Source organism: Plantibacter sp. H53 (assembly GCF_001650455.1).
GTDB lineage: Bacteria > Actinomycetota > Actinomycetes > Actinomycetales > Microbacteriaceae > Plantibacter > Plantibacter flavus_A.
The window spans coordinates 112,681-169,312 of the sequence record NZ_LWCT01000002.1; the positions used below are offsets into that span (position 1 = coordinate 112,681).

A 56,632-nucleotide genomic window follows, 5' to 3' on the forward strand; every position below is an offset into this window, starting at 1 on the left:
GTCGGCGAACACGTCATCGCGCTCGCTCCCGCCGACTCCCCACGCTGAGGAAGCAGCCGCTCAGGTCCTGCGGTCTCGAGTGGCATCGGGGACGGCAGACGCCGACGCGACGGCACGAACCACCACGGCGAGTGTCGAGGAGGCCTGGGCGGTTGAGAGCGACCCGGACATGACACTTCGGGCGAGGGCGTCCCCGGCACCGACGACAGCTGCCAACGATGCACTCACGAGGGGTCCGGTCCAAGGCTCCAGCGCCTCGCGACAGATCTCGAGATACGCCTGCTCCGCCTCCGACCGCAGGGTGCTCAGGGTCTTCGACCCGCGGAGGGCGTCCACCACGGCCGAAAGCTCCAACCCCTCAGCGACCCAGCACGCGATGTAGGCCTCGGCGACCAGGTCGGCTACAGCATCGAGGTCCCGCGGGGCGCTCTCGAGGGCCCGGAGCAGGAGGTCTCGCTGGTGGGACTCGAAGGCTCGGTAGGCCTCGGAGAACAGCCCCGACAGATCGCCGAAGTGGTCGTAGGCCACGGGCTTCGTCACGCCGGCGTGCGCGGCCACACGCGCCAGGGTGACATCCGCGAGGTCCTGCGTGCGGATGAGGTCGCGGAACGCATCGAGCAACTGCGCGTGGCGCGCATCCCACGAGAGGCGACGTCTCGGCCCAGAGCTGAAGCTGTCGTCCGCGGTAGTTTTCATCCCCCGATTGTACCTACTCTTGGTAAGTTACCATTGGTAAGTAAGAGATCGAGAGGATCACCCATGACGTCACGAGACACCACCGCCGCGGCCGAGAACGCATCCCACGACGATTCAGCCGCACCCACCACGCGCGTCTTCATCTTCGGGATCACGGGCAGGGTCGGTCGCCTCCTGGCCGCCCGACTCCGCGCGGGCGGCATCATCGTCTCAGGCCTTACGAGGTCGTCACTGCCTGACCCCACCCTGGGCCCCGACGGAGTGACGACCGTCACGGGCGAGCTCGGGTTCGCCACCACGCGGGAGATCACGGCGATGATCTCGGACTGGGACGTCATCGTCTTCGCCGCGGGGTCGAATGCCGGAGCTCAAAGCGTGACAAACGACATCGACGACGCGGCGCTCCAGCGCGTGTCGGATGCAGTGATGGCATCACCGGGAAAACGCCTCATCTTGCTGTCCGTCCTGCCGGAGGCCTGGCGCGAGCGGCAGCTGAGCGACGACGAGGAACACTACTTCGCCGTCAAGAAACGGGCGGAGGTCGCCCTCACCCGTCAGCCGATCGACTGGGTCATCCTCCGCCCGTCCCTGCTGACCGACGACCCGGCCCGGGGCACGGTCGCCCTGGGGCCCGCCGAGCTCCACGACGAGATCACACGCGAGGACGTGGCCGCGGTCCTCGAGGCACTCGTTCTTGAGCCGACCATCAGCCGGCGGATCCTCGAAGTGAACACCGGGCCGACCGCCATCAGCGAGGCGGTCGGCCGCGTCGCACGTTCCTACCAGGCGTAGGCTTCCGGGGCCTGGCCACCGGGACCGGGGAAGAGCTCGTCGAGAGCGGCGAGGTCATCGGCGCTCAGCTCGATGTCGACCGCTGCGACGGCGGACTCCAGCTGCTCGATCGTGCGCGGTCCGATGATCGGGCCGGTCACGCCGGGCTGGTGCAGAAGCCACGCGAGACCGAGCGACGCCGAGGTCCAACCACGCTCGGACGCGAAGTGGTCGTAGGCGTCGAGCTGCTCCTGCTGCTTGGCTCGGGCCTCGGTGATACGAGACTCGCCCGACCGCGCGCGCTTGTCGGAGGAACCACCGCTCAGCAGACCACCGGACAGCGGCGACCACGGCAGGATGCCGAGCCCGTAGTGCTGTGCGGCGGGGATGACCTCGAGTTCGATCGAGCGCTGCGCGAGGTTGTAGAGCGACTGCTCGCTGACGAGACCGAGGAAGTGTCGCTGAGATGCGACCTCGTTCGCCTGCGCGATGTTCCACGCCGCGAAGTTCGAGCTGCCCGTGTAGACGACCTCGCCGCGCGCGACGAGCACCTCCATGGCCTGCCACAGCTCCTGCCAGGAGATGTGACGGTCGATGTGGTGGAACTGGTAGAGGTCGATCCGGTCCGTCTGCAGTCGCTCGAGCGACGCGATTGCCTCGCGACGCACCTGCCAGGCCGACGCACCACGCGCGTTCACCACATCCGAGCCGTCATCGTTCGGGGCGACCATGGGCGAGTGGACCTTCGTCGCCAGGACGATGTCGTCACGGACGCCGGGGCGGGCTGCGAACCACCGGCCGATGATCTCCTCCGTCGCGCCACGACCGGCGCTGCCGCCATACGCGTTCGCCGTGTCGAAGAAGTTGACGCCGAGCTCAAGTGCCCGGTCCATGATCGCGAACGAGTCCTCCTCGCTCGTCCGGTCGCCGAAGTTCATGGTGCCGAGCACGATCCTGGAGACCGTCGTCCCCGTGCGGCCGAGGTGCGTGTACTTCATCGTGGAGCCCTTCTCATCGTCGAACCGGGCCGCGATCCCGCGGCGCGTCGAGTGTGTCACGGAAGCCGCACTCCACACCCCCGGCTCGACAGCGCGGTCTCGACCGGCTACAGCCCGAGGCGATACCGTGGCACGATGCTCAGCCTCACCGACGTCTGGCCGCTGTTCGGCCTGGAGATCCGCACGCCGAGACTCGTCCTGCGCCTCGTGCGCGACGAGGACCTCCCCGGACTGATCGAGGCCGCCCTCGCCGGCGTCCACGACCCCGCCGTCATGCCGTTCTCCACACCGTGGACCGACCAGCCGCGCGAACAACTCATCCGCGAGACCGCACGGCACCTCTGGACCCAGCGTGCGGGCGCGACACCGTCGTCCTGGACGCTCAACCTCGCGATCCTCCTGGACGGGACACCGATCGGTCTGCAGGACGTCGGCGCCCGCGACTTCGCCGTCACCCGGACGGTGGGGAGCGGTTCCTGGTTGACGCAGGAACAGCAGGGCAAGGGGCTCGGCATCGAGATGCGGGCCGGCATGCTCCAGTTCGCCTTCGACCACCTCGACGCGGAGGTCGCCGTGTCGGACGCCGCCGTCTGGAACGGCGCATCGCTCGGCGTCTCGCGTCGACTCGGCTATCGGGACAACGGTCTGCAACGCTTCATCGGCCGACCGGGCGAACTCGTCGAGTCGCAAGGCCTCCGGCTGCACCGCGACGAGTTCATTCGGCCCGACTGGACGGCTGAGGTCACCGGCCTCGATGCGGCGCGGTCGTCACTCCTCGGAGAGGCGTCAGCGGACTGACAGCGCGGGCGTCATCGTGACGGTGTGGGGACAGGCTCCGGTGGCAGGACGAGGGTCGCGACGGTCCCACCGGGGACGTGTGCGACCGCGGGCGTGCTCCGCAGGGTCACGGAGCCGCCATGTGCCTCGGCGATCGCCCGTGCCGCCGGCAGGCCGAGCCCCACGCCCTGCACCGCCTGGTCCCGCGCGTACTCGGCCCGGTAGAACTTGTCGAAGGCCTGACGGAGTTCGTCGGCGCTCATCCCGACGCCCGTGTCGCTGACGGTCACCTCGGCGTGCCCGTCGCCCGGCTCGACGACCACGTCGACCGTCCCATCGGCCGGCGTGAACTTCACGGCGTTGGCGACGAGCTCGGTGATCGCACGGAGGACCTGCTCGGGGTCCGCGGAGACGACCGCCGCCGCATCGGCGCGCAGTCGGACGACCGGACCCGAGATTCCCGCGGTCGCCGTCTCGATCGCTCGCGCGGCGACGTCCGTGAGGTCGATACGACTCGGCGCGATCTGGACCGTGGAGTCGGACGCGGTCAACAGCTCCTGCACCCGCCGCTCCAGCTCGACCGCGTTGCGCTGGACCACCCGCAGCGCCGGGAGCAGACCGGGGGCGTCGACCTCGGCGTCGTCCATGATCAGCTCGAGGTAGCCGTGGATGGAGGTGAGCGGCGTCCGCAACTCGTGCGAGACCGTCGTGAGGAACGCCTCACGGACGTTGATCGCATTCGCGAGCTCGGTGACGTCGTGTGCGACGATGACCGTCCCCAGATGCGTGTCGCCGTTGCGCATGACCCGCGTGGAGCTGGCGAGGATCGCCCGTTGTCGGCCGGCCTCCCCCACCCATTCGAGATGATTCGACAGCAGCTCGCCCCGCAGCGCTCTGGGGATGATCTGCTCGTCGAACGGGATGGGTGTCCGGCGGTCGGCTTGGAGCACGTGTTCCCCGGCATACGGCGGGGTGTCCAGCCGGAACCCGACGGCGGCGACCATGTCCGCGGCATGCGCGTTCGCCACGCCCAGGGTGCCGTCCGCCGTGTAGAAGGCCACGCCCGCGTCCACCGTCTCGAGGATCGATTCGGCGAGCGCCTCCGCGTCGAGCGCCCTGGCGAGCGAGCGTTCGAGCTGCGCGGCCTGCTCCTGGATGGCTTGTCGGCTCCGTCGCAGTTGGCGGGCCCCGATGTTCACGGCGACCGCGATACCGATCGTGAGCATGGGCAGCAGGGCGACATTGAGCCAGTCCACGGCGGTCTCCGGCGTGCGAGCCCGGAGGACGTAGGGAGCACTGCTGATGAACAGGGTCCCCGCCACGGCCAGGATGATCATCCGCGGGGTGAACCCGAACGCCAACCAGAGGACGGGGAAGATGCAGAGCAGGCTCGCGCCCGGAGTCACGCTGATGAGCTCGAGCCGGATGCTCGCGACGGCGAGGAGGTCGAGGACCGCGATGACGGCCATCGCGTGCGTCGGCCAGCGTTCCCAGGGCAGGAATCCTGCCAGGAGGGTGCTGATCGCCGCGAGAGCAGTGCCCGAGAGGACGGCGACCGTGAAGAACCGCTCGGGCAGGACGATCGCGACGAGGATCGCGACGATGCCGAAGGCGATCGCGAACGGGAGCTGTGCGCGGGCGAACACCCGGAGTCGGCCGCGTCGAGAGGCTTCATGTTCCAACAGCGGCATGATCGCCCACTCTCTGCAGCTCGGTCAGAGAGGACGTCGGCCGGATTCCACGTCGATCAGCTGATCGATCGTCAATCTAGCCCATGCGCACGCGATCAGCCATCGGCGGAGGCCTGTCGGGCCCAGGCACCGCGTCTGACGGACGGATTTGCGTTAATCGGATCACCGATCGGTGGAATCAGGACCGGGCGAGCTGGGCGGTCGGTGCCACATCGGACGCCGTCGCCGCAGGCCGCCGGTCCAGGTGGATCCCGGCGATCATGCATCGGACGGAACCCCCGGCGAGTTCGATCGTCGGGACGTCCAGCGGCAGGATCCGGCAGCTGCGCTCGATGATCGCGAGTTGTTCCGACCGCAGACTCTGGACGGCACGACTCGAGATCGCGAGGAGGCGTTCCCCCGTCGCCGAACGCAGCTCGATCGCGTTGCCGGCGAAGTCGCAGACCTGTCCGTAGTCGAGGTCGACGATCGTCCGCCCATGGCCCGTGAGCCGCTCGATCACCTGATCGCGTCGCGCCGGCGAGGCGATCAGGTCGAGACCGACGAGCGCGAACTCGGTCGCCACGCCCATCATGACGTTGGTGTGGTAGATCGGGACCCCGTGGGGGTCGACCGCGTCGAAGACGAGCGGCTCGTAGCCGAAGTTGGTGCAGAACCGCTCGAGGGCGATCGGGTCGGCACGGTGGGATCGCGCGACGAACGCCACTCGCGCTGCGTGGTCGAGCACCATCGCACCGGTGCCCTCGAGGAACACGTCGTCGAGCTCCAGCCCCGAGTAGTCGATGACGTCCTGCACGCGGTACTCGCGCTTCAGCATCTCGACGATGTCCCACCGCCGCTCGCGTCGGCGGTTCACCGCGTACATCGGGTAGACCGCCAGGTGCCCGCCCGCATGGGTGGACAGCCAGTTGTTGGGGAAGACGCTGTCGGGGCGGTCCGGGTCCTCATCGTCGAACAGGTGGACGCGGACGCCCGCGGCATCGAGGGCCTGCGCCACGGCGGTGACCTCGTCGAACGCCGCGTGAGCCACCCCGGCCACGGACGCCGACGGGACGCCCTCCGCCACCTGGAAGACGTTGTCGGCCGCGGTCAGCGGGTTCGGCGTGAACCGGTGCGGCCGGATGAGCACCACGGCCGACGGCGCCTGGACGGACATGTGGGACTCAGCCGACGGGAGAGAGCGCGCCGACGAGCCCGAAGAGATCCTTCGGGTCGTCGGGGGCGGCGACGAGGTCGATCTCCTCGAAGTACTCGCTGCCGTCGACGGAGTCGCGGAGGAAGCGCAGCGCGGTGAAGTCCTCGATCGCGAAGCCGACGGAGTCGAAGAGCGTGATCTGCTCCCGCGAGGTGCGGCCGGGGACGGCACCCGTGAGGACCTGCCAGAACTCGATCACCGGGAAATCGGGAGCCATCTGCTGGATCTCGCCCTCGATGCGGGTCTGCGGCGGGAATTCGACGAACACCTCGGCGCGATCGAGGATCGACGCCTCGAGCTCCGTCTTGCCGGGGCAGTCGCCACCGATGGCGTTCAGGTGCATGCCGGGCTCGACCAGGTCGTTCGTGAGCACGGTCGCGAGCGCCTTGTCGGCCGTGCAGGTCGTGACGACGTCCGCGCCCGCCACGGCGTCGGCGGCACTCGTCCCGATGACGACCTCGAATCCGAGCGGCTCCAGGTTGCGCGCGAACTTGTCCATTGCGAGCGGGTCGACGTCCCAGATCCGCACCGTGTTGATCCCGAGGGCGGCACGCATGCCGAGGGCCTGGAACTCGGCCTGGCTACCGGCGCCGATGAGCGCGTGGACGCTCGAATCGGGACGGGCGAGGTGCTTCGCGACCATGCCCGACGTCGCGGCGGTGCGGAGGGCCGTGAGGAGCGTCATCTCGGCGAGGAAGGTGGGGTAGCCGTTGTGCACGTCGGCGAGGACGCCGAACGCCGTGACCGTCTGGTAGCCCCGGGCGGGGTTGGAGGGGTGGCCGTTCACGTACTTGAAGGCGTACGTCTCGTGGTCGCTCGTCGGCATGAGCTCGATGACGCCGAACGGCGTGTGACTCGCGACCCGCGGGCTCTTGTCGAACGACGGCCAGCGGCGGAAGTCGGCCTCGAGGTAACCGATCATGCCGGCGATGATGCGCTCGGGACCTCGGTCTGCCGTCCAGCGGACCATGTTGCGGACATCGACGAAACGCGTCATGACGTTCCCTTCCAGACGAGTTCGGGCTCGGAGCCGACCGGAGCAGACCGCTCGCGGTTGCTTCGAGCCTAGGTTTCGACGATCTGCACTTTCCATTCCAGAGATGCGCGATTTGTGCACAGGTTATGCACAATGTGAGTAACTCGGTTGTACATTATGTGCATGGCTGCGCTGGACGATCTGGACCGGAGGCTGTTGGCTGCGCTCCGAGCCGACGGCCGTGCGTCGGTCGCGAGCCTGGCCCGGTCGCTCGACGTCGCCCGGGCGACCGTGAACAGCCGTCTGGAGCGGCTCATCTCCTCCGGCACGGTGGTCGGGTTCTCGGTCCGGGTGCGTGACGAACTCGATCCCGGCACCATCCGCGCGATCGCGTTCATCGAGGTCGAGGGTCGCACCACCGACCACGTCATCCGCCAGCTCCGCGGCTTCCCGGAGATCAGCGCGCTCCACACCACCAACGGCGGGTGGGACCTCGTCGCGGAACTCCGCACCGAGACGTTGACCGACTTCGACCGCGTGCTCGGCGGGATCCGACGCATCGAGGGCGTCGTCAACAGCGAGACGAGCCTCCTGCTGAGTTCCGTCCTCCGCTGACGACCCGCCAGGGTCGACCCTAGAGGCGCGGGTCGATGGGCTCGGACTCCATGGCGAGCACGCCGAAGACGGCCTGGTGCACCCGCCAGGTCGGTTCACCGGCGACGAACCGCTCGACCGCCTCGACACCGAGCGCGTACTCACGCAGCGCCATCGACCGCTTGTGGCCGATGTCCCGATCGCGCAGGCGCTCGAGGTTGTGGGGCTCCGTGTGGTCGGGACCGTAGATGATGCGCAGGTACTCACGGCCCCGCACCTTGATACCGGGCTGCGCGAGCGCCTTCTCACCACGGACGAGGCCGGCCACGGGCTTCACCACCATGCCCTCACCACCCGCACCGGTCAGCTCCTCCCACCACGCGGTCGCGGCGTCCTCGGACGCCGACGAGGTGAGGTCGACCTCGATCGAGCGGGTCCGGCGGATGAGCTCCGGGTCGGCGTCCGCGAGGCGGTCCGCCACCGAGAGGTGCCAGGCGTGGTCGCGGCCCAGGTGGCTCGTACCGGTCGAGGCGAGGAGCTGGAACGGCGCGAGCTGCACGCCCTCCAGACCGTTCGAGGGCGCGGTGTACGGACGGTAGGCCGCGACGTAGGCGTCAGCGGCCTCGGCCCGACGGCGCGTCCGCTCGAGCAGGTCCGAGACGTCGACACCGGTCGACGACGCCTGCTCCAGCACGCGGACGGCCGCCGGGAGCGCTGCGGTCGCGGCAGCTCCCACCGAGGCGTACTGGTCGCGGATCAAACTCTCCGCCTTCACCGACCACGGCAGCAGCTCGCTGTCGACGAGCATCCAGGAGGCGTCGAGCTCCTCCCAGAGACCGGCTCGCTCCACGGCGGCGTCGAGCCGGGTGAGGAGCGTCTGCGTCGTCGCATCGTCGAAGAACGGCCGACCGGTGCGGGTGTGGACGGTTCCGCGCCACCCCGCGGGAGCGCCGAAGGGTGCAGGATCACGGGTGAGCAGTACGACGGCACGCGAGCCCATGTGCTTCTCCTCGCAGACCACCCGGTCGAGCCCCTCCCGGCGATACGCCTCGAACGCCTCAGCGGGGTGCTCCAGGAGGTCCTTCCGCTGCGAGGTGCTCGGCGGGCTCATCGTCGGCGGCAGGTAGACCAGGCGCCGAGGGTCGATCGCGAACCGGCTCATGACCTCGAGTGCGCCGGCCGCGGCGTCCTCGCGGATGCCGACCCGGCCCGAGACGCGCGTCTCGACGACCTGCTTGCCGAGGACGTCGTCGATGCGCAGCAGCCCGGGATCCCGCTGCTCGCCGGCGGGACCGGTCGGGCGGCCGAGCGGCACGACGGGTTCGTACCAGACCTGCTCGGCCGGGACGTCGACGACCTCGCGCTCCGGCCACCGCAGGGCACTCAACTTGCCGCCGAAGACGCAGCCGGTGTCGAGACACATCGTGTTGTTGACCCACTCGGCGTCGAGGGTCGGCACGTGGCCGTAGAGGACGGTCGCCTTACCCCGGTAGTCCTCCGCCCACGGCAGCCGCACGGGCAGGCCGTACTCGTCGGTCTCCCCCGTGGTGTCGCCGTACAGCGCGAACGACCGCACCCGCCCGGAGGCGCGTCCGTGATACTGCTCGATCAGGCCGGCGTGCGCGACGACGAGCTTCCCGTCGTCGAGGACGAGGTGCGCGACGAGCTCGCGGCAGAACCGCTCGACCTCGGCCCGGAACTCCTCCGGCTCCTCGGCCAGTTGGGCGAGCGACTCGGCGAGCCCATGGCTGGTCTGCACCCGTTTGCCCTGCAGCGCGCGGACGAGCTTCGACTCGTGGTTGCCGGGCACCGCCAAGGCATGCCCCGCGCCGACCATCCCCATCGCCAGCCGCAGCACGCCAGGGGTGTCCGGCCCGCGGTCGACGAGGTCGCCGAGGAAGATCGCGCGGCGGCCCTCGGGGTGGGCGGCGTCGATCGGTCGGCCCGCCAGGTCGCGCTCGATCACGTACCCGAGCTTCGTGAGCAGCGTCTCGAGCTCACTCCGGCACCCGTGCACGTCGCCGATCGCGTCGAAGGGACCGCGCTCCTGACGGCGGTCGTTGAGCAGCGGCTCACGCACGAACGACGCCTGCGCGATCGCCTCGACGCCGGAGAGCACGTGGACCTTCCGGAAGCCCTCTTTGCTGAGGTGCCGCATCGACCGACGCAGTTGGTCCTGCTGCCGGGTGATGACGGCCGCGCCGAACGAGCGGTCCTCGCGGGCCTCGTTGCGCTCGATGCAGACGCGCTCCGGGACGTCGAGCACCACGGCGACAGGGAGGACGTCGTGGTTGCGTGCCAGATCGATGAGCGACTTGCGCGAGGCCGGCTGGACGTTGGTCGCGTCGATGACCGTCAGGAGCCCGGCGTCGAGGCGGCGTGCGGCGACATCGCGGAGTGCGGCGAAGGCGTCCGCGCTGGCGGCCTGGTTGTTCTCGTCGTTGGAGACGAGCCCGCGGAAGAAGTCGCTCGACAGGGTCTCGAACCGGCCGAAGTGCGTGGCGGCGAAGGTCGACTTGCCGGACCCGCTCACGCCGATGAGGACCACGAGCGACAGTTCGGGGATCGGCAGGGCGGCGGGGGTGTGCTCGAGGTCACTCATGCGATGGCCTTCCGGAAGACGGCGAGCTGCGTCAGCGAGCCGAGCTGCGGGTCGACGTCGCCGACCGTGCGGTGCTCGACGCCGTAGCCGTACCGCTCGGCCGCAGTGGTGCACCAGGTCGCGAACTCCTGACGGTCCCACTCGAAGCGGTGGTCCGGGTGCCGGAACGAGCCCGCCGGCAACGACGGATACAGCGCGTTGTATTCGCGGTTCGGCGTCGTGACGATCACGGCTTCTGGAGCCGCAGCACCGAAGATCGAAGCCTCGAGTGCATCGAGGCGCTCGGCGTCGATGTGCTCCACGACCTCCATCAGCACGATCGCATCGAGTCCGCGCAGCCGGGTGTCGGCGTAGGTCGCCGAGGACTGCAGCAGCTGGACACGCTCACGGACGCGGTCGCTCGCGTCGCGGAGCCCGAGCCGCTGCGACGCGGATGCGAGCGCGCGTCCGGAGACGTCGGTGCCGATCACCGTGGTGACGAGGGGATCCGCCAGCAGTCGCATGAGGAGCGCACCCTCGCCGCACCCGACGTCGGCGACCGACCGCGCCCGCACATCGGCGAGCGCCTGCAGGACCGCCTCGGCGCGCAGGCCGGCGAGTGCCGGAGCGCGCTTCGTCCGCGACGCGGTGGCCGCGTCGTCCCCGTCGGCGCCGTCGGTCCGCGCCTCCGGGTCCAGCTGCGACTGCGCATCGGTGACCATCCGCGACTGGTGCGCGAGATACCGCTTGGTGATCAGGTCCCGGTCGGGGTGATCGGCCAGCCACCCCTCGCCGGCACGGAGGAGCTTGCCGACCTCGTCGTCGGAGACCCAGTAGTGCTTGGCGTCGTCGAGCACGGGCAGCAGCACGTAGAGCTGGCGGAGCGCGTCGGCGAGGCGGAGGTGACCGGTCAGCTCCAGGTCGACGTATCGCGAGTCGCCCCACGCGGGGACCGTCGGGTCGAGCGGGATCACCCGTTCGACGACGGTCCAGCCGAGCGGGGTGAAGAGTCGGGTCGCCAGCTGCTCCAGACCTCGCGACGGCACCGCGGCGACCGTGATCGTCAGCGGGAGCGCTGCCGCGGCGAGCTCGGGGTGGGAGTCGCTGCGGCCGGTCATGGCGCTGCGGAACACCTGCCCGATCGCGACGGCGACCATCGACGACGACGCGTACGGTCGGTCGTTCACGTACTGGGAGAGCGACGCGGCGTCACCGCCACCGAAGCGCTTCTGGCGGACGAGCGCGATCGCGTCGACCTCGAGCAGCAGGGCGATGGTGCACCGCTCGTCGCTCGCTTCCGGGTAGAACACGTGGGCGCGCCCGACGCTGAGGTCGAAGCTCTGCGCCAGCGCGGGATGCTTACGGACGAGGTGCCCCAGGTCGGCGGCCGAGGGCGCGGTCGAGGTGATGGTGACGAGCACTGGTCCATCCGTCCGTTCGGCGGCGAGGTTCCTGAAAGCCTAGCGGCGGTCGTCGTGCGTGCGTGAGTCGCCCGGATCTGCATGGAATTCAGCGATCTCCGTGCAGATCCGGGCGACTCGGGCCGCCTGATCAGCCTCCGAAGAGCTTGCCGAAGAACCCCTTGCGCGGCTTCCAGCCTGCGGCGGTCAGGGTGTCGATCACGGGCTGCTTGACCTCGTCGGTCGTGAACTCGTAACCCATGAACTGGCCGGTCGTCGTGCCATCGCGGTCGGTGGACTGCGAGATGGGCGCGACGCTCCGCCCGAAGGAGAAGGACTTCTGCGGGCCGGACTGCCAGGTGCGCTTCGTCGACAGACCGCCGACGCCGAGCGTCGTCTTCGAGGAGGACGACTGCTCGTGGAACTCCCACTCGCCGTCCTCGGGGTGCAGCTCGACCCGCAGCTCGTACTCGGCACTGAACATCCCGGCACCGATGAAGCCGAGCCAGCGCTGGTCGGCGTAGCGCCAGTGCGCGACGATCCCGTCGGGTGTCGGGTCGTAGATGAAGGGGAGTTCTTCGCTGTTGAGCGCGAGGATCCGGGCCTGGGCGTCGCGGAGGTCGAAGGTCATGGGGCGAGTCTAGGCAGGCGGACCGCTCGGCGACATGGGGACAGCTCCCCGTCACCCGGCTCCCCTACGCTGGCCGGGTGAGCGAATCCATCCTGACCCAGAACGTCCTGACCGTCATGAGCTACAACATCCGCACCGCTGTCGCCCAGCCCGGTCACGAGTGGGTGGACCGTGCACCGCTCGTCTCGCAGGTCATCGCCCGCAACGCTCCAGACCTCCTCGGGCTGCAGGAGGTCCGCGAGCATCAGTTGCACGACCTGCTCCCGGGCCTCGCCGAGTACGACTGGTTCGGGCAGGGCCGTGACGGCGGTTCGGCCGGCGAGTACGGACCGGTGTGCTTCCGCCGCTCGCGGTTCGAGCAGCTCGACGCCGGCGAGTTCTGGCTGTCGGACACCCCCGACGAACCGGGCTCGAACACCTGGCCGTCACTGCACGCGCGGTTCGTCACCTGGGTCAGGCTCCGCGAGCGCCGCACCGGCGACGAGCTCGTCTTCGCCAACACCCACCTCGACCACGAAGGTACGCCGCACGGCGACGACGTCCGGACGCGCAGTGCGAAACTGATCGCCGACCGCTTCTCCGGCGTGGACGTGCCCGTCCTCCTCACCGGCGACTTCAACACCGAGCGCGGATCGGCGGCGCACGACGCCCTGGCGGACGCCGGGTTCGTCGACCTCTCGCCGTTGGAGAGCGACAACATCGGCACGTTCCAGGGCTACGGTCCGCAGCGTCCCGGGAACGCACGCATCGACTGGGTGCTCGGCCGCTCAGGCAGCGTCGCGCCGCACACCCGACTGGAACCGATCGAAGCCCTCGTGGACGAGCAGGAACCCACCTCGGAGGCGAGCGACCACTTCCCCATCCTCATCCGGGCGCAGCTCACCCACTGACGGCGGCGCGTCTCGGGCACGCGCGCGAGGAGCGGTGGATCAGCCGTCGGAGGCCGTCGGCGCGAGCCGGAGGAGGACAAGCCCGACGATCGACGGGAGGAGGGGCAGCGCCGCACCGAACATCGGGTCCACGCCGGTGAGGAGCGAGCCGCAGAGGGCGCCCGTCACGAGCAGCACGATCGCGCCGATGCGGATGAGGTGGTGGTCGTGGACACCGTCGGCGAGGCTCTGCATGAGACTCGTGAGGGTGCCGGTCACGAAGGTGGTCGTCACGCCCGACCGCTCGATGCGTCGCGCGACGGCCGTCTGCCCCGCCATCGCGAGCGTGGAGAGCGCGATGAGGACGCAGATCACGGGCGTCGTGCGCAGGTCGGAGGACACGATCCATCCGATGAGGACGCACGCCTGCGCGACCACCGCACCGCCGAGGACGAGGACGAGCCGGTGCTGCGGCGCCTCCGGAGGCCGCCCAGGGGTGGCGACGAGCCTCGTGAAGCGGAAGGCCAGGAACGTCCCGACGGAGAACAGCAGCACGGCGACCGTCGCCCCGAGCAGGACCTCGCCGAAGTCCGGTCTGCTCGTGAGTCCGGCCAGCACGAAGTTGCCGGTCATGTTCGCGGTGAAGACGCCGCCGAGCTGGAGGAACGCGAAGGCGTCGGTCGCTCCGGCCGCGAACGAGAGCACGAGCGCCATCGCCGCGATCATGCCGGCCCGCGTCCGACGCCGGGTGGTCGTCAGGGTCGAGTCGGTGCCGCCGGTCTCAGTCACGTGCACATCGTCCCACGCCCGCTCGCCCATCGTCGGGCGAACGGGAGCTCGCTCACCCGAACATGGGCGAACGGAGCGTCAGGCGAGGAGGTCCGCGAGGAAGGTCAGCTGCGCCTGCTGCTGCACCGGCCCGCCACCCTCGTGCCCGTTGTACGGGTAGACGGCGATGTCCTTCTGCGTGCCCGCGTAGTGGTTGAACGCCGCGTACACCGTCGAGGGCGGACACACCGCATCGCAGAGCGCGACGGAGAACAGTGCGGGGGCGGTCGCGCGGGCGGCGAAGTTCGTCGCGTCGAAGTACGAGAGCGTCCGGAACACCTCCTCCTCGTGACCACGTCGGCTGATGAGGTACGTCTTCAGCTCGGCGAAGGGGCTCGCGTCGGTGATCTGCAGGGCACGACGGAAGTGCGACAGGAACGGGACGTCGACGAGCGCCGCCGCGAGTCCCTCGCAGAGCCCGGCCGCGGCGAGCGCGATGCCGCCGCCCTGGCTCCCACCGGCGACGACGACCCTCGCGGGGTCGACCTCCGGGAAGCTGCGCACCGCGTCGACGGCGAGCGCCGCGTCCGTGAAGACCCGACGGTAGTAGTAGGTCTCGGGGGTGTCGAGCCCGGCGCTCATCTTGCCGGCGACCTGCGGACCGCTTCCGAACGGGTCGGCCGTCGCGCCCGGCAGGTTCGCGCTCCCCTGACCGCGGGTGTCCATGACGAACACGGCGTAGCCCGCGGACGGGTGCATCGTCCACTGGTGGGCGAGCCCGCGACCGCCGCTGTACCCGATGTAGTGCACGATGCACGGGAGCGGCTCGGTCGCGCCCGCCGGCCGGATGAACCAGCCTTTGATCGGGTCGCCGCCGAATCCGGAGAACGTGACGTCCTCGACGACGAGACCGGTCAGCTCAGGATCGGATCGTTCACGCACCGTCGGCTGGGCGAGGGCGTGGGCTTCGGCGAGGGTGTCCGCCCAGAACGCGTCGAAGTCCGACGCCTCCTCGCGGTCGGGCCGGTACTGCTGGAGTTGGGCGAGGGGGAGGTCGAATTGCGCCACGGGTCACCTTCGGTTCGTGAGATCGGATGCGGGAGGACGAATCAGGAGGACGGGATCGCGGAGATGAGGCCGAGACCGACGCTGATGCGGTCGGCCACTTCGATGAGGTCCTCGGTGAGGACGTCGAGGTCGCGTTCGCGCATCAGGCTCAGCCGACCCGAGATCGAGATCGCCGCCACGACTCTGGCGTTCGCGTCGCGGATCGGCGCCGCGATCCCGAGACGACCCAACGCGAGCTCCTGGTCCTCCATGCAGACGCCGCGTTCCCGCGCCGCCGCGAGCTCCGCGGCGAGGGCCGCGTGCTCCGTGATGGTGTTGGCCGTGTAGCGCGGGAGCGGCTCGTCACCGAGCAGCGCATGGAGACCGTCCGCGTCGAGGTCGAGGAGCAGACACTTGCCGAGCGCGGACGCATGCAGTGGCTGGCGCAGCCCGATCATCGAGTGCGACTTCGGAGCGAGGGCTCCCTCGAAGTGGCAGAGGTAGATGAGGCTCGAGCCGTCGAGGACGCCCACGTTGACGCTGAGCCCGATCCGTTGCGCGAGTTCCTGGGCGGGAGCGCGCGACTCCCGGTGCACCGGGTTCTGGTTGAGCCCTTCGCTCGCCAGCGCCAGGATGGTCGCCCCGATGGCGTAGGACGGACTGTCGGCCGCCTTCGTCACATAGCCGAGCTCCTCGAGCGTGCCGAGGAGGCGTGCGGTCGTCGAGGTGCCGAGACCGGTGGCACGGGCGATGTCGGAGGCCCGCAACGGTCCGGTGGTCGATGCGCCGAGCACGGCGAGCACGGATGCCGCACGGCCGATGCCCTGCTGGATCTCACCTGCCACGGGTCCTCCACGGTGTCGGTGTCGGTTCGGATGTCCGGCCTCGGAGGCCGTGTTCAGCGTAGCGGTCGGGCTCGGCGCGGCCGGGTGGTGCGCCCGCTCGGCTGTTCGAAGACCTTCACACTCGCGACACTCACGTAGGGCGAGCCGTTCGTGGCCGTGACGACGACACGGAGGGCGTCGACCCGCACGGGCTCGACGTCGTGGATCCGGTGGCGGTGGCGGTTCCCCTCGACCTCGGCCAACACCGTCCACATCCCTGCAGCCGCACCCGCGCGTCTCCCCTCGAGTCGGTAGTCGGCGACGAGCTCGGGGACCGCCTCGAAGTCGGTGCGGTGGTGGTGCAGGTTGATGAGGTCCACGTCGACGTCGTCGTTGAACACGATCCGCACGGACGCGACATCGACGGGCTCGTCCCAGTGCAGTGTGAGGACCTCGGGCTCGGCGACCAGATCGCGGTTGTCAGCGAGTCGCTCCGAGGACCACAGGTGCGGTCCCCCGTACGGTCGCTGGTAGCCGTCGACGATCCGCTCCGGGCGGTACGCCGTGGTGTCTCCACCGACGGTCAGCGCGACGCTCCGGCCGCGGAGCTTCCTGGCGTTCCAGTCCAGGATCGCCTGGTCCTGCTCCTCGGGGATGTGGTCGTCGAACACCTCGTCCGAAGCATGCTTGGCGGTCAGCACGAGGAGCCCGTAGGGGTGGCCTTCCGTGAGGAGCAGGCTGACGTCCGGGTTGGCACGGACGACGAGCACCGCGTTCTGCTCGATCTCCGGCGTCCATCCGAAGCGGACGGTGGCCGACACGCCGACCCCGGCGGCGATCTCCGCGGCTCCGTCGAGGAGGTGCTCGACCGGGACGGCGTTCTGGCGTTTGCCCGTGCTCCACAGTTCGACGCGGAGGGTCGTGTCGCGTGCAGCGTCGACGAGCAGGGTGATCTGGTCGAGTGACGGAGCGACGGGTACGAGGATCGCGACGTCGCGGTCGAGGGTGAACCGCTCGCCGGAGCCGAGGTGCTCCAGCGTGGAGATCGCGTCGAGCGCGCTCGACGCGGAGACCGTCGCCCGCCCGGCCAGATCGTCGGGGTCGTCCGTGGTGATGCCGATGACCGGGGCGTCCTCGCGGAGGAGCGTGCGCTGCAGGAGCGGGAGCGCCTGCCCGGCGAGCTCCCGCGGCGTCAGCCTGTCGCGGGCGATGAGCGCCGCAGCCGTCCCCACCGCCTGACCCTGCGTGGCGCAGGTCGCCATGACGCGGGTGGACCCGAACGCGACATGGGAGGCGGAGATGTTGCGTCCGGCGAGCAGCAGGTTGTCGACGTCCCGCGAGTACAGGCTGCGGAAGGGGATCCCGTAGGTGCCGTTGCTGAACCGCTGCTGCGCACCGGCGGTCTCGGCGTAGACGCCCTCCACGGGGTGCAGGTCGATCGACCAACCTCCGAAGGCCACGGTGTCCTCGAAGTCGACCTGGTCGAGCAGGTCGTTCTGCGTGAGGGTGTGGTCGCCGAGGAGCCGGCGGTACTCGCGCTTCCCCGGGATGGATCCGACCCACTCGAGCGTGAGGGTGTCGGCGTCGAACTCGCCGGAGTTCTTGATGTAGTCCCAGATCCCGAAGACGACGCTCCACAGCTCGTCTCGGATCTGCTCGTTCTCGGCGACGGTGTCGAGCTCGCCGCCCCACTCGATCCACCAGTAGTTGCAGCCGTTGTCGCCGGTCCGGATGATCCGGTTGGTGAGGATCGGGGTGTCGCGGATGTCGCGCGCGATGTCGGGAGCGACGAACCGCTCGGGGCGTCCGGCGTCCTTGGTGTAGAAGAAGATCGAACTGCCGAGGAGCTCGTCGTCCGCCACCTCGGGCGCCCACGGCTCGCCGAGCTCGGCGCGACCCTCGCGCCCGATGCGGGAGGTGGCACCCGCGAGATGCCCCACCAGCCCGTCTCCCGTGCAATCGATGAAGACGGGAGCGACGAACTCGGTCTCGATCTCGCTGCCCATCGTCCATCCGGTGACGGACGCGATCCTCGGTGACGGCGACACCGCGCCCTCCGCACCTTCCGCCATCGTGACGATGCGGACGTCGGTGTTGAGGTGCAGCTGCAGGTTCGGCTCGGCGCGCACGAGGTCGAGGACGGTCTGGTCCCAGTAGAACGGGTTGCCCTCCGGATTGCGGTACTGGTTCTCGAGGAAGAGCTCCCCCATGATCCCGGTCTCCCGGGCGAACCGTTGGTGGCCGTGCGCGGTCGCTCCGACCACCCACACCCGAACCTCGCTCGACGAGTTCCCACCGAGCACCGGGCGGTTCGTGACGAGCGAGACCCGCGAACCGAGGCGGGCGGCGGCGACGGCGGCTGACACGCCCGCGAGGCCACCGCCGATGACGACGACGTCTGCGGTCTGGGTGCGGTGCTGCATGGATGACACTCCTTCGTGATGCGCGATCCTGGAGGCCGTCGAACAGGTGGCGACCTCCGGGCGAGTGCCACGCTACCATTCAGCGGTACGACTTTCCCATTCAGTGGGTAAGATTCTTCGGCAGGTGAACCTCGAAGCACCCCGACAACGATGTGAGGACCGATGGACGAGAGCAGGACCCAGGCTGCAGCCCTGGCCGAAGCCGCCGCGCACAGCGCACAGACCCCCTACGACGACGCGGAGCGATCACGCCGTATGCGGAAGGTGATCTGGGCGGCCGGGGCAGGTCACTTCGTCGAATGGTTCGACTTCGGCCTCTACGGCACGCTCGCGACCGTCATCAGCCTCAACTTCTTCCAGCAGGGCAACACCCAGGCGGCTCTCCTCTCCGCATTCGCGGTGTTCGGGGCCGGCTTCGTGATGCGTCCGCTCGGTGGCCTCTTCTGGGGCTCGCTCGGAGACCGCATCGGGCGCAAGACGGTCCTCGCGACGGTGATCCTCGTGACCTCCGGGGCGACGGTCGTCATGGGTCTCCTACCGACGTTCGACCTCATCGGCCTCTGGGCGCCGATCCTGCTCGTGATCGTACGACTCGTGCAGGGCTTCGCCGCCGGTGGCGAGAGCTCGGGTGCCACCACACTCCTCGCCGAGTACGCCCCGTCCAACCGGCGCGGCTTCGTGACGAGCTTCATCGACGTGTTCGGCTTCGCGGCCTTCGTGGTCGGTGCGGGCCTCGTGCTCCTCTTCACCTCGACGCTCGGCACGGACGCCCTCAACGAGTGGGGTTGGCGCGCGCTCTTCTTCCTCGCCCTGCCGCTCGGCCTTGCGGGCCTCTACCTGCGGAACAAGCTCGAGGACACCCCCGAGTTCCAGGCGATCCAAGCGAAGGGGGCCGTCTCGAAGTCACCGTTGCGGACCTCGCTGCGGACGTCCTGGAAGGCGCTGCTCTTCTGCGTCGGCTTCGTCGTCATCAAGGCCGTCGGCCACTGGATCCTGCAGACCTTCATGCCGTCGTACCTCCAGACCGATCTCGGCTACTCGCAACCGCTCAGCTACGCGGTCACCGTGCTCGGGCTGCTCGCGATCGCCATCCTCGTGCCGTTCATGGGCCTGCTGAGCGACCGCATCGGGCGGAAGCCGGTGATGATCGCCGGTTGCGTCGGGTTCCTGGTGTTGACGTACCCGACGCTCATGCTCATGAGCGCGGGCAACTTCGCGGCGGCGGCGATCGCCATGGTGATCCTCGGTGTCTTCATGGCCGCCTACGACGGTGCGTCGAGTGCTGCGATGGCCGAGCTGTTCCCGACCAGCATCCGTTACGGCTCGATGGCGATCGCGTACAACCTGTCGGTCGCCGTGTTCGGCGGGATCACGCCGTACTTCGCGACATTCCTGATCGCCTCGACCGGCAACCGGTTCGCCCCCGCGTTCTACGTGATGGCGGCCGCGCTCATCACGCTGATCGTCGTGCTGCGGGCCCGCGAGACGGCCAAGCTGCCGCTCCCGCGCTGAGCGACCCGAACGAATGCCGGCGTCGACCAGATGGGTCGACGCCGGCGTTGTCGTGCGGGTCCGAGTCAGCGGGAGAAGTCGCGCAGGTCGAGGTCGGGGTCCTCGAGCACGTCCGAGGTCTCGAGGGAGTCGCGTGGCTCGTACGCCGTCGTGGACGGGCGGAGGTCGTCGAGATAGCCCTGCAGACGCGATTCGGCCTCGCTGAAGTCCGGCACGTCGCGGTCCCAGTCGTGCGGCACTGAGAGCACGTCGTTGCCGAGACCGATCACGAGTTGGGCGGATGCGTCCTCGGCATCGGACTCCACGACGATCGGAATCGTGACCGCTTCGGCCCGACCTCGCTTGGCGAGCTCGGCGGTCAGCTCCACCAGGAGGCCCGCGACCTCATCGGTCGTCACAACGTTCTCACCCGCGTATGTAATGCATCGCATGCATCAACCCTGCCGGATCAGGCCTGGAACCTCAGGCCCCTTGACACCCGGTGGGGCCGGATGACTAGGCGGCTCCGAGGCCGGACTCGGTCGACGACGACCGGCGGCGGCTGGTCCGCCACGCTCGCCACGCTCCCGTCGACCAGAGCGCCCAGACGACGAGGAGCGGTTGGAACACCAGTCGGACACCGCGCGCGACATCGCTGTCGAGCCCGAAGGCGTCGGTACCGCGGACGAACTGCTCGATGTTGCCGGGGAACACCGCGACGAAGAACGCTGCGACGATCCAGCCGACGGCGATGCGATACCGGGCGAGCAGGATGAGCGAGAGGCCGAGGAGTATCTCGACGACTCCCGACGCCACGACGACCATGTCGACCGGCAGTGGCAGCCACTGGGGCACCTGGGCGACGAACGACTGCCGAGCGAACGTGAGGTGGCCGACGCCGGCGAAGGTGAGGACAGCTCCGAGGAGCCAGCGGGCGAGTGCGCGGACGAACTCCATCTCAGCTCGCCGCCGTCACGGCGTACTTGAAGCCGCGGTGCGAACCGACGAAGCCGAGGCGCTCGTAGAAGCGGTGGGCGTCCACCCTGGCCTCGTCGGAGGTCAACTGCACGATCGAGGAGCCGGTCGCCGGAGCGGCGACGTCCGTCACCCAGCGCATCATCGCCGTTCCGACGCCGCCGGATCGCAGCGCGGAGGAGACCCGCACGGCTTCGACGAGCAGTCGGGTTGAGCCGCGGCGAGCCATCCCGGGGATGCGCGTCAGCTGCATCGTCGCGATGACGGCCCCCGCCGCGTCGACGACCAGCAGGATCTCGTTCGCCGGGTCGTCGATGAGGTCCGCGAGCGCACGCTCGTAGGCGGGGAGATCGCTCTCGTTCGCCAGGTCACCGCGGGACGCACTGATCGGGTCGTCGGCGAGGAGCACCATCAGCGCGTCGAGGTCGGCCAGGTCGGCTCGGCGCAGCAGCAGTTCCTGCCCCGGTGTGGAGAGGGCGACGGGGAGCGTGAGGGCAGCGATCATCCATCCACCCTCTCACCTCGCGCCCGCAGCTCCTCCCACTGCCCGCGCGACCGACCGGAGCGCGTGCGCCCTCGTCGCCGCATACGACTCCGCCAGCACGGCATCGAGCCCCGGGTACTCGGTGTGCCCGGCGGGGAGGACGCTCAGCTCGACGTCCTCGAGAGCGTTGGCGACGGCGAACTGCCCGGGTGGTGGCACGTGTCCGTCCCAGAGCGCGGCCTCCACCCGCACCGGCACGTGGACGAACCCCGCGGCCGTCGACGCGTCGAAGAACCGCAGGACCTCACGCGCCTCCGGGTGCTCGGCGACGTGGTGTCGAACCCGCTCTCCGCTCCCCTCGCACGGCAGGCGCAGACGCAGGTCGTACTGACCGAAGCTCGGCACCACGAGCGTCGCTCCGACGAAGCGGTCGTCCCATGGCAGGGCGAGCGCACCGATCCCGCCGCCGAAGCTCTCACCGACGAAGTAGAGCGGGAGCGGTCCGACGACGTCGAGCAGCGCCGACGCCGCGTGCCAGAGGTCGACGGCACACCGGCCGAGCGCGTACCGCTCGACGCTGTCGATGCCGAACAGGACATGCCCGTCCTCCGGTGTCGGCGCTCCGAGTCCCGCGTTGAAGACGCCCTGGCCGCGGGCGATCGGGAAGATGACGGCAGCGTCGTCCGGGACGCGAGACCAGTCCGGCGCCTCCCGCCCGCCGTACCCGTGACCATGCACCATCCCGAAGCGTGCAGGCCCGCCCGCCGGCATCGCGAGCCATCCGCGCAGACGGAGGCCGTCGGCGACCGTGTGCTCGACGACGAAGACCTCGTGCGCGCCCTGCCGGCCGATCGGGGTCAAGACCGGATCCGGAGACACCTCACGTGCCGCCGCGTACCACCCGCGCCACAGCTCCTCGAATCCGGCCGGCGGCACGACCGGTTCGACGGCCAGGAGCGCCTCGAGGTCGTAGCCGTAGGTGCCGTCGCGAACCTCATCGCCGAACCAGTCCCGATGTCGTACCTCACGCATGCGTCGTCCGTCTCCGTCTCGTCGTCGTGGATCGCCGGTGCCTCAGCCCGGCACGCGCTCGTGCCAGACTGGCAACCGGGTCGAAGGAGGACGCTGTGCTCGGTGCAGAACGCAGATCGCAGATCATGTCAGAGGTGCGCCGCAACGGTGCGGCGAGCGTCGTCGACCTCGCGACCGCGCTCGGCGTCAGCGAGATGACCGTACGGCGCGACATCGAGCAACTCGCCACGGAGGGCCTCGTCGACCGCGTCCGTGGTGGCGCCACCACGCCCCGGCTGCCCGACCGTGTCGAGCTCGGCTTCCCCAACCAGGCACGCCGACTGCTGGCCGAGAAGCGCGCCATCGCCCGTCGCGCGGCCGTCCTCGTCGAGCCCGGCATGTCGGTCGGCCTGTCCGGCGGCACCACCACCTGGACCCTCGCGCAGGAGCTGCGCGCCATCCCGGAGCTCACCATCGTCACGAACTCCCTCCCGGTGGCCGACGTGTTCGCGCGGCCCGACCGCGCCGACGAGCCGTACACCCAGACGGTCGTGTTGACCGGCGGCGTCCGTACCCCCTCGGACGCCCTCGTCGGTCCGGTCGCCGTGCGCGCGATCGAGTCCCTGCACTGCGACGTCGTCTTCCTCGGCGTCCGCGGGATCGACCTGCAGGCGGGACTGACGACTTCGAACCTCCTCGAGGCCGAGACCAACCGGGCGTTCGTCGGCGCCGGGCGTCGCTCCGTGGTCCTCGCCGACCACTCGAAGTGGGGTGCCGTCGGACTGACGACGATCGTCGACCTCCGCGAGGTGGACCACCTCGTCATGGACGACGACGTGACCGAGGACGTCGAGACCACGCTCCGCGCGCAGTTCGGTGAGGTCTGGCTCGCGCCGGTCGCTTCCGCTTCGGTCGACGACGACCGCATGGACGACTGACCGCGCCGCTTCCAGCACCCCGGCACAGCGGAGCGCCGGCCTGTCCTTCCGCTCATGGACCTCAGCGCGCCGTGCTGTTCCGCGCGACGATCCGCGCGTCGACGACCACGTGCCGGACCGGCGTGTCGGCACCGGGCGGGGCGGCGATCTGACGTTCGAGCTCGGTGAAGGCCGCGCGCACGATCGCGTCGTAGTCGGGGGCGACCGTGGTGAGCGACGGGGTCGAGAACTGGGCGGCGTGGACGTCGTCGATGCCGATCACCGCGACCTCCTCGGGAACCCGCCGGCCAGCTTCCTGGAGGGCCGCGAGCACGCCGAAGGCGATCGAGTCGTTGGAGCAGACGACACCGTCGAGCTCGACGCCCTCGGCGGTCATCCGACGCATCACGCGTCGTCCCTCCTCGGGGGTGAACGCGTCGACGTGCCCGATGAGCGACGGCTCCTGCGCGAGCTCGAGCCGCGCGACCACGTCCCGATACCCGGCGTACCGCTGATCCGCTGCGTCGGACGGACGTTCGTCCCTGGGCCCGATGAACGCGATGCGGGAGCAGCCGACCTCGGCGAGGTGGGTCGTCGCGGCGTCGGCGGCCGCCCGGTTGTCGATCGAGATGTGCGTGAACGGGCTCACCTGGATGTGCTCGCCGAGGAGCACCAGGGGCCCCGGGGAGGTCCGCCGCGTCAGGTCGCCGACCGTCAGCGAGCGGGGGATGTGGATGAGTCCGTCCGTGAGCGGCAGGCCCACCCCGTTGGCGATGTCGACCTCGCGATCGTGGTCGCCCTCGGTGTGCTGGATGAGGATCGACAGTCCACGCTCGTCGGCGCCGCGGACGAGGAGCGTCGTGAGCTCCGCGAAGTACGGTTCGTCCAGGTTCGGGACGGCGAGCGCCACCATGCCCGTGCGCGAGCGGCGCGGTACCGGTGCCGATCGCTGAGAGCCGAAAGCGGCGTCCGACATGGTGCTGCTCCTCACTGCTGACCGGGCGGATCCCGGCCGCTCGGGACCGTTGCGGTCCCGACTGAGCACAACGCTATCTCGGGACATCGTCGTTCCTCGCGGATTCGGTGGCGGGTGCCGCGATCGCCTCGATCTCGAAGACCCGCGCGACGTCGGTCGCCGAGGCGGACGGGTCGGTGATGAGCAGGCGCACCGCGTCGACGACCAGTCCGTCCACGGTCGCGGTGACGGTACCGGCGATGTTGTCGTCGAACCGTCCGACCTCGACCCAGGCACCGCCCGTCCGGACCTCGACGGTGAAGTCACGGAGCACCGAATCGGTCGAGACTCCCCCGGCGTAGCCGCTCTTGACCCTGATCTCTGCGAGCGCCGTCGGGGTCTGCCAGGCGGCCGTGATCGTGGGTGCCGTGTCGCCGACCGCAGAGATCCAGCGACTCGCGTCCGTGCACACGCCGTCGACGGCGAGCGCACCGCCGGTGTCGGCTCGCAGCGACGACGACACGCTGACGGTCGCACCGAGTGCCACGTTCTTGCCGGATGCCTCGCCACGAAGGCCCGACACGATGTCCTGGAGCGAGGTCCCGCCGGTGTCGGCCGACGCCGCTCGCGGGATCGCCGCGTACCGGACGGTGCCGCGAGTGGTCTCGCTGAGTGGCGCACTCAGGTAGAGCACATCCGTGCCGTCGACGGTCTCCGCCCGCAGCCGTTGCTGGCCGAGTTGATCGGTGCCGACCGTGCGGGCCGTCCACGGGGTGCCGACCGTCTCGCGCTCCAGCCGGACCACCTGGCTGCGGTTCTCGCCGCAGACCTGTACGGCGAGGACCGCGTAGACGCGGTCGACTCCGCCGGAGCTCGTCGCGTCGATCGCGGCGACGGTCGAGACGCCGGAACCGAGCGCGGAGGCGTCGATGAGCGACTCGTCGTTCCAGGCACCGCCGTCCCACGAGGTGTATCGCACGTCGTATGCGGTCTCGTCGGCTTCGACGAACCGGTAGACGATCCCCGCGAGCTCTGTGCCGTCGAGGGCGAGCTTCGCGGTCTGCAGCGCCGGCGTGTAGCTGCCGATGGCCTCGCCGGCACCGAAGGGGCGCCAGACGACGGATCCCGGGGTGGTCGGGGTGATCGGTCCGGTGAGCGCGGTCCCTGTGACGTCGGCGAAGGAACCGTCGGACGGGTCGTACGTCGCGTACGACCCGAGGTGCCGCGCCGGGTCCGCCGGGAACGGGCCCCATTCCCACAGCACGTGGACGCGGCCGTCGGCGTCCACCTCGAGGTCGTCGGGATAGAAGGAGTAGCCGGTCGCCGCGGCGACCACCGCTTCGCGGTCCCAGACACCGGTGTCGAGGTCGTACCGGTAGAGCCGCCCCTCTCGTCGCCCCTCCGCGTCCGTCCCGACGCGCACGAGCACCCAGGCGTCGCCGTCCGGCCCGCGCGCCGTCACCGGATAGGTGATCGCCGCGTCGAGGTCGGGCATGGACGACGTCGCCTCCACGAGCGAGGTGACGTCGCCGGGCACTGAGGAGCGGAACACGTTCCACTGCTCGTTGTGCATCGACACGAAGGCGTGGATGACGCCGTCGCCGTCGACCACGATCGAGGGCTGGTTGTGGCCGTTGTCGTCGGTGAAGGTCACGCAGGCACCTCCGGCCGTCGAGCGCAGGCACCCTTCGGTCCACGTCCCGTCCGCGCCCCGCGAGGCCAGGTGCACCTCGTGCTTGGACGCGGTGGACGCCGGCGCGTTGAAGGCGAAGTAGGAGACACCGTCGACGACGTCGAGCGGTCGCCACCAGCCGGCCTGGTTCGACGTGTCGACGGTGACGGGCACGGTCTCGACCGTGTCGGTCACCGCCTTCCCGCCCGCGTCACCACGCACCGGTCCTCCGGGGGCGGCGACCGCCGGCGCCGTCACCCCCAGCGCGAGGACCGTGAGCGCGGCCGCGGCGAGCGCGCGGACGGTGTTCGATGAGCTGCGTCGCATGGTTCCCCCGGTGCCGGTCAGAAGCGTCCGATCGTCGATCCGCGGCTCAGCCGACGAGCTTCTGAGCGGCTTCGCCCGCGGACTTCATGGCTTCAGCGGGCTTCTCCTGCCCGACGAGGACCGCCTGCACCTTCTCCGCGATCTTCGTCTCGATCTGCGAGTACTGCACGAACTTCCAGAACGGGTTCGTCGAGCTCGTCTTGGTGATGCGGTCACTGAAGTTCGTGGCGAACGAGTCGTTCTTCACGGCGTCGGAGTTGAGCGCGTCCTCGGTCGCCGGCGGCAGACCTCGGGCGGCGAAGTCCTCGAGCACGGTCTCCGGGTCGGACGTCACCCACTGGGCGAAGTCCGCTGCGGTGCCGGCGGCCGGACCGTCGACCACGGCGAGCGCCCCACCCCATACGAGCGCACGCGGCGTGTCACCCTGCTTGAGGACCGGCCGGGAGACCGGCTGCAGCTTGCTCGCGAAGTCGGGGTCGGGTGATTCGCCGGTCACGGCGCTCCGTCCGACGATCGCGTCGTCGTAGATCGCGGTGCGCCCCTGCGCGAACAGTGAGCGTGCGTCGAAGCGGTCGACGTCGGCGGCGATGAGGCCCTGGTCGTACAGGCTCTTGTACCAGGTGACCGCCTCGATGCTCGCGTCGTCGCCGATCGTGACGGTGTCCCCGTCGACCAGCGGGCTGCCGAAGGTCTGCATCCAGATGAGGATGTCCTTCAGCTGCGCGGCCTTCGTCGACGCGGCGTAGGGGATCATGCCGTTGCCGAGACCCTTGAGCTGCTTGAGCGACCCCTCGAACTCGTCGATCGTCGTGGGGAACTCGCCGATGCCGGCCTGGTCGAGGATCGCCTGGTTGGTGACGAGGCCGATCGCGCCGATCGTCCACGGGAGGCCGTACTGCACGCCGTCGAATGTCGCGGCCGTGAGCCCTGCCTTCGTGTATCCGCGTCCCTCGGTCAGCCCGGAGACGTCCTGCAGCTTGCCGAGGCTCGCCAGCGAGCCGAGCCAAGCGACGTCGACGTGGGCGACACCGGAGAACTGCCCGCCGCGGACCTGCAGCATGAGCTGATTGATGTACTCGTTGTAGGGGAAGGACACCTCACCGACGTCGATCTTGGCCTTACCCTCGTACTTCTGCAGGAGGCTCTGGATGGCGGGTGCCGAAGCCTTCTCGGTGAGCGACCAGCTCGCGAAGTCGAAGTCGGTCGCGGTGCCGCCGGCGGTCGCCTTCGGGATGGATCCAGCCCCGGGTGCGGCACCGGTGGGTGCACATCCGGCGAGGGTGGCTGCGGCGACGCCGATGCCGAGGAACTGCAGGGCGCGGCGGCGGGTGATGACGGTCTGCTGTGCGGCGGTGGCGAAGGACGGGGTGCGGTGGGACATGGCTCCTCCTCGAGCGTGATCCTGGTGGGACGTGTCTGGGTTGGTGGGACGGATTATGGGGAGGCCGGCGGCGGGCCGGTCCGGTGTACTGCGCTCAGCCCTTCACGGCGCCGGCGGTCAGTCCGCCGACGAGGTGACGCTGCAGGGCCATGAACGCGATCGCCACGGGTAGGGAGACGACGAGGGACGCGGCCATGAGCTCGGGCCAGGCCGTGGCCGCCTCACCGACGAAGGTGTTCACGAGGCCGGGCGGGAGTGTCTGCTTATCGGGTCCCGCGAGCGTGAGCGCGAAGATGAAGTCGTTCCACCCGCGGACGAAGGCGAACAGGCCCGCGGCGACCAGGCCGGGTGCGGACAACGGGAGAACGATGGAGTGGATGATCCGCAGGCGGGAGGCCCCGTCGACGCGGGCCGCCTCGATGAGTTCGTCCGGGATCGTGTCGAAGAACCCCTTCAACATCCAGACGCACAGCGGCAGGGTGAACGTCGTGAACGACAGCACCAGCGCTGCATAGGTGTTGAGGAGCCCGTAGGCGCTGAACACCGAGTACAGGGTGATCAGCAGCAACGCCTGCGGGAACATCTGCGAGGCGAGCACGAAGTACATGAGTGATCGACGCCCGCGGTAGCGGAACTTCGAGAACGAGTAGCCCATGTAGGCCGAGACGATCACGGACAGCAGGGCGGTGATGACGGACACGATGATGCTGTTCCGCAGGTAACCGAACAAGTCCGGGTTCGATGCGAGGGCGGTGTAGGCCTCGAAGCTGATCTCCGTGGGGAAGAGCTTCGGTGGGTACGAGAAGACCTGGGCGCGTGGGGTCAGCGAGGTGGCCAGCAACCAGTACACCGGCAGCAGCCCGAAGCCGCCGCAGACGATCACCGCGACCCAAGCGCTGATCCGGACCGCCCGGCTCTCCGAGCGGAAGAGCGACGGACGGCGTCGCAGCGTGCCGAGCTCGCTCGCGACGAACGGCGGTTGCGGGTCCGGCGTGGTGTCCTGCGGTGCCGGCGGGGCGGTGGAGACGCTCATTTCTGCTCGCCTTTCTCCGAGAATCGGACGTAGACGACGACGAGCGCCATCAGGAGGATGAGCCAGAGCAGCCCGAGGGCGCCCGCGTGCCCGAGGTCGAAGCCGCGGAAGGCGGTCTCGTAGACGGCGGTGGCGAAGGTCTGGGTGCTCCCAGCCGGGCCGCCGCCTGTCAGGACGTAGATGATGTCGAAGTGCTGGAAGTTCCAGATGAATTCGAGCAGCAGGACGAGGCCGATGATGCCCTTCAGCTGCGGGACCGTGATCGAGAAGAAGCGTCGGATGGTCCCGGCGCCGTCCATCTCGGCCGCCTCATGGAGTTCCTGTGGCACGGTCTGCAGGCCGGCGAGCAGCATGACCATGATCCATGGGAAGGACTGCCAGGTCTTCGCGACGATCACCGCGAACATGGCCGTCTGGGGTTGTGCCAGCCACGCCTGCGCGTCGATTCCGAACAGACCGAGGATGGCGTTCGCCACCCCGTAGTTCGCGTTGAAGATCCACATCCAGAGGAACGACACGACGACGCCGGGAACGAGCCAAGGGATCAGCATGAGTCCGCGCATCACCTTGGCACCGCGGATGCGGGTGTTGAGCGCGAGGGCCAGTGCGAAACCGATGACGAAGGGGGCGATCGTCGTGCCGAGCGTGAAGACCATCGTCTGCCCGAGCAACTTGAGGAAGTCACCCTGCAGCACGTCGATGATGTTCTGGAATCCGACGAACTCGCGGCCGGGCACCACCAGGCTCTGCTTGAAGAACGCCGTGACGAGAGCGGTCAGCAGCGGATAGGCGACGACTGCGACGAGCAGCGCGAGTCCGGGGAGGACGAGGACGAACGCGAACATTCCGTCCGGCATCCGTCTCGGTTTGTTTGAATTTGTTTTCAACTGTGAAGTCGTCATACTCACATCCTTGTGAGGAGCATTCCGCTGCGCGCGGGGCTTCCTAGGGCTACGGCGCTTTTATCAGCGGCCAAGTGTTGTTCAGCATGCCGGGTGTCCCCGGGACAGGTCAACGCAGACTGGTCACGGTTCCATAACGGACTGTTTATACTTGGTTGAACTTGTGGCTTGGGAGTGTCTGTCCGCTGCCGGAGTGGACATGGGAGAGTTGATGGGTGAACTACGACCTCAGCGCTCCTGCTCGCCGCGACATCAAAGGCCTCACGGCCGCCATCGAGTCGGCCGAGGACGCTGCTTCACTGCAAGCGCGCCTGAGCGTGCCCCGCTACGGCGTGTTCGATCTCGTCGGCCGGGCCCGCCGCTCGCCGATCATCGGCGGGCTCCTCCTGGCCGGTACGGCGCTCGACCAGAACGGCAAGCCGACGAAGCCGCTCCAGGTCCTCGAGACGATCCCCGAGCTGGACCCCGTCGACCCCGACCCCGGTGCCGTCGCCGCTCAGCTCGCCGAGCTCGCACACGGCGACCTCGTCACGGTGCGGTTCTCCGACGGCGCCTACGGCGACTTCGGCGTGACCGGCATCGCCGTCTGGTCGGTCCCCGGCACCACTTTCCTCGTGGGCGGCTGGCTCATCGGTTCCGCGGGTGCGCCGGCGCCCCGGGTCACCGAGCTCGTCCGTCTCGCACCCGTCGGCGACCACCCCTGGCCCGTCCCGGCCCAGATCACCGTCGTCGGCGAGGACATCGGCATCGACTGACCGTGCTCCGTTCGCCCAAACAGGGGCGAACGAACACACATTCGCCCGAAGATGGGCGAACGAACGCGGCGGCTACTCCGCGTCGAGGGTGAAGAGCTGCGCCTGCTCGGGAGCGAGGAGCGGCATCGCGATCCCGACCTCGGCCAGCGCACGGCCGGTGAGCACGACCGAGCCCTCGACCAACCACCGGGGCGGTACGTCCTGGATCGACCGGGCGGGCGCGCCGAGGTCGAGCGGGCGGACCCGATAGCGACGCTCGGGATCGAGGCCGGGCACGCGCAGTGGCGCGGGGATCGCCGTCAGCGGTGCGGCGAGCGCCACCTGCGCGACGATCGCGGACGAGCGGTCCTGGGCGATCACCCCGTGCGCGTGCAGTGCCGGGTCGGCGCTGTCCATGCGGACGATCTCGCCCGTGTGCAGCAGCGGGCGGAGGCGCTTGTAGTGCGCGATCCAGGTCGCGATCAGCTCGAGTTCCGGCTCGCTCGCCTCGTTGAGGTTCCACTCGATGCCAGCGCTGCCGAAGAGGGCCGTGGCCAGGCGGAACGAGAGGTCCGAGGTGCGCCAGGTGGTGTGCGAACGGGCCGCACCGAGATGACCGCCGAGGTACTCCGGTGGAACGACGAGCCCCGTGTAGCGCTGGATCGACTGCCGCTCCAGCGGGTCGTTCGTGTCGCTCGTCCACACCCGCTCGACCCGTTCGAGGATGCCGAGGTCGATCCTCGCGCCACCTGAGGCGCACGACTCGATGTCGACACCGGGGTGCAGGGCACGCACCTCGTCGAGCAGTCGGTAGAGCGCCGTCGTTTGCCGGTGCGCCGAGCCGCCGAGGAGGTCACGGTTGTGGTCCCACTTGAGGAACGCGATGTCGTACTCGGTCAGCAACGCGTCGAGTCGTCCGAGGAGGTACGCGAAGGCGTCCGGGTTGTCCAGGTCGAGCACCCGTTGGAAGCGCCAGGTCGGAGCGTCCGGATGCCCGAGGACCCAATCGGGATGCGTGCGCGCGAGCTCCGAGTCGGGGTTCACCATCTCCGGCTCGACCCACAGTCCGAAGTCCATGCCGGCACCGGTGACCGCGTCGATGAGTGGCGACAGCCCGCCGGCCCAGCGTTCCGGGTCGACGAACCAGTCGCCCAGCGCGCGGCGGTCGTCCGTGCGACCGGTGAACCAGCCGTCGTCGAGGACGAACCGCTCGACACCGACGCGCTTGGCCTGCTCCACGAGGGTGAGCAGAGTCGGGAGGTCGTGGTCGAAGTACACGGCCTCCCAGGTGTTCAGCACCACCGGGCGGGGCTTCGTGATCGTGCTCCACGAGCGGATCCAGGGGTGCAGTCGCGCGGAGACGCCGTCGAGACCCGCGTCGGAGTAGACGGCGACCGTCCACGGCGACTCGTAGGTGTCCCCCGGTGCCAGCGTGACTTCACCGGGCGCGAGGAGTTCACCGGAGCCGGTGACCACGGGACCGAGTGGTGAGCGCTCGCTCCAGATCACCTTGTCGCCGCTCCACGCGAGGTGGGTCGCCCACACCTCGCCGCAGCGGAAGTCGAAGCCGGGTGCGCCCGCGACGGACAGGAACGCGTCGTCGTGACCGGGTCGTCCGTGACGGTGCTCCCGCGTCCAGGCGCCCTGCCCGAGGCGGTGGCGCTGCGGCGTGCGCTCGTGCGTCCAGAGACCGGTGAAGTCGAGGAGTTCCGTGGCGCGGTCGGGAAGCGGGAGCACGACGGCGAGGGCGTCGACGGCGAGGGGTCGGTCGACCTCGGCGTCGTTCCGCACCGTATGCCGGACGCGGAGCACACCCTGGGGGGTCAACTCGATCGTCGAGACGATCGTCACCGCGGCGCGCTCGTCGGACGTCGTCAGGATCAGCGAGGTGTCGGTGGCCTGCTGGTCGATCAGCCGCAGCGCGAGCAGGTTCGACGCATCGGTTCCGCCCGGCCGGCGCACGCCGATACCGGGGCGACCGCTCCAACCATCGAACACGGTGGGCAGCAGGCTGAGGCGCGGCGGGGCATCGATGGAGGAGGGCGGGATCGCCGGCGTCAGCCCGTCGGCGAGGGCGATGAGGGCGTCGGTGGCGAGTTCGCCGACATCGGCTCCCCAGTGGAGGATGGTGGGCACCTCCGTGCCGCGGGCGTCGACGATCAGGCTGACGCCCGCGGCACGAAGGTGGTGGATCACTGCTCTGTTACTCCTTGACGGGGATGGACTGCGCCTTGAGGGCGTCGATCGTCGCCGACTGGCCCTTGGTGAGGGCGTCGAGCAGGGTTCCGTCGCCGGAGACCGCAGCCTTGAAACCGTCGGACACGTCGTTGTACGTCTGCGTCATCGTCGGACCCCAGGCGAAGTCCCCCGACACCTCGGAGGAAGCCTCCGCGAAGACATCGTAGATCGGCTGGCCGCCGTAGAAGTCGACGCCCTCCTTGAGGACGGGCAGGTTCAGGCCCTCCTTCGTCGCCGGGTAGATGTTGGCGCTCGTGTTGAGCATGGTGAGCGCCTCGTCCGAGGTGTTCAGCCACAGCGCGAACTTCGACGCCTCATAGGGGTGCTTGGAACCGGTGAAGACGGCGGTCGAGGAACCGCCCCAGTTGCCTGCCGCGGAGTCGCCGGCCTCCCACTGCGGAGCCTTCGCGACGGCCCACTTGCCGGCGGTGTCGGGAGCACCCGACGCGATGGAGTTCGCGCCCCAGACGGCGGAGTTCCAGGTCCAGGCGGCGCTGGAGTTGTAGGCGTTGTCCCACTCGGTCGTCCAGGTGGGGACGGTCGAGACGAGGTCCTCGTCGATCAGGTCCTGCCAGTAGTCGGCGACCTTCTTGGAGGCGGGGTCGGTCAGGTCGACGGTCCAGTCGGAGCCGTCGTTGTCGAACCAGCTCCCGCCGGCCTGCCAGACGAAGCCGGCGAACTGGTTGATGTCGCCCTGCGAGAAGTTGGTGATGTACGCGCCGGTGGCGCGGACCTTCTTGGCGGCCTCCTTGTACTCCGCCCACGTCGTCGGGATGGCGATCCCGTTCTGCTCGAACAGGTCCGCGCGGTAGAACATGGCCATCGGGCCGGAGTCCTGCGGGACGGCGTAGACCGAGTCGGACTCACCGAGCGAGACCTGACCCCAGGTCCAGTCGACGAAGTCGTCCTTGGCTGCCATGACGTCCTCGCACGCACCGAGGTCCATGAGGCCGTTCTGCACGCGGAAGTTCGGCAGGGCGTCGTACTCGATCTGGCCGAGGTCGGGGGCGTTGCCGGCCTTCAGCTGGTTGAAGAAGTTCTGGTACGTACCGCTGTTGCCGTTCGGGCCGGTCTGGACCTTGACCTGGATGTCGGGGTTCTCCTTGTTCCAGACGTCGACGACCTCTTCGATGCCGGGGATCCAGGAGGTGAAGCTGAGGTCGACCTTGCCCTCGGCCGGGGCGCAGGAGGCAGCAGCACTGCCGCCCTCCGACCCGGTGGAGGAGCAGCCGCTCAGGACGACGGCCGACAGCACCGCTGCGGCGACCGCTGTTCTCTTGAGGTTCATAGCGAATCCGTTCTTCTGTGAATGGTGTGGGATGGGTGTTGGTGCGGGATGGAGAAGATGCCTGCTGGTCGGTCCGACTACTTCACGGCGCCGGCGCCGAGGCCGGAGCGCCAGAACCGCTGGAGCAGGAGGAAGGTGATGACGAGCGGGATGATCGACAGGAATGCGCCGACGAGGACGTAGAGGCGAAGCTCGGGGATCTGGTTGACCTGCGAGTTCCACGAGTAGAGCCCGAGGGTGACCGGGAACAGGGCTTCGTCGCGGAGCATGATGAGCGGCAGGAAGAAGTTGTTCCAGATGGCGACGAACTGGAAGAGGAACACGGTGACGAGCGCCGGGAACATGAGGCGTACGGAGATGGTGAAGAAGGTCCGGATCTCACCGGCACCGTCGAGACGCGATGCCTCGAGGAGTTCCTCGGGCACGCTCGACGCCGCGAAGATCCGCGTCAGGTAGACACCGAAGGGGCTCACCAGCGAGGGCAGGAAGACCGCCCAGAACGTGTTCGTGAGGCCCACCTGGCTGAAGATGAGGAACAGCGGGAGCGCGAGCGCGGTCGCGGGGACGAGCACACCGCCGAGGACGACGTTGAAGATCAGGTCGCGTCCCGGGAACCGGTACTTCGCGAGGGCGTAGCCGCACATGGCCGCGAAGAGCGTGCCGAGCAGTGCGCCGAGGCCGGCGTACAGCACCGAGTTCAGCATCCACTTGAGGTAGACGCCGTCGCGGTAGGCGACGAGCTGGCCGATGTTGTCGAACAGGTTGAAGTCCGCGAACCAGAGCGGAGCCGAGTTGCCGAACTGCGCTGACGACTTCGTCGAGGCGATGAACAGCCACCAGATGGGGATGAGGAAGTAGAGCGTGAAGACGAGCATCACGATGAGCGCGCCGGCGCGCGACAGGCGGCTCTCCTGCGGGCCGCGGCCGGTGGACAGGATGGCGGTCATTTGCCTTCCTTTCGCTGCGTGAACTTCAGGAACCCGAAGGAGAGGACGAAGGTCGCCAGCGCGAGCACGACCGAGAAGGCGGCTGCGAGGTTCACGTTCGGGATGGACGAGGTGGTGTAGACGGTGAGGTTCGGGGTGAAGGTGCTGCTGACGGCTGAGCTGAAGGTGCGGAACACCTGCGGCTCGGCGAGGAGCTGCAGCGTGCCGATGATCGAGAAGATCGCCGTGAGCACGATCGCCGGCATCACCAGCGGGATCTTGATCGACCAGGCGATGCGCGCCTGACCGGCGCCGTCGAGCCGCGCGGCCTCGTAGATCTCCGTCGGGATGGAGAGCAGCGAGGAGTAGATGATGAGCATGTTGTAGCCGACGAACACCCAGGTGACGACGTTCGCGATGGCCCAGAGCACGAGATCGGCCGAGAGGAAGTCCACGTTCTGCGTGATCGCGGTGAACGGCGACAGGTTCGGCGAGTAGAGGAAGCCCCACATGATGGCGGCGATCACGCCGGGCACCGCGTACGGGACGAAGAACGCGAGACGGAAGAACCGCTTGCCCCGCAGGAGCGGTGAGTCGAGCAGCAGCGCGAAGAGGAGCGCGAGCCCGAGCATGACCGGCACCTGGACGACGCCGAACAGGAGCACCCGTCCGACGGACTGCCAGAACGGGCCGTTCTGGAAGACCTGCACGTACTGCGCCAGTCCGCCGAACACCTCCCGGGCCTGACCGAAGGTGCCGTCACGCTCGATCACGAGCAGTGACTGGTAGACCGCGTACCCGATCGGCACGAGGTAGAACAGCGCGAACAGCACGGCGAACGGGACGATGAAGATGGCGATCGCCCGCTTGTGCTGCACCACCGCCTTCGGCAGCTTGGCCGCCCTCGGCGGGCGGACGGGCCGTGGCGACGTCGCCTCGGCCGTCTCGATGTTGACGCTCATCGCGTGCGGTCCTCTCTGATGACGCGCACGGCGCCGGCTGGCACGCGTGCAATGGAGTCGACGGGTTCGCCGGTGACGAGCTCGCGCCCGCTGGCCGGCAGCTCGACGTCGTTCGTCGAGTGGTTGATGAGGAAGAGGTAGCTCCGACCCTCATCGGCGCGGCGGATGACCTCGAGGCCCGGCTGGTCCGGATCACCCTGTGGCAGCGCCCCGGCCCCCGCGGCTGCGTCGCGGAGCACCTCGTCGAGCGCGACGGCATCCAGGTTCGTCGCGAGGTACCAGGCGTCGCCGCCACCCGCGATGCGGTTGCGCGTGATGGCCGGGCGACCGGTCGACGGGCCGTCGGCGAAGGAGTCGACGACCTCGGCACCGCGGACGCGGGTCCGCTCGGACCAGGCCGTCGCGGTCCGGCCCGACGCGAGCGTCAGCACCTGGCCGGGGAGGACGGGGGCGAACTCCTCGACGTTGACGCCGAGCAGGTCACGGAACGCACCGGGGTAGCCGCCGGGGCGGACCCGGTCCTCCTCGTCGGCGATCCCACTGAAGAACGTGACGACGGCGTGCCCACCGGCTGCGACGAAGTCCGAGACGACCGCGGCCTCGCTGTCGCGCACCAGGTACAGGTTCGGGACGACGACGAGCCGGTAGGCGGAGAGGTCGGCGCCCGGACGCACGACGTCGACGGTGTGGCCCAGACGACGCAGCGACGCGTGGACCGCGTGGACCTGCGAGAGGTGGTCGATCTCGTGGGTCGGGCGGCTCTCGCCATCGGCGGCCCACCAGTTCTCCCAGGAGAAGAGGAGGGCGACATCGGCCTGGACGCGCGTGCCGGTGATCTCGTCGAGTCGGTCGAGCGTGCCGCCCAGCTCGACGACCTCGCGCCACACGTCGGAGTCGGTGCCCGCGTGCGGCAGGAGGGCCGAGTGGAACTTCTCCGAGCCCTGCAGCGACGCGCGCCACTGGAAGAAGCAGATCGCCTCCGCGCCCTTCGCGACGTGCGTGAGCGAGTTGCGGGTCATCTCGCCCGGTGCCTTCGCGAGGTTCTGCGGCTGCCAGTTGACCGCACCGGTGGACTGCTCCATGAGCAACCATGCGCCGCCCCCGGCGAGACCGCGCGTGAGGTCGCTCGCGAACGCGAGTTCGGCCGTGGGGTCCGCGAGGCGGTTGTCGAGGTAGTGGTCGTTGGCGACGACATCCATCTCGGGCGCCCACTGCCAGTAGTCGAGGTTCCGGATGTGCGCAGTGACCATGAAGTTGGTCGTGACGGGCACCGAGCTGTGACGGCGCAGGACCTCGAGCTCGGCCCGGTAGTAGCCGAGGAGCTCGTCGGAGGAGAAGCGGTGGAAGTCGATGACCTGGCTCGGGTTCCGGCTCGACAGGGTCAGGCGCGGCGGCAGGATCTCGGCGAAGTCGCTGTACTGCTGGCTCCAGAACGACGTGCCCCACGCGGTGTTCAGGCGCTCGATCGTCCCGTAGCGGGCGCGGAGCCAGCCTCGGAAGGCCTCGGCGCTCTCGTCGTCGTAGCAGAGCGCGTTGTGGCAGCCGAGTTCGTTCGACACGTGCCAGAGTTCGACGGCGGGGTGCTCGCCGTAGCGCTTGGCGACGCGCTCCACGAGTTCGAGGGCGTAGCGACGGAAGGCCGCGGACGACGGGCACCAGGCCTGGCGACCGCCAGGGAAGCGGGTCGTTCCGTCCTCGGTCTCGGGGAGGATCTCCGGGTGCCGGAACGTCAGCCACGGTGGGGCCGATGCGGTGCCGGTCCCGAGGTTGACCCGGATGCCGGCTTCGTGGAGCAGATCGAGGATCTCGTCGAGCCCGGCGAAGTCGAACTCCCCCGGCCGTGGCTCGAGGTGCGACCAGCCGAAGATGTTGAGGGCGACGAGGTCGACGCCCGCCTCCTGCATGAGCGCGACGTCTTCGCGCCAGACGGACCGATCCCACTGCTCGGGGTTGTAGTCGCAGCCGTAGGCGATGCCGTCGTGGCTGAACGTGGGGGTCGTGCTCATGGCGCCTTCCGCGATCTGTGAACGTGCACAGATCGAAGAGCGACAACTCCACGTTGAGAGTCTGTGAACGTACACAGAGTAGGCGTGCGTTTCGGAATCTGTCAACACGGAGCCCGCCGAAGGCCGCCCGGACCGGCGCTAGGGTGGAGCCGTGACCCCTCCGCCGACCCGACGCAAACGAGCGACGGTGCACGATGTCGCCGTCGAGGCCGGCGTCTCCCGGGGCACGGTCAGCCGCGTCGTCAACGGCGAGCGCTACGTGTCGGCCGAAGCGCGCGAGGCCATCGAGGCCGCCATCGAGAAGGTCGGCTACGTGCCGAACACGGCCGCCCGGAACCTCGTCATGCAGCGCACCCAGGCCGTCGGATTCGTCGTCCACGAGCCGCACAGCCTGTTCGTCGACGACCCCAACATCGGCAACATCCTGCTCGGGGCGAACGAGGCCCTGTCACAGGCCGACCACCAGCTCGTCTGCCTGGTCGTCGACTCCGAGCGCGACACCGACCGCATCACCCGCTACCTCTCGGGCGGCTTCGTCGACGGGGTGATCATGGTCTCCGCCCGCCAGAACGACCCGATCACGCGCGTCATCGAGCGCCTCGGTCTCCCCGCGACCTTCGTCGGCCACCCGCCCGACCTCCGTGAGCTCCCGTTCGTCGGGATCGACAACCGGGCGGCATCGGTCGACATCACCGGTGAGCTGATCGGCGCCGGTCGACGGCACATCGGCATGATCGCCGCAGCCCTCGACCGGGACTCCGGCTCCGACCGACTGGCCGGATTCCGCGATGCGCTCGGCGACCGTTTCGACGAACGACTCGTCGTGGAGGTGCCGCTCTACTCGCACCAGGACGGCTTCGCCGGGATGGCGGAGCTGCTCCGCCGTGAGCCGGCCGTCGACGGCGTGTTCGCGGCTTCGGACGCCGTCGCGGCCGGAGCGCTCGAAGCCCTCCGTGCGGCAGGGCGGAGTGTGCCGGAGGACGTGTCGGTCGTCGGCTTCGACGATTCGGCGTGGGCGCTCCGCTGCCACCCGCCCCTCACGACCGTCCACCAGCCGGCGGCGGCCGTCGGTCAGCGCGCGGCGGAGGTGCTCCTCGCGCAGCTCAGGGGTGAGACGATCTCGCCCACCGGCTCGTTCGTCCCCACGTCGATCGTGCGTCGCGGGAGCGTCTGAACCCGTTCGTTCGCCCATACTTGGGCGAACCGGCATTCCGTCGCCCGAACATGGGCGAATGAACGCCGACGGAGCGACTCAGAGCTGCGGTGACGGCCGTCGGATCGCGGCGCGCTTGGCCTCGTCGAAGGTGTCCACATGCAGCCATTCGGGCGGGCTGGGCGCGACGATGAGGACGTCGTAGCCGGTGCCCTGTGCCTCGACGTACGCGAGACAACATTCGGGTGAGGAGGGATCGGCGTCGTTCGAGATCCGCCATTGCCGGGCACCGATCGGGACGACGTGGTGCCGTTCGGACGAGTCTCGCGCTGGAGGAAACGGCGACTCGAGCGACACTGCTGGAGCATGCTTCGTAACCATGCCATCAGGCTAGGCGCGCTCGCGGAACGCGTCTCGAGGCTTGACTTCACAGGTTCGCGGCGACGCGCCGGGCTGCAGGTGGACGATCAGCGCGACGGGCGTCGCACGGTCTCGAGCCCCAGGAGCATGAGGGCCACCACGATCGGGCCGTAGACGAACCCGTCGGCGACCGTCAGCGATTCGCCGAGGAGCAGGACCGCCACGAGGACGAGCAGCACCGGTTCCAGGTAGCTGAGCAGCCCGAAGACGCCGAACGACAGCAGGCGACTCGCGACGAGGTACAGCACGAGGGCGACACCACCGATCACCCCGAGGAGCACGATCCCCCAGCCCAGCTGCGGCTGCGCGGCGAGGACGGCGAGTGAGGACGGTTGCAACGCCAGCACGATCGCGACGGGGACGAGGACCGCCAGCTCGAAGCAGAACGCACCGATGGAGTCGAGCCCGGCTCGGCGCCGGATCGCGAAGTACACCGGGTAGCCGACCGCGACCGCGATGGTCGCCCAGGACAGCCCACCGGCCACGACGATCGCGGCGGTGACGCCGAGGGCGGCTGCGGCCACAGCCGCGATCCGGAGCGGCGCGAGTCGCTCCCGATGCAGGACGACGCCGACCACGACCATCGCCAGCGGCATCAGGAGGTAGCCGAGCGCGAGTTCGAGCCCGTGCCCCGTCTGCGGTGCCCAACCGAAGAGCCACAGCTGCAGGGACAACAGGAGCCCGTCGACCACGACCACGAGGACGAGGAGCGGACGACGCGCGAGACGGACCGCGATGTCGCGGACGTCCCGCCACCACCCGAACACGACGATGAGCGTCGCGAGCACCGGCACCGTCGCGATCACGCGCCAGGCGAAGATCTCGTTCGCTCCGAACGGCTCCAGCAGCGGTGGCAGGAAGAACAGCGCCGCGAACAGGAATGAGGCGACGACGGAGACGAGTACCCCGCGGGGCGTCGTCTCGCGATGCTCAGGGGGAAGGGCGGCCGTCACGGGTCCTCACCCTATCGTCGCGCGGGCAGCTCAGCTCGCGGCCGACTGGGCGGCCAGGACGAGGGACTCGGCTTCGCGACGTTCGTCCTCCGTCAGCTCCGAGTAGCCCGATTCCATGAACTGATCGGTCTTCGGCTTCAGCATGGAGTATCGGAACTCGATCGACGGGTGTCCGGTCGTCAGGTCCTCCGCGAACGCGGCGTAGCCGTTGCGGCAGTGGCCCCTGATGCTCGGACCATCCCTCAGAGCGATGCGGAAGCTCTGAGGTCTCCAGTTCGGTCCGATCGAGCTGACGTCGTCGATACGGACGACGCGGGAGCGGAAGGCCGTGTACACCACCAGGTGCTCATCGAGCACGACGATCCGGTGTGCCGTCACGACGAGTGTGGTCCATGCCGCAGCTGCAAGCACGACGAAGGCCACGGCCAGGACCGGTCCGGCGGACGCGAGTTTGTCCTTCGGAGTCACCAGGAAGAGGAAGAGCGGCGCCACACAGAGCATGAACACCTGCGCCTTCAGGCCGAACGCTGGAACGTACTTCACGCCTCCCCACCCCTCATCTGGTGCATGACATCGCCCATCCTCACCAGGTGTACGGGTCGAAGGTCCACGTGCCGTCGGTCGACAACACGACGGCGCCGTCCACCCACACCTCGCAATCCTCCGCAGTCACGATGCCGTATTCGCCCGAGGCCGAGGCGAACGCGGCGACGAAGTCGGCACTGCCCCGACGGGTGGTGGTCACGAGGAACCCCGCCGTCGCGGAGTACTCCGAGAACTCGAACTCGGGACCACGGGTCAACAGCCAGGTGACGCCCGACATCTCGTCGCCCTCCGAATTGTCGATCGCGATGGAGCAGCCCGCGGGTTCAGAGGACGTCGATGCGATGCAGGCATCCACGTACGCGCGGACCGCAGCGGTCGCCCCTTCCTGCCCGAGCGCCGTCAGTGTCGGGTACAGATACGCCGTCGGCCTGCCGTCCCATTCGGCCTCCACGCTGGGCACCTCGAAGTCGAAGAAGCCGGTGGTCGAGTCGGCCGCGATGTCGTACTTCCCCGGTCCGACGACGTAGACCGTCGTCTCGTCCACCGTGCCCACGTGCGCGCCTCCGACGGAGAGGTCCAGCGCACCGAACCTGACCGTGGGCACCGTGATGGTCGGCAGGCTCGCCGGTTCGATGCGCCACGCGCTGAACCACAGGAAGCCGGACGGCTGTGCGCGCAGCGTGAACGCCGTGGTCTGCCCTTCACCGCCGCGCTCGAACGCCACGTCGACCGTGGCGACCCCGTTCTCGGTCCGGGTCGCACCGACGCGATAGGCCGTCGGGCGGTCGGTCGCGAGTGCATACCGCTCATCGGTCAGGAGGTCGGCACTGTAGCCGAGTTCAGCGGCGGCGGCAGCGGTCCCGTCCATCGCGACGGCCCGTTCGAGCTGCCCGTCCTCCAGTGCGTCGAGATACGGCTGCAGCATCACCGACGGTGCCGTGGCCGCCGTCAGCGACACCGACGCGCCGACCACCCAGGCCGCGGCGACGACGACCGTTGCGGCGATGACACCACCGAGGGCGACCGGACGCAGTCGGTGCGACGGCGGAGCGACGGGGGCGACGCTGCCGCCTCGGGTGGCTGGTTCAGCGGTGTCGGCCGCGCCGACGGTCGGGTCCACGTGCACCGGGCATCCTTCGATTCCGGGTCGCAGGGAGGAGCTGCCGTCCCGGAACCCGCAGCGCCTCGCGCATCGGGACGGACGTGGCGGAGGACCGCACGCGTTCGAGGCAGCACCGCATCATCTCACCTCACGGCCGCGGAGCGCCAGATGCCACCGCCGCCGCCGCTCACCAGTCGTGGACGGTGCCGTCCGTCAGCCGGTTCACCGGCAGGTACGCCTTCGTGTATTCGAACGCCGCAGCCGCGTCTTCGTCGAGTTCGACGCCGAGGCCGGGCTGCTCGCCGGGGTGCAGGAAGCCGTCGTCGAAGGTGAAGGAGGTCTGGAAGACCTCGAGGGTCTGTTCGTTGTGCGGCATGTACTCCTGGATCCCGAAGTTGTGGATCGCGAGGTCGAGGTGCAACGCTGCGGCCATCCCGATGGGCGAGATGTCGGTGGGGCCGTGGATGCCGGAACGGATCCCGTAGATGGCCGCGAAGTCGAGCAGTTTCTTCATCGCCGTGATGCCACCGGTGTGCGTCACCGCCGAACGGACGTAGTCGATGAGGCGCTCGGTGATGAGGGTCTGATAGTCGTGCACCGAGTTGAAGACCTCGCCGATCGCCAGCGGCGTGGTCGAGTGCTGGCGGACGAGTCGCAGGGCGGTCTGGTCCTCCCCCGGTGTGCAGTCCTCGAGCCAGAAGAGCTTGTACGGCTCGATGTCCTTCGCGAACCGGGCGGCCTCGATGGGCGACATGCGGTGGTGTCCGTCGTGCAGGATCCGGAGGCCCGTCCCGAAGTCCTCGCGGATCCGTTCGAAGACGCCCGGCATGTGCGCGAGGTAGCCGGCGGTGTCCCAGGACTCCTCGGTCGGTGCCGTGGCAGCCGAGCCGTCCGCCGCTCGCTTCGCCGGCTCGTAGTCGTAGCGGACGCCGGGCCCTGAGGCGGACACCCCGTACACCTGCCCGAGCCCCGGCACACCGGTCTGGACGCGCACCGCGGTGAACCCGAGCTCCTGGTACCCGGTGATCGCGTTGGCGAGCGCCTGGTAGTCCGTCCCCGAGGCGTGCGCGTACGCCCGGATCCCCGATCGGCTCGCCCCGCCGAGCAGCTGGTACAGCGGCACCCCGGCCTTCTTGGCCTTGATGTCCCAGAGCGCCATGTCCACCGCGGCGATGGCCGCCATCGTGACGGGGCCGCGCCGCCAGTAGGGTCCGCGGTACAGGTACTGCCAGGTGTCCTCGATGCGGTCCTCATCGCGGCCGATCAGCATCGACGCGACGTGGTCGCCGAGGTACGACGCGACGGCGAGCTCGCGTCCGTTGAGGGTCGCGTCACCCCAGCCCACGACACCGTCGCTGGTGGTGATCTTCAGGGTGACGAAGTTCCGGCCGGGACTCGTGACGATGACGTCCGCGCGTTCGATGCTCATGGGGGTTCCTTTCGAGGAGGTCGGGTGCCGGTCAGATGGCGTCGCGCGGGTCGGTGAGGTCCCGACCGGCGACCTCCGGCATCCAGATGGACGCGACCAGGGCGCAGAGGGTGAAGACGCCGAGCATGATGATGATCGGGATGAACGAACCGGTGGCGGCGGACACCCAAGCGGCGGCGATGACGGGACCCGCGCCGGTCGCGACGATCGCGGCGATCTCCCGAGCCATCGCGGTGTAGGTGTAGCGGTTCCGCGCGCCGAAGAGTTCCGGCAGGGTCAGGTTCTCGAGCGACGCGAAGCTCATCACGGCCAGGTTGTGCAGGACGACGTAGCCGACGAACACCTGGACGGTGTCCTTGCTGTGGATCATGAGCATGGTCGGGACGATGATGATGAGCGCGATGATCGCCCACACCATGTACATGCGCTTCCGCCCGTAGCGGTCACCGAGCCAGCCGGAGAGCGGCACGGTGATGAAGGCGACGAGCGAGGAGACGATGACGGCGTTCACCCCGATCGACCGGTCCAGCAGCAGGACGACGGTGATGTAGCTGATGAGGTACGTCTGGACGAGTCCCGAGTTGCCGGCCTGACCGAACCGCAGCAGGAGCGCGATGCTGAACGCCTTGATCGGCTTGCGGTTCATGGCCTCGAGCGTGCGGAGGTTGCCGGTCTCGGTCGCGAGGGCGATCGTCTCCTGCTTGGTGAGCGCTTTGCCGTCGACGACGTCGTCGCGCTCCTCGAAGACCGGGCTCTCCTTGAGGTTGAAGCGGACCCAGACCGCGAAGAGCATGATCACGACGCTGCCGATGAACGGGATGCGCCAGGCCCAGGCGATGACCTCGTCCTCGCTGAACGCCAGGAGCAGACCGGCCCACAGCGCGGACGCGAGCAGGGTGCCGCAGTTGGTCCCGAGCGCCACGAGCGACGCGATGATGCCGCGGCGTTTGGCCGGGGCGTACTCGGCGAGCATGACGCCGGCGCCCGAGATCTCGGCACCGGCTCCGAAGCCCTGCGCGATCCGCAGGAGGACCAGCAGGATCGGCGCGAGGAGGCCGACCTGCGAGTAGGTCGGCAGGAAGCCGATGAGCGTCGTCGACAACCCCATGAGCAGGATCGTGTAGAAGAGGACCTTGGTCCGGCCCGTCTTGTCGCCGAGCCGGGCGAAGAAGAACGCGCCGACCGGACGGGCGACGTAGCCGACCCCGTACGTCGCCATCGCGGCGACGACGGCCATGGCCGGGTCCTCGTTGGAGAAGAAGAGGTCGGCGAACACGAGCGCGGCGGCCAGCGAGTAGAGCTGGTAGTCCATGAACTCGAGCGCGGTGCCGAGCCACCCGGAGATGGCGGCGCGGACGAGGTCGCGGACGGATCGGTTCTCGGTGGGGTCGCCGGTGGCGACGGACGATCTGGGTTCTGACATGAGGTACTCCTTCGGACCTACGGGATGCAGCGGAAGTGGGGGTGGGAGTGTGCGGTGGGTGGCTCAGAAGGCGAGGAGCACCTTCGCCGAGCGGGATGAGTCCCGAGCGACGGCGAAGGCGTCGACCGCCTCCTCGGCTGGGATGACCTGGGTCACGACGGCGTCGAGGAGATCACCCTCGGTGAGGAACGCGATCGCGTCGTCGATCTCGGTGGAGAAGCGGAACGCGCCGCGGATGGTGAGCTCCTTGGCGAGCATGGGGGCGAGGTTGATCGGGCTGTCGGCGTCGGGGAGCATGCCGACCTGGACGATCGACCCGCCTCGTCTCGCGGCCCGGACCGCCTGGGTCAGTGCGACCGGTGCGCCGGAGCATTCGAAGACGACGTCGTAGGACTCGTCGGCGACGGCGTCGCGACCCACGAGCAGGAGCTCACCGGCTCCGACGGTCGCGGCGCGTTCCAGTGCCTGTTCGCGCATGTCGCTCGCCGCGATCGTCGCTGCACCGGCCCGGCCGGCCGCGGCGATCACGAGCAGACCGATGGGCCCGGCACCGATGACGAGGACCCGCGAACCGCGCACGTCGCCGGCCAGCCCGACCGCGTGCATGGCGACCGCGAGGGGTTCGGCGAGCGCCGCCCGCTCGAGCGGGAGTCCGTCGGGCAGGACGCGCACCATCGAGTGCTCGACGATCAGGTACTCCGAGGCCCCACCCTGTCGGTGCGGGTCCGCCGCGGCGCTCCCGAGGTAGTCGCCGCCGGGCCGCAGGTGTGGGCGGTCCTCGAGCCCCGGCAGGCTCGGGCCGTAACGCGCCGGATGCACGGTGACCCGGGTGCCGGGGGCGAGCCGACCGGAGGGGTCCACGTCGACGACGGCCGAGAGCTCGTGGCCGGGGGTGAGCGGCTCACGGATGACGTACTCGCCGTTCGCTCCGTGGAAGTAGTAGTGCAGGTCGGAGCCGCAGATACCGACGTACCGCACCCGGAGGCGGACCTCGCCGGCGCGTGGTTCCGGGGTGACGGCGTCCTCCCAGCGGATGTCCTCCGCGCCGTGGATCGCGAGCGTCTTCATCGGTGGGCTCCTGTCGTGGTCATGGGTGCCTGCGAGGCGGCGATGCTGTCGCGGATGGCCGCGTCGACGCCGTGTCGGCGGATGGTGTCGATCAGTTCACCGACCCGCGAGATGAAGGTCGGCTGCTCGGCGAGGTCCTGCCCGAAGAGGTGCAGCTCGGCGATCACCCGCTGCGCGAGATGCCGGCCGTCCGTCGACGTGTCCGCCAGCCGGGCGAGCTCCTCGCGGGCCGGATCGACCATGGCGCACGCGTGCGGACCAGGGTCGAACCCCGGCATCGGGGCGATGCAGGACAGGTAGGCCGCGACCGTGAGGGCGATGAGGTGCGGAACGGATCCGGCCTCGAGCAGTCGGAGGGCGGGTTCCGGGATGCGCTGGCGGAGCTTCACCGATCCGTCGGTGCCCACCTGCGCCGTGCGGTGCCCGAGGGCGTGGTTGGCCCAGCGTTCGAAGAGCTGCCGCTCATACGTGCGGACGTCGACGCCGGAGGGGAACCGCACGGACGGTTCGTACTCGTCGCGGAGGATCGCCAGTGCGGCGGATTCGACGGCGGTGTCGGCGATCGACTCCGAGATCGTGGCCACCCCGCGGAGCGCACCGAGGTAGGCGATGAGCGAGTGCGTCCCGTTGAGGAGCCGCACCTTCATCTGTTCGTACGCCCCCACCTCGTCGGTGAACACGGCGCCTCCGGCCTCCCAGGCGGGGCGGACGGCGGCGAAGCGGTCCTCGATCGCCCACATCGTGAACGGTTCGGCGGAGACCGGTGCGTCGTCCCGGACGCCGAGGCGGGCTGCCACGAGCTCGCGCAGTCGCGGGGTCGTCGCCGGGACGATTCGGTCGACCATGCTGGACGGGAAGGCGACCGCGCTGTCGAGGTAGGCGAGTGCTTCCGCGCCCTCGGTACCGCGCAGTTGGGAGAGGAAGGCTCGCACAAGCGCCTCCGTGCGAGCGCCGTTCTCGCTCAGGTTGTCACAGCTCAAGATCGTGATCGGGGCGCCGCTGCCGGAAGCCCGCCGCTGCAGGCCGCGAGCGAGTTGGCCGATGGTCGTCTGCGGCGCGCCTCCGCGGAGGTCGGCTGCGATCAGCGGGTCGTTCAGGTCGAGGAGGCCGGTCGACGGCGAGGCGCTGTAGCCGTGCTCGGTCACGGTCAGCGTGACGACCCGGATGCGGTCGTCCGCGAGGGTGCCGACCACGCGCTCCGGATCCTCCGCCGCGACGAACGCGTCGGTGTGCACGGCAGGCACGGAGAACGAGGTCCCGGTGGGTGAGATCTCGGCGACCGTGTAGCGGAGATCCTGCGCCTGCATGGCGTCGACGACCGCTCGGGACCGGGATGCGACACCGATGATGCCCCATTCATCGCTGCCCGCGCTGAGCGCAGCAGCCGTGTAGACGGCCTGGTGCGCTCGGTGGAAGTTGCCGAGGCCGAGGTGCAGGATGCCGGCGGCGGACGGTGCCGGGTGCTCCGGACGCGGGCCCGAACCAGCGCCCAGTCGCGTCGGCAGGGCCGTCATCGCCGAGCCTCGGGGCACTGCGTCGTCGGCTGGAGGAGATCCGCGTCGATCATCATGAAAGCGATTCTGAATGGTTTGTACAAAGTTTGTCAAGTAGTTTCATGGCAGCACGATGCCGCATCATGAGTACACCCGACCCCGCGAAGGATCAACCGTGACCGCCACCCTCACCGATGTCGCCCGTCACGCGGGCGTCTCCATCGCCACCGCGTCGCGGGCGTTCGGCGAGCCGGATCGGCTTGCGAACGCGACGCTCGAGCGCGTCCTCACGGCGGCGGCGGACCTCGGGTATTCGAACCCGAACGGCTCGACGGCGGAGAAGACCTTCGGCGTCATCGTCCCCGACATCGCCAGCCCGGTCTACGCGACGCTCCTGAAGGGCGTCCACGCACAGGCCTGGCAGGGACGCCACCGCCCGGTGTTGTTCGACACCGATGAGGACTTGCATCGGGAGCACGAGCAGCTCGAACTGGCGCGCAAGCTCAACGGGATGCTCCTCTGCTCACCACGCCTCCCCGACGACGAGATCCGCGCGCTCGTGGGCGACACCCCGGTCGTGGTGGTCAACCGCATCATCGACGGACTGCCCTACGTCGTGATGGACACCGAGAGCGGGCCACGGCAGGCGGTCGAGCACCTCGCCGCACTGGGTCACCGACACCTCGCCTACGCGGCCGGTCCGAGGCACTCCTGGGCGGACCTCCGCCGTGGCGACGCGGTCGCGGCGGCCTGTGCACAGCTCGACATCGAGTTCACCCGCCTCGGCCACCAGGCGGCCTCGATCCAGGGCGGTCTCGCCGCAGCGGCCACGATCGTGGCGAGCGGTGCGACGGCGGTCATCGCCTACAACGACCTGGTCGCCCTCGGTATCGACGCCGGCATCACCTCGATGGGCAAGCGCTGCCCCGAGGACCTCAGCATCATCGGCACCGACGACATCGAGATGGCGTCCATCCGCCAGCCCGGTCTCACCACCGTGCGGCTCGCGATCAACCGGTGCGGGTCGCTGGCGGTCGAGGTGCTCCTCCAGGCCATGGCCGGAGGGTCGCCCCGTTCGGTCGCGAGTCTCGACTCGCAGCTCATCGTGCGCGATTCGACGGCACCCCCGCGTCGGGACTGACGCGGCTGACCGCAGCTCCCCCGATCAGCCGGCGTTCCATCGGTGGAGACGAGCGGCCGCGAGACCCGACACGACCGCGCACGCCGCCATCAGACTCCAGACCACCGCGAGCGGCACGGGCTGAGGGCCCTGGGAGATGATCGCCTCGAGTGCGCCGACGATCCAGGTCGTGGGCAGGAGCCGGAAGAGACCGGCGACCCACTCCGGAAGGGCCGCGAGCGGGAAGAGCGCCCCGGACGTGGCGAGAGCGAGCATCGGCAGCAGGTACGCGAGTTGCATGGCGATGTCCGGGTTCGACAACCGCGCCGCAAGGAGGTAGCCGAAGCCGAGCAGCATCGCGCCACCGAGCAGGATCGTGCCGGCGATCGCGACGAGGTCGGACAGAGGACGGGTCGGCACCGTCCAGGCGGCCAGGCGGCCAGGGCGATGATCACCGCGGCCTCCACGACGACCAACCCCACGCGGATCGGCAGATGTCCGAACAGGTAGGCGTCGCGACGGGCCGGCGAGGTCGACAGCGCCCGCAGCAGGCCGGTGCTGCGATGCCGGACCAGCGGCACCGTGGTGAGCATGAACGCGATCGCCATCGATCCCGTGCTCGAAACGAGCGGGAGGCCACGCTCCAGCACACCGGCAGGCGCGCCGGACGCCGTCGCCACGAGGGCGTCCACACCCCAGAGCAGTGCGATCAAGGCCAGGAAACTCGCCACGAGTGCGATGACCGAGCGTGGGTCCCGGACGAGGTCACGCGCGTGGGCCGCGGCGAAGCTCCGCACCTGCGCCGGGAACGCATGCGTCGTGCTCATGGGCTGTGGGCCGGGTCGCCCGTGGTTGCTGACGTCGGCCGGTTCGCGAGATCGATGAAGAGGTCCTCGAGTGATCCGTGCGCCACTCGGAACCCGCGCGGTCTGAGACCGGTGGAGAAGGTGAGTCGACGCAGCACGGCGTCAGGGTCGTCGGTCACGATCCCGACCAGGCTGACGTCGCCCTTCGCCGTCACGGTGATCTCGCCGGGGAGGTCGTGGGAACGCAGCTCGTCCGCGGTGGTCGGGCCGGGGATCTCGAAGGTCACCGTGGCCGTGGCAGCGTGTTCCCTGACCAGGGTCTCAGGCTCCCCCGAAGCGGCGATCGAGCCGTTCACGAGGACGGCGATCCGGTCGCAGACCTGGGTGGCCTCGTCCATGTGGTGCGTCGAGAGCAGGATCGTGGTCCCGCGTTCCTGCTGGCGCCGGATGATGCCCCAGAGGTTCCGTCGGGCCTGCGGGTCGAGTCCGGCCGACGGCTCGTCGAGGACGACGATCTCGGGATCGCCGATCAACGCGATGGCGATCAGCAGGCGCCGCTCCTGGCCGCCCGAGAGGTGCTTCACGCGCACGCGCCGCGCCTCGCGCAGATCGAGCTCGTCCAAGACCTCCTCGGGGCGCCGCGCGTCGCGGTAGAACGACGCGAAGAGGTCGAGCGTCTCCGCGACCGTGAGCGTCGGGAACAGGGTGGCGGCCTGCGGCTGCACCGCCATCCGCTCGGTCACGTACCGGCGGTCGATCGCCGGGTCTCGTCCGAGCACCCGCACGGTTCCGTCGGTGGGACGGCGGAGACCGACGATGGTCTCGAGTGTGGTGGTCTTCCCGGCACCGTTCGGTCCCAGCAGTCCGAACACCTCGCCCGCGCGGACCCGGAGAGAGACGTCACGCAGGACGCTGCGGTCGCCGTAGCGCTTGCTGAGCCGGTCGACGGTGACGACCACTCGGTCCGGTCCGTTCATCGTCGTCCTCCAGACGGCGGGGCATCGTGTTCACCCGGGAAGAAGATCTCCTCGATCGGGCGGGAGAGGAGTGCGGAGACGCGGAACGCCAACGGCAGGGACGGGTCGTAGCGCCCGGTCTCGAGTGCGTTCACCGTCTGCCTGGAGACGCCGAGGGCTTCGGCGAACTGGACCTGGGTCCACCCGCGTTCGGTGCGCAGGACGCGGACGTCGTTCTTCATCGGGTGGCCCGGAAGGAGACGACACCGATGGACACGCCCCAGACCGCCATCCCGCCGATGAACACCCACCATTCCGGCTGGGGGACGACGACACCGGCGGTCGACAGGAACACGACCGCGAGACTGATCAGCATCGCCGCACCGAACCCGATGGCGAGACTCAGCACGATCACTCCGCGCTGCAGTTCGTCGACACGACGCACGTGCCGGATGAGTGCGATCGCGATCCACACCACCGGCACGAGCGGGACGAGCGCCACCACGACGGCTGCGGGCGATCCCGGCTCGGTGGGGAACAGTTCCGGCAAGAAGAGGAACGTCACGAGGAACCCGACGGTACCGGCCGCGATCTCCCACATGTATCTGCGGGACGCACGACGCTCCTGTGGCGTCGATCCCCGTGTCGTGTGCTCGTTCATGCAGCCACCTCTCGTTGTGTATCGGACGTCGTGGTCGTCCGCCCGTCGCGCTCGGACTGATCCCACTCGAACCACCGCACGGCGAGCACGCCTGCTGCGACGGTGACGAGCGACATGAGCCCCCAGAGCGCGGGGACGGGGAGGAACGGTTCGGCCCCGGTCAGTGAGGCACTCGCGGCGGCGGCGAACCAGGTGGTCGGCAGGCAGTCCATTGCGACCTGCACGGCGGCAGGGAGGATGGACTGCGGCAGGAGCCCACCCGACGCGAACACGAGCCCGATCGTCACCATCACCATCGTCTGTTGTGTCGCCTCGGCGTTCCGCGATCGGGCGGCGAACACCAACGCCAGAGCGAACAGCATCGCCGCCCCGAGGAGGAACGAGACCCCCAGGGCGAGGAGGTCCACACCGTCGACGTACCTGCGCCAGACCGCGATCCCGGTCGTCAGCACCAGGATCCCCACCGCCACCAGCGCACGCAAGGGGAGCTGCGCGAGGAGGAACGTCGACCGTCGGAGCGGCGTCACACCGAGCAGCCGGAGCAGCCCGCGCTCCCGCATCGCCACGAGCGGGACGGTCGTCCCGACGAACGCCAGGCTCGCGACCCCGACCAGGACCACGATCCCGAGGTTCTCCTGGAGGGGGTCGATCTTCACGTCGCCCTCGTCATCCGTCACCGTCACGTCGTGCGCAGGGACGCCTGCGTCGCGCAGGCCTCGCCAGATCGGGTCCCACGCGGCCTGGTCGGCAGCGGCGAGCACGACCAGGGCGCTCCCCTCGTGCACGGTCACCCGCGTGTTCCGATCGGGGGCGTCGTCGGTGACCAGTCGTACACCGGCGCGCTCCAGAGCCGACGGGACTGCCGGGTCGTCCGTGTCCAGCACGACGACCGGAGCGGGGCCCAGGACGACGAACGCGAGCCACATGGAGACGTAGATCACGAGGACGATGCCGGTCATGAACCACATCGAGATCCCGGTGAGCGGGTTCCTGAGCACGTCGCGAGCGCTCATCGACGCCAGCCGCCGGAACGCGGCGCCACCGCGCCCCGCGCGCTCGGTGAGCGCCGCCATCAGCCGCACACCTCGGGTCCGCGATCCGCGGTGACAAGGAAACCTGACATAGGTCAAGCATGCTTGTCACACGATGACGTGTCAAGTGACCTTGTCAGCGCGCGACGGACGCCCCTGGCTCCACGAACACCGAGAGTCGACTCGTCGATCGACGCCGACAACGACGAAGGCCCCCGATTCCTCGGGGGCCTTCATGTCACATCCACTGGTGCGCGAGGCGGGACTTGAACCCGCACGCCCTTTCGAGCACTGGCACCTGAAGCCAGCGCGTCTGCCAATTCCGCCACTCGCGCGAGACACCAGACGTCACCGCTCTCGCGGCAACTTATCGAGGATAGCACGCGGAGCCCGGGTGGCAGAACACCGGAGATCCGCGCCAGAGCAGGACGAAACGGCCCCGACGGTCCGGTGCCGATGCTGATCTCCTGCTGCCGAGCGGGTGAACACCTGGCGTCGGCGCCCGCGTCGATTGGCCTCGTGTGCAGGCAAACCGTCTAACATTGCCTGGACACCGACACGAATCGAGAGACCGTGGGCATTCTGGACAACTTCGAGAAGGGACTCGAGCGCGCCGTCAACGGCGCCTTCGCGAAGACCTTCAAGTCCGGACTCCAGCCGGTCGAGATCACGAGCGCGCTCCGACGCGAGCTCGACACCAAGGCTGCCGTCGTCTCCCGCGACCGCATCCTCGTGCCGAACAAGTTCACCGTCCGCATGTCGCCCACCGACTTCGAGCGCATGGACGCCATCGGCCCCTCCCTCATCGACGAGCTCGGTTCGCTCGTCCAGAAGCACGCCAAGAGCCAGGGGTACTCCTTTCCGGGTGCCGTGACCATCAAGCTCTCCGGCGACCGCTCCCTCCCCGACGGCCTCGTCCAGATCGACAGCGTCAACCTCAAGGGCTCCGTGACCTGGGCACCCGTGCTCGACATCGGCGGCAAGCGCTATCCGATCACGCAGGCCCGCACGGTCATCGGCCGTGGTGCCGAGGCCGACATCACGATCCCCGACACCGGCACTTCACGGAAGCACGTCGAGATCCTCTGGGACGGCAACGCCGGTCAGGCGCGCGACCTCGGCTCGACGAACGGTTCGAAGCTCAACGGCCAGCCCTTCCGCCAGGCGGCCCTCTCCCCCGACTCCGTCATCGAGATCGGCCGCACCAGGATCGTGTTCCGGGTGGTCGCCAAGGCCGGCGGATCCGATCGCCAGATGAGCGATGCGACCCGACGTCACGATGTGTCGTCCTTCGGCGACTCCTGGGGGGACGGCGCGTGAGCGAACTGACCCTGCTGGTCCTCCGCATCGGCTTCCTGCTCCTGCTCTGGACGTTCGTCTTCGGCATCGTCTACGCCCTCCGCACCGACCTCTTCGGACCACGTGTCCGGAAGCCGCAGCAGCAGTCGTCGAACGGAGCTCCGGCCACCCCGCCGCAGCCGATGCGCGCCGCGACCGCCCCGGCACCCAGTCGGCCCGCTGCCGGAGGATCGAGCGGCACGCCTCCGCGCGCCACGGTCGACAACACCTCGCGCCTCGTCATCGTGTCCGGCCCCAAGCAGGGCACCGAGCTCCCGCTCGGCCGCGAGCCGATCACCATCGGCCGTTCAGCGGACTCCGGCCTCATCATCCGCGACGACTACACGTCCACGCATCACGCGCGCCTCATGCTCTGGAACGACGAGTGGATGGTCCAGGACCTCGACTCCACCAACGGCACCTTCCTCGCGGGCAAGCGCGTGAGCGTCCCGACGCAGATCCCACTCGACACCCCCGTCAAGGTCGGCCAGACCAGTTTCGAGTTGCGGCGGTAACCCGGTGACGACCAGCGGCGCCGGCGCAGCGCTCTCCCACGTGGGTAAAGTGCGCTCAAACAACCAGGATTCCGGCTACTCCGGGCACCACCTGTTCGTCGTCGCCGACGGCATGGGCGGCCACGCCGGCGGTGACGTCGCCTCGGCGATGGCACTCAACCGGATCATCGAAGCCGACGAGCCGTACCCGTCGTCCGAAGCCGCGGAGGCGACGCTCCAGTCCGCGATCCTCGCGGCGAACTCCATCCTGGGCGACACGGTCTCGAAGCACCGCGAGCTGACGGGCATGGGCACCACGGTCTCCGCGCTCGCGGTCATCGGCAACGAGGTCGCCATCGCCCACATCGGTGACTCCCGGATCTACCTCTTCCGTGAGGGCGAGCTCAGCCAGATCACGGTCGACCACACGTTCGTCCAGCGCCTCGTGGACTCCGGCCGGATCACGGCCGAGGAAGCGATGGTCCATCCCCGCCGATCGGTGCTGATGCGCGTCCTCGGCGACGTCGACGCCTCCCCCGAGATCGACACGATGACGCTCGGGACGCAACCGGGTGACCGCTGGATCCTCTGCTCGGACGGTCTCTCGGGCGTGGTCGACGAGACGCACATCACCGCGACCCTCACCGAGAAGCTGTCCGCGCAGCGCACTGCCGAGAAGCTCGTCCGGCAGAGCCTGGACCGCGGTGCACCGGACAACGTCACCGTCGTGGTCGTCGACATCGTCGACGAGCCGGTGGGTGACGGCGAGCCCGTCGTCGTCGGTTCGGCCTCGAAGCCCGTTGCCTTCGCGCTCACCCCGTCGGTGAAGAAGCCCTCGCTCATCCCCAACAGCTGGCTGCATCCCGGTCGGGTCACCTCGCTCGGCAACTCCCACTTCGAGCCCGCCTCCGAGGACTACCTCGACGAGCTCATCGAAGAGGACGAGCGTCGTGCGAGACGGCGGCGCATCACCTGGCTCGTCGGCCTCATCGTGGTCATCGTCGCGATCGTCGGCGGGGTCGTGCTCGGGTACGCCTGGACCCAGACCCGCTACTTCGTCGGCGGCGACGACGACACCGTCGTCATCTACCAGGGCATCCAGCAGGACATCGGCCCCATCCAGCTGTCGAGCGTCAAGGAGGACACCGGCATCCCGCTCGGCTCGCTCTCCGATTTCGATCGCCAGGCCGTGGACCAGACCATCAGCGCCTCCTCCTTCACCGAGGCCCTCGACATCGTGAAACGTCTGCGGGTGACCGATGACCAGTGACGTCGCTGCCCCCATCCAAGCCGACACCGGCGTCATCAAGACGATGCGCCGACTCCGGCTGCCGAAGAAGCTCCGCAACCTCGAGCTCGCGCTCCTCATCTTCGCGTTCGCCATCAACGCGGTCGCGGTCATGCTCGTGCAGCTGGGCGCGCTCGGACACCTCGATTTCGCTCTGATCACCTTCGGCTCGGGCCTGTCGCTCCTGGTCCTCGCCTTCCACATCGTGCTGCGCTACACCGCGGCGGAGGCCGACCCCTTCCTGCTGCCGATCGCCACCGTGCTCGGCGGCGTCGGCATCGCCGAGATCTACCGGATCGACATCGCCCTCGGCGACTCCGGTTGGGCGAGCGCCGCGGTCCGACAGATGGTGTGGAGTGCGATCGCGATCGCCGGAGCCATCGCCGTGGTCCTGATCATCCGCAACCACCGCGTCCTCTTCAAGTACACGTACATCGCCGGCCTCTTCGCCTTCGTCCTGCTCCTGCTGCCCCTGCTGCCGGGCATCGGTCGCGAGGTCAACGGCGCCCGCGTCTGGATCGGCATCGGCGACGCGGTCACCTTCCAGCCCGGTGAGATCGCGAAGATCGCTCTCGCGGTCTTCTTCGCCGGTTATCTCGTGCGCACGCGCGACAGCCTCTCGATGGTCGGCAAGAAGTTCCTCGGGATCCAGTTCCCCCGCCTGCGCGACCTCGGCCCGATCCTCGTGGTGTGGGCGATGGCGATGGGCGTGATCGTCTTCCAGCGCGACCTCGGAACCGGTCTGCTCTACTTCGGCATGTTCCTCGTGATGCTGTACGTCGCGACGAGCCGTGCCAGCTGGATCATCATCGGCCTGACGATGTTCTTCGCCGGTGCGTTCATCGCCGGTCAGACCCTCTCCTACGTCGCCGGCCGTTTCCACAACTGGTGGGACGCCTTCAACCCGGAGGTCTTCGACCGCGACGGCGGCAGCTACCAGCTCGTGCAGGGCATCTTCGGCCTCGCCCACGGCGGACTGCTCGGCACCGGGCTCGGCCAGGGCATGCCCGAGATCACCCCCGTCCCGCAGAGCGACTACATCATCGCCAGCCTCGGTGAGGAGCTCGGTCTCGCCGGTCTCTTCGCGATCTTCGCGCTCTACCTGCTGCTCGTCTCGCGGGGCTTCCGGGTCGGCTACGCCGGTACCGACGACTTCGGCAAGCTCCTCTCGGTCGGCCTGGCGTTCACCGTCGCGCTGCAGGTCTTCGTCGTCGTCGGCGGCGTGACCCGCATCATCCCGCTCACGGGGCTCACCACGCCCTTCTTGGCGGCCGGCGGGTCCTCGCTCGTCGCGAACTGGATCATCATCGCCGTCCTGCTCCGCATCTCCGACACGGTCCGAACCCAACCCAAGGCGGTGGTCTCATGAACCGCGAACTCAAGCGGGTGGGCATCGTCGTCCTGGCGATGTTCCTGGCGCTCTTCGGGTCGACCACGATCATCCAGATGTTCCAGGCCGACACCCTCAACGCGGACGGTCGCAACACCCGGACGCTCTACGACAGCTACCGGACGGAGCGGGGTCCCATCCTGCTCACGGACGGAACCGCCATCGCCTCGTCCGTCGCGAGTGACGACGAGTACAAGTACCAGCGCGTCTACGCGAACGGCCCGCTGTACGCGCCCGTCACCGGTTACTTCTCGCCCACCCAGGGCTCGTCCGGTCTCGAACTCGCGACGAACGACCTCCTCAGCGGTACCTCGAACTCGCAGTTCCTCGACTCCATCAACCGGCTCATCTCCGGACAGGCGCCGAAGGGCGCGGCGGTGGAGGTCACCCTCGACCCCGTCGTTCAGCAGGCCGCCTT

Annotated in this window: 53 protein-coding genes and 1 tRNA gene (1 of these 54 cut by a window edge); 14 read left to right on the forward strand and 40 right to left on the reverse strand. The window is 69.2% G+C overall.

Annotated features, from left to right (window positions below):
* Nucleotides 1-60: 60 nt before the first annotated feature.
* Nucleotides 61-696 carry a TetR/AcrR family transcriptional regulator gene (locus A4X17_RS01950; protein ID WP_082915858.1) on the reverse strand — a complete coding sequence of 212 codons (636 nt, stop codon included), beginning with the start codon at nt 694-696 and terminating at the stop codon, nt 61-63.
* 63 nt (nt 697-759) lie between these two features.
* On the opposite strand from A4X17_RS01950, the gene A4X17_RS01955 reads away from it, so the two are divergent.
* Nucleotides 760-1,488 carry an NAD(P)H-binding protein gene (locus tag A4X17_RS01955; RefSeq protein WP_082915859.1) on the forward strand — a complete coding sequence of 243 codons (729 nt, stop codon included), beginning with the start codon at nt 760-762 and terminating at the stop codon, nt 1,486-1,488.
* Here the strand turns inward: A4X17_RS01955 and A4X17_RS01960 are convergent.
* The gene (locus tag A4X17_RS01960; protein WP_064294129.1) at nt 1,476-2,465 is read right to left on the reverse strand and encodes an aldo/keto reductase; all 990 of its coding nucleotides are present in this window, start codon (nt 2,463-2,465) and stop codon (nt 1,476-1,478) included. The two genes, A4X17_RS01955 and A4X17_RS01960, sit on opposite strands and share 13 nt — an antisense overlap.
* Nucleotides 2,466-2,600: 135 nt before the next feature.
* Between A4X17_RS01960 and A4X17_RS01965 the strand changes: the two genes are divergently transcribed.
* Complete coding sequence (locus tag A4X17_RS01965) at nt 2,601-3,263, forward strand: GNAT family N-acetyltransferase (protein ID WP_064293977.1); 663 nt, start codon at nt 2,601-2,603, stop codon at nt 3,261-3,263.
* Between the two features lie 11 nt (nt 3,264-3,274).
* On the opposite strand, the gene A4X17_RS01970 is transcribed toward A4X17_RS01965, so the two are convergent.
* From A4X17_RS01970 to A4X17_RS01980, 3 genes are all read right to left on the reverse strand, one after another.
* Nucleotides 3,275-4,933, reverse strand: a complete 1,659-nt coding sequence (locus tag A4X17_RS01970; protein WP_064293978.1) for a cell wall metabolism sensor histidine kinase WalK — start codon at nt 4,931-4,933, stop codon at nt 3,275-3,277.
* A 178-nt stretch (nt 4,934-5,111) separates the two neighbouring features.
* A complete protein-coding gene (gene ctlX, locus A4X17_RS01975; protein ID WP_064293979.1) occupies nt 5,112-6,089 on the reverse strand; it encodes a citrulline utilization hydrolase CtlX in 978 nt (325 codons plus the stop codon).
* Nucleotides 6,090-6,096: 7 nt separating this feature from the next.
* Nucleotides 6,097-7,125 (reverse strand): ornithine cyclodeaminase, encoded by a 1,029-nt coding sequence (locus tag A4X17_RS01980; RefSeq protein WP_064293980.1) that lies wholly within the window; start codon nt 7,123-7,125, stop codon nt 6,097-6,099.
* Between the two features lie 162 nt (nt 7,126-7,287).
* Between A4X17_RS01980 and A4X17_RS01985 the strand changes: the two genes are divergently transcribed.
* Nucleotides 7,288-7,719 (forward strand): Lrp/AsnC family transcriptional regulator, encoded by a 432-nt coding sequence (locus A4X17_RS01985; protein WP_064293981.1) that lies wholly within the window; start codon nt 7,288-7,290, stop codon nt 7,717-7,719.
* A gap of 19 nt (nt 7,720-7,738) precedes the next feature.
* Here the strand turns inward: A4X17_RS01985 and A4X17_RS01990 are convergent, their stop codons facing one another.
* From A4X17_RS01990 to A4X17_RS02000, 3 genes are all read right to left on the reverse strand, one after another.
* Complete coding sequence (locus A4X17_RS01990; protein ID WP_064293982.1) at nt 7,739-10,300, reverse strand: polynucleotide kinase-phosphatase; 2,562 nt, start codon at nt 10,298-10,300, stop codon at nt 7,739-7,741.
* Complete coding sequence (locus A4X17_RS01995) at nt 10,297-11,700, reverse strand: 3' terminal RNA ribose 2'-O-methyltransferase Hen1 (RefSeq protein ID WP_064293983.1); 1,404 nt, start codon at nt 11,698-11,700, stop codon at nt 10,297-10,299. The genes A4X17_RS01990 and A4X17_RS01995 overlap by 4 nt, the downstream gene beginning before the upstream one ends.
* 130 nt (nt 11,701-11,830) lie before the next feature.
* Complete coding sequence (locus A4X17_RS02000; RefSeq protein ID WP_064293984.1) at nt 11,831-12,310, reverse strand: hypothetical protein; 480 nt, start codon at nt 12,308-12,310, stop codon at nt 11,831-11,833.
* Between the two features lie 77 nt (nt 12,311-12,387).
* On the opposite strand from A4X17_RS02000, the gene A4X17_RS02005 reads away from it, so the two are divergent.
* On the forward strand, nt 12,388-13,200 hold the full coding sequence (locus A4X17_RS02005) for an endonuclease/exonuclease/phosphatase family protein (protein WP_064293985.1): 813 nt from the start codon (nt 12,388-12,390) through the stop codon (nt 13,198-13,200).
* A 39-nt stretch (nt 13,201-13,239) separates the two neighbouring features.
* Here A4X17_RS02005 and A4X17_RS02010 read toward each other — a convergent pair whose 3' ends face one another.
* The 4 genes from A4X17_RS02010 to A4X17_RS02025 form a co-directional block, all read right to left on the reverse strand.
* Nucleotides 13,240-13,968: a YoaK family protein gene (locus A4X17_RS02010; protein ID WP_197478996.1), complete on the reverse strand. Its 729-nt coding sequence runs from the start codon at nt 13,966-13,968 to the stop codon at nt 13,240-13,242.
* Between the two features lie 78 nt (nt 13,969-14,046).
* Nucleotides 14,047-15,015: an acetylxylan esterase gene (locus A4X17_RS02015; RefSeq protein WP_064293986.1), complete on the reverse strand. Its 969-nt coding sequence runs from the start codon at nt 15,013-15,015 to the stop codon at nt 14,047-14,049.
* A 41-nt stretch (nt 15,016-15,056) separates the two neighbouring features.
* Entirely contained in the window at nt 15,057-15,839 is a 783-nt protein-coding gene (locus A4X17_RS02020; protein WP_064293987.1) for an IclR family transcriptional regulator, read from the reverse strand.
* Between the two features lie 53 nt (nt 15,840-15,892).
* The gene (locus tag A4X17_RS02025) at nt 15,893-18,241 is read right to left on the reverse strand and encodes an FAD-dependent oxidoreductase (protein ID WP_064293988.1); all 2,349 of its coding nucleotides are present in this window, start codon (nt 18,239-18,241) and stop codon (nt 15,893-15,895) included.
* 162 nt (nt 18,242-18,403) lie between these two features.
* On the opposite strand from A4X17_RS02025, the gene A4X17_RS02030 reads away from it, so the two are divergent.
* A complete protein-coding gene (locus A4X17_RS02030; RefSeq protein ID WP_082915862.1) occupies nt 18,404-19,753 on the forward strand; it encodes an MFS transporter in 1,350 nt (449 codons plus the stop codon).
* Nucleotides 19,754-19,818: 65 nt separating this feature from the next.
* Here the strand turns inward: A4X17_RS02030 and A4X17_RS02035 are convergent, their stop codons facing one another.
* The 4 genes from A4X17_RS02035 to A4X17_RS02050 form a co-directional block, all read right to left on the reverse strand.
* Nucleotides 19,819-20,184, reverse strand: coding sequence for a hypothetical protein (locus A4X17_RS02035; protein WP_064293989.1), 366 nt, complete (start codon nt 20,182-20,184; stop codon nt 19,819-19,821).
* 64 nt (nt 20,185-20,248) lie between these two features.
* A complete protein-coding gene (locus tag A4X17_RS02040) occupies nt 20,249-20,689 on the reverse strand; it encodes a hypothetical protein (protein ID WP_064293990.1) in 441 nt (146 codons plus the stop codon).
* A gap of 1 nt (nt 20,690) precedes the next feature.
* Nucleotides 20,691-21,212, reverse strand: a complete 522-nt coding sequence (locus A4X17_RS02045) for a GNAT family N-acetyltransferase (RefSeq protein WP_064293991.1) — start codon at nt 21,210-21,212, stop codon at nt 20,691-20,693.
* A gap of 12 nt (nt 21,213-21,224) precedes the next feature.
* Nucleotides 21,225-22,223, reverse strand: coding sequence for an acetylxylan esterase (locus tag A4X17_RS02050; protein WP_064293992.1), 999 nt, complete (start codon nt 22,221-22,223; stop codon nt 21,225-21,227).
* A 95-nt stretch (nt 22,224-22,318) separates the two neighbouring features.
* On the opposite strand from A4X17_RS02050, the gene A4X17_RS02055 reads away from it, so the two are divergent.
* Nucleotides 22,319-23,140, forward strand: a complete 822-nt coding sequence (locus tag A4X17_RS02055; protein ID WP_064293993.1) for a DeoR/GlpR family DNA-binding transcription regulator — start codon at nt 22,319-22,321, stop codon at nt 23,138-23,140.
* 61 nt (nt 23,141-23,201) lie between these two features.
* Here the strand turns inward: A4X17_RS02055 and A4X17_RS02060 are convergent, their stop codons facing one another.
* The 5 genes from A4X17_RS02060 to A4X17_RS02080 form a co-directional block, all read right to left on the reverse strand.
* Nucleotides 23,202-24,095: a LacI family DNA-binding transcriptional regulator gene (locus A4X17_RS02060; protein WP_064293994.1), complete on the reverse strand. Its 894-nt coding sequence runs from the start codon at nt 24,093-24,095 to the stop codon at nt 23,202-23,204.
* Nucleotides 24,096-24,168: 73 nt separating this feature from the next.
* Nucleotides 24,169-26,073 carry a BNR-4 repeat-containing protein gene (locus A4X17_RS02065; protein ID WP_064293995.1) on the reverse strand — a complete coding sequence of 635 codons (1,905 nt, stop codon included), beginning with the start codon at nt 26,071-26,073 and terminating at the stop codon, nt 24,169-24,171.
* Nucleotides 26,074-26,119: 46 nt separating this feature from the next.
* Nucleotides 26,120-27,454 carry an extracellular solute-binding protein gene (locus tag A4X17_RS02070; RefSeq protein WP_064293996.1) on the reverse strand — a complete coding sequence of 445 codons (1,335 nt, stop codon included), beginning with the start codon at nt 27,452-27,454 and terminating at the stop codon, nt 26,120-26,122.
* Between the two features lie 94 nt (nt 27,455-27,548).
* On the reverse strand, nt 27,549-28,487 hold the full coding sequence (locus A4X17_RS02075) for a carbohydrate ABC transporter permease (protein ID WP_079000411.1): 939 nt from the start codon (nt 28,485-28,487) through the stop codon (nt 27,549-27,551).
* Nucleotides 28,484-29,332, reverse strand: a complete 849-nt coding sequence (locus A4X17_RS02080) for a carbohydrate ABC transporter permease (protein ID WP_139205479.1) — start codon at nt 29,330-29,332, stop codon at nt 28,484-28,486. The genes A4X17_RS02075 and A4X17_RS02080 overlap by 4 nt, the downstream gene beginning before the upstream one ends.
* Nucleotides 29,333-29,604: 272 nt before the next feature.
* Here A4X17_RS02080 and A4X17_RS02085 point away from each other — a divergent pair, with 272 nt between their 5' ends.
* Nucleotides 29,605-30,144, forward strand: a complete 540-nt coding sequence (locus tag A4X17_RS02085; RefSeq protein ID WP_064293998.1) for a hypothetical protein — start codon at nt 29,605-29,607, stop codon at nt 30,142-30,144.
* A gap of 72 nt (nt 30,145-30,216) precedes the next feature.
* On the opposite strand, the gene A4X17_RS02090 is transcribed toward A4X17_RS02085, so the two are convergent.
* The 5 genes from A4X17_RS02090 to A4X17_RS02110 all read right to left on the reverse strand — a co-directional run bounded on the left by A4X17_RS02090 (nt 30,217) and on the right by A4X17_RS02110 (nt 37,543).
* Nucleotides 30,217-32,319, reverse strand: coding sequence for an alpha-galactosidase (locus tag A4X17_RS02090; RefSeq protein WP_064293999.1), 2,103 nt, complete (start codon nt 32,317-32,319; stop codon nt 30,217-30,219).
* 7 nt (nt 32,320-32,326) lie between these two features.
* Entirely contained in the window at nt 32,327-33,649 is a 1,323-nt protein-coding gene (locus tag A4X17_RS02095) for an ABC transporter substrate-binding protein (RefSeq protein WP_064294000.1), read from the reverse strand.
* A gap of 77 nt (nt 33,650-33,726) precedes the next feature.
* On the reverse strand, nt 33,727-34,596 hold the full coding sequence (locus tag A4X17_RS02100) for a carbohydrate ABC transporter permease (RefSeq protein ID WP_079000402.1): 870 nt from the start codon (nt 34,594-34,596) through the stop codon (nt 33,727-33,729).
* Nucleotides 34,593-35,537, reverse strand: coding sequence for a carbohydrate ABC transporter permease (locus A4X17_RS02105; protein WP_064294001.1), 945 nt, complete (start codon nt 35,535-35,537; stop codon nt 34,593-34,595). Before A4X17_RS02105 ends, A4X17_RS02100 begins: the two co-directional genes overlap by 4 nt.
* A complete protein-coding gene (locus A4X17_RS02110) occupies nt 35,534-37,543 on the reverse strand; it encodes a beta-galactosidase (RefSeq protein ID WP_064294002.1) in 2,010 nt (669 codons plus the stop codon). Before A4X17_RS02110 ends, A4X17_RS02105 begins: the two co-directional genes overlap by 4 nt.
* 151 nt (nt 37,544-37,694) lie before the next feature.
* On the opposite strand from A4X17_RS02110, the gene A4X17_RS02115 reads away from it, so the two are divergent.
* The gene (locus A4X17_RS02115; RefSeq protein ID WP_064294003.1) at nt 37,695-38,717 is read left to right on the forward strand and encodes a LacI family DNA-binding transcriptional regulator; all 1,023 of its coding nucleotides are present in this window, start codon (nt 37,695-37,697) and stop codon (nt 38,715-38,717) included.
* 78 nt (nt 38,718-38,795) lie between these two features.
* On the opposite strand, the gene A4X17_RS02120 is transcribed toward A4X17_RS02115, so the two are convergent.
* The 8 genes from A4X17_RS02120 to A4X17_RS02155 all read right to left on the reverse strand — a co-directional run bounded on the left by A4X17_RS02120 (nt 38,796) and on the right by A4X17_RS02155 (nt 47,151).
* Nucleotides 38,796-39,077 (reverse strand): hypothetical protein, encoded by a 282-nt coding sequence (locus A4X17_RS02120; RefSeq protein WP_139205469.1) that lies wholly within the window; start codon nt 39,075-39,077, stop codon nt 38,796-38,798.
* A gap of 86 nt (nt 39,078-39,163) precedes the next feature.
* Nucleotides 39,164-40,069, reverse strand: coding sequence for an EamA family transporter RarD (rarD, locus tag A4X17_RS02125; protein WP_064294005.1), 906 nt, complete (start codon nt 40,067-40,069; stop codon nt 39,164-39,166).
* Between the two features lie 30 nt (nt 40,070-40,099).
* Entirely contained in the window at nt 40,100-40,612 is a 513-nt protein-coding gene (locus tag A4X17_RS02130) for a hypothetical protein (RefSeq protein WP_064294006.1), read from the reverse strand.
* Nucleotides 40,613-40,652: 40 nt separating this feature from the next.
* Nucleotides 40,653-41,741, reverse strand: coding sequence for a hypothetical protein (locus A4X17_RS02135; protein ID WP_064294007.1), 1,089 nt, complete (start codon nt 41,739-41,741; stop codon nt 40,653-40,655).
* 163 nt (nt 41,742-41,904) lie between these two features.
* The gene (manD, locus tag A4X17_RS02140; RefSeq protein ID WP_064294008.1) at nt 41,905-43,146 is read right to left on the reverse strand and encodes a D-mannonate dehydratase ManD; all 1,242 of its coding nucleotides are present in this window, start codon (nt 43,144-43,146) and stop codon (nt 41,905-41,907) included.
* A 31-nt stretch (nt 43,147-43,177) separates the two neighbouring features.
* Nucleotides 43,178-44,569 carry an MFS transporter gene (locus A4X17_RS02145; protein WP_064294009.1) on the reverse strand — a complete coding sequence of 464 codons (1,392 nt, stop codon included), beginning with the start codon at nt 44,567-44,569 and terminating at the stop codon, nt 43,178-43,180.
* Nucleotides 44,570-44,632: 63 nt separating this feature from the next.
* On the reverse strand, nt 44,633-45,637 hold the full coding sequence (locus A4X17_RS02150; protein ID WP_064294010.1) for an L-idonate 5-dehydrogenase: 1,005 nt from the start codon (nt 45,635-45,637) through the stop codon (nt 44,633-44,635).
* Nucleotides 45,634-47,151: a mannitol dehydrogenase family protein gene (locus tag A4X17_RS02155; RefSeq protein WP_064294011.1), complete on the reverse strand. Its 1,518-nt coding sequence runs from the start codon at nt 47,149-47,151 to the stop codon at nt 45,634-45,636. Before A4X17_RS02155 ends, A4X17_RS02150 begins: the two co-directional genes overlap by 4 nt.
* A gap of 154 nt (nt 47,152-47,305) precedes the next feature.
* On the opposite strand from A4X17_RS02155, the gene A4X17_RS02160 reads away from it, so the two are divergent.
* Entirely contained in the window at nt 47,306-48,271 is a 966-nt protein-coding gene (locus tag A4X17_RS02160; protein ID WP_064294012.1) for a LacI family DNA-binding transcriptional regulator, read from the forward strand.
* Between the two features lie 24 nt (nt 48,272-48,295).
* Here the strand turns inward: A4X17_RS02160 and A4X17_RS02165 are convergent, their stop codons facing one another.
* The 6 genes from A4X17_RS02165 to A4X17_RS02190 all read right to left on the reverse strand — a co-directional run bounded on the left by A4X17_RS02165 (nt 48,296) and on the right by A4X17_RS02190 (nt 52,039).
* A complete protein-coding gene (locus A4X17_RS02165) occupies nt 48,296-48,670 on the reverse strand; it encodes an ABC transporter permease (protein WP_064294013.1) in 375 nt (124 codons plus the stop codon).
* A gap of 403 nt (nt 48,671-49,073) precedes the next feature.
* Nucleotides 49,074-50,033 carry an ABC transporter ATP-binding protein gene (locus A4X17_RS02170; RefSeq protein ID WP_064294014.1) on the reverse strand — a complete coding sequence of 320 codons (960 nt, stop codon included), beginning with the start codon at nt 50,031-50,033 and terminating at the stop codon, nt 49,074-49,076.
* Nucleotides 50,030-50,254 carry a helix-turn-helix transcriptional regulator gene (locus A4X17_RS02175; RefSeq protein WP_064294015.1) on the reverse strand — a complete coding sequence of 75 codons (225 nt, stop codon included), beginning with the start codon at nt 50,252-50,254 and terminating at the stop codon, nt 50,030-50,032. The genes A4X17_RS02170 and A4X17_RS02175 overlap by 4 nt, the downstream gene beginning before the upstream one ends.
* Nucleotides 50,251-50,673 carry a hypothetical protein gene (locus A4X17_RS02180; RefSeq protein WP_157583290.1) on the reverse strand — a complete coding sequence of 141 codons (423 nt, stop codon included), beginning with the start codon at nt 50,671-50,673 and terminating at the stop codon, nt 50,251-50,253. The genes A4X17_RS02175 and A4X17_RS02180 overlap by 4 nt, the downstream gene beginning before the upstream one ends.
* On the reverse strand, nt 50,670-51,746 hold the full coding sequence (locus A4X17_RS02185) for an ABC transporter permease (RefSeq protein ID WP_064294017.1): 1,077 nt from the start codon (nt 51,744-51,746) through the stop codon (nt 50,670-50,672). The genes A4X17_RS02180 and A4X17_RS02185 overlap by 4 nt, the downstream gene beginning before the upstream one ends.
* A 206-nt stretch (nt 51,747-51,952) precedes the next feature.
* A tRNA-Leu gene (locus tag A4X17_RS02190) sits at nt 51,953-52,039 on the reverse strand.
* 238 nt (nt 52,040-52,277) lie between these two features.
* Here A4X17_RS02190 and A4X17_RS02195 point away from each other — a divergent pair.
* The 5 genes in view from A4X17_RS02195 to A4X17_RS02215 are tightly spaced (at most 4 nt apart) and all read left to right on the forward strand, a layout consistent with a single transcriptional unit that may run on beyond the window.
* Nucleotides 52,278-53,024 (forward strand): DUF3662 and FHA domain-containing protein, encoded by a 747-nt coding sequence (locus A4X17_RS02195; RefSeq protein ID WP_064294018.1) that lies wholly within the window; start codon nt 52,278-52,280, stop codon nt 53,022-53,024.
* Nucleotides 53,021-53,557 (forward strand): FHA domain-containing protein, encoded by a 537-nt coding sequence (locus A4X17_RS02200; RefSeq protein ID WP_064294019.1) that lies wholly within the window; start codon nt 53,021-53,023, stop codon nt 53,555-53,557. The genes A4X17_RS02195 and A4X17_RS02200 overlap by 4 nt, the downstream gene beginning before the upstream one ends.
* A gap of 4 nt (nt 53,558-53,561) precedes the next feature.
* Nucleotides 53,562-54,806 carry a Stp1/IreP family PP2C-type Ser/Thr phosphatase gene (locus A4X17_RS02205; RefSeq protein WP_064294020.1) on the forward strand — a complete coding sequence of 415 codons (1,245 nt, stop codon included), beginning with the start codon at nt 53,562-53,564 and terminating at the stop codon, nt 54,804-54,806.
* Entirely contained in the window at nt 54,796-56,193 is a 1,398-nt protein-coding gene (locus A4X17_RS02210) for an FtsW/RodA/SpoVE family cell cycle protein (protein WP_064294021.1), read from the forward strand. The genes A4X17_RS02205 and A4X17_RS02210 overlap by 11 nt, the downstream gene beginning before the upstream one ends.
* Nucleotides 56,190-56,632, forward strand: the 5' portion of a protein-coding gene (locus A4X17_RS02215; RefSeq protein WP_064294022.1) for a penicillin-binding protein 2. 1,033 nt of this gene lie beyond the right edge of the window; 443 of the gene's 1,476 nt are visible here — the first part of the coding sequence; the start codon lies at nt 56,190-56,192; the stop codon falls past the right edge of the window. Before A4X17_RS02210 ends, A4X17_RS02215 begins: the two co-directional genes overlap by 4 nt.

Bases quoted from the DNA above. Each gene is read 5' to 3' on its own strand.
- A4X17_RS02175 (WP_064294015.1), bottom strand. From the start codon at position 50,254: ATGAAGAACGACGTCCGCGTCCTGCGCACCGAACGCGGGTGGACCCAG.
- A4X17_RS02080 (WP_139205479.1), bottom strand. From the start codon at position 29,332: ATGTTCGCGTTCGTCCTCGTCCTCCCCGGACTCGCGCTGCTCGTCGCA.
- A4X17_RS02170 (WP_064294014.1), bottom strand. From the start codon at position 50,033: ATGAACGGACCGGACCGAGTGGTCGTCACCGTCGACCGGCTCAGCAAG.
- A4X17_RS02095 (WP_064294000.1), bottom strand. From the start codon at position 33,649: ATGAACCTCAAGAGAACAGCGGTCGCCGCAGCGGTGCTGTCGGCCGTC.
- A4X17_RS02100 (WP_079000402.1), bottom strand. From the start codon at position 34,596: ATGACCGCCATCCTGTCCACCGGCCGCGGCCCGCAGGAGAGCCGCCTG.
- A4X17_RS01990 (WP_064293982.1), bottom strand. From the start codon at position 10,300: ATGAGTGACCTCGAGCACACCCCCGCCGCCCTGCCGATCCCCGAACTG.
- A4X17_RS01985 (WP_064293981.1), top strand. From the start codon at position 7,288: ATGGCTGCGCTGGACGATCTGGACCGGAGGCTGTTGGCTGCGCTCCGA.
- A4X17_RS01950 (WP_082915858.1), bottom strand. From the start codon at position 696: ATGAAAACTACCGCGGACGACAGCTTCAGCTCTGGGCCGAGACGTCGC.
- A4X17_RS02065 (WP_064293995.1), bottom strand. From the start codon at position 26,073: ATGCGACGCAGCTCATCGAACACCGTCCGCGCGCTCGCCGCGGCCGCG.
- A4X17_RS02075 (WP_079000411.1), bottom strand. From the start codon at position 28,487: ATGAGCGTCTCCACCGCCCCGCCGGCACCGCAGGACACCACGCCGGAC.
- A4X17_RS02060 (WP_064293994.1), bottom strand. From the start codon at position 24,095: ATGTCGGACGCCGCTTTCGGCTCTCAGCGATCGGCACCGGTACCGCGC.
- A4X17_RS02210 (WP_064294021.1), top strand. From the start codon at position 54,796: ATGACCAGTGACGTCGCTGCCCCCATCCAAGCCGACACCGGCGTCATC.
- A4X17_RS02045 (WP_064293991.1), bottom strand. From the start codon at position 21,212: ATGATCGCTGCCCTCACGCTCCCCGTCGCCCTCTCCACACCGGGGCAG.
- A4X17_RS02110 (WP_064294002.1), bottom strand. From the start codon at position 37,543: ATGAGCACGACCCCCACGTTCAGCCACGACGGCATCGCCTACGGCTGC.
- A4X17_RS02025 (WP_064293988.1), bottom strand. From the start codon at position 18,241: ATGCAGCACCGCACCCAGACCGCAGACGTCGTCGTCATCGGCGGTGGC.
- A4X17_RS01965 (WP_064293977.1), top strand. From the start codon at position 2,601: ATGCTCAGCCTCACCGACGTCTGGCCGCTGTTCGGCCTGGAGATCCGC.
- A4X17_RS02155 (WP_064294011.1), bottom strand. From the start codon at position 47,151: ATGACGGCCCTGCCGACGCGACTGGGCGCTGGTTCGGGCCCGCGTCCG.
- A4X17_RS02030 (WP_082915862.1), top strand. From the start codon at position 18,404: ATGGACGAGAGCAGGACCCAGGCTGCAGCCCTGGCCGAAGCCGCCGCG.
- A4X17_RS02035 (WP_064293989.1), bottom strand. From the start codon at position 20,184: ATGCGATGCATTACATACGCGGGTGAGAACGTTGTGACGACCGATGAG.
- A4X17_RS02145 (WP_064294009.1), bottom strand. From the start codon at position 44,569: ATGTCAGAACCCAGATCGTCCGTCGCCACCGGCGACCCCACCGAGAAC.
- A4X17_RS02070 (WP_064293996.1), bottom strand. From the start codon at position 27,454: ATGTCCCACCGCACCCCGTCCTTCGCCACCGCCGCACAGCAGACCGTC.
- A4X17_RS02185 (WP_064294017.1), bottom strand. From the start codon at position 51,746: ATGGCGGCGCTCACCGAGCGCGCGGGGCGCGGTGGCGCCGCGTTCCGG.
- A4X17_RS01970 (WP_064293978.1), bottom strand. From the start codon at position 4,933: ATGCCGCTGTTGGAACATGAAGCCTCTCGACGCGGCCGACTCCGGGTG.
- A4X17_RS01960 (WP_064294129.1), bottom strand. From the start codon at position 2,465: ATGAAGTACACGCACCTCGGCCGCACGGGGACGACGGTCTCCAGGATC.
- A4X17_RS02180 (WP_157583290.1), bottom strand. From the start codon at position 50,673: ATGAACGAGCACACGACACGGGGATCGACGCCACAGGAGCGTCGTGCG.
- A4X17_RS01980 (WP_064293980.1), bottom strand. From the start codon at position 7,125: ATGACGCGTTTCGTCGATGTCCGCAACATGGTCCGCTGGACGGCAGAC.
- A4X17_RS01955 (WP_082915859.1), top strand. From the start codon at position 760: ATGACGTCACGAGACACCACCGCCGCGGCCGAGAACGCATCCCACGAC.
- A4X17_RS02150 (WP_064294010.1), bottom strand. From the start codon at position 45,637: ATGAAGACGCTCGCGATCCACGGCGCGGAGGACATCCGCTGGGAGGAC.
- A4X17_RS02050 (WP_064293992.1), bottom strand. From the start codon at position 22,223: ATGCGTGAGGTACGACATCGGGACTGGTTCGGCGATGAGGTTCGCGAC.
- A4X17_RS02000 (WP_064293984.1), bottom strand. From the start codon at position 12,310: ATGACCTTCGACCTCCGCGACGCCCAGGCCCGGATCCTCGCGCTCAAC.
- A4X17_RS02105 (WP_064294001.1), bottom strand. From the start codon at position 35,537: ATGAGCGTCAACATCGAGACGGCCGAGGCGACGTCGCCACGGCCCGTC.
- A4X17_RS02040 (WP_064293990.1), bottom strand. From the start codon at position 20,689: ATGGAGTTCGTCCGCGCACTCGCCCGCTGGCTCCTCGGAGCTGTCCTC.
- manD (WP_064294008.1), bottom strand. From the start codon at position 43,146: ATGAGCATCGAACGCGCGGACGTCATCGTCACGAGTCCCGGCCGGAAC.
- A4X17_RS02120 (WP_139205469.1), bottom strand. From the start codon at position 39,077: ATGGTTACGAAGCATGCTCCAGCAGTGTCGCTCGAGTCGCCGTTTCCT.
- ctlX (WP_064293979.1), bottom strand. From the start codon at position 6,089: ATGTCCGTCCAGGCGCCGTCGGCCGTGGTGCTCATCCGGCCGCACCGG.